This window comes from Gemmatimonadetes bacterium SCN 70-22 (assembly GCA_001724275.1).
Taxonomy (GTDB): domain Bacteria; phylum Gemmatimonadota; class Gemmatimonadetes; order Gemmatimonadales; family Gemmatimonadaceae; genus SCN-70-22.
In genome coordinates, this window is record MEDZ01000018.1 from 1 (window position 1) to 57,671 (window position 57,671).

Below are 57,671 nucleotides of genomic sequence, written 5' to 3' on the forward strand. Positions count from 1 at the left end.
GGCGCGGGCGCTCCTGAGGCGCGGGCGCCCCTGAGGCGCGGGCGCCCCTGAGGCGCGGGCGCCCCTGAGGCGCGGGCGCCCCTGCGGCGCGGGCGCCCCTGCGGCGCGGGCGCCCCTGCGGCGCGGGCGCCCGCGCCAGGCACTTGTCCCCTAGTCGGCGTACAGTGCACCCGCCATCGGGGCGAGCTTCGCCGTGAAGTGACGCAGCGCCGGCGGCTGCTCCACGATCCGCATCCCACGGATGGCGTGCGCGCGCTGCCGCAGGTAGCGCAAGACCTCCGCCAGGTAGTCCACGTGGCTCTGGGTGTACACCCGGCGCGGGAAGGCGAGGCGCAGCAGTTCCATCCGCGACGGCTGCTCGCTCCCGTCGGGTTGGAGCCCGAACATCACGCTCCCGATCTCGGCCGCCCGCACGCCTCCTTCGAGGTAGAGCGCACACGAGAGCGCCCAGGCCGGGTATTGCAGCTGCGGGATGTGCGGGAGCATCCGCCGGGCATCGAGATAGAGGGCATGCCCCCCTGGCGGGACGAGCATCGGGACGTCGGCCGCTTGCAGCTTCTCGGCCAGGTACTCCACCGAGCGAATCCGGTAGCGCAGGTAGTCTTCCTCGAGCACTTCCTGCAGCCCCACGGCGATCGCCTCGAGGTCATAGCCCGCGAGCCCACCGTACGTGGGAAATCCCTCGGTGAGGATCAGGTTGTTGCGACACCGGGCGGCGACCGCATCGTCGTTGAGCGCGAGGAAGCCGCCGATGTTGGCCAGGCCGTCCTTCTTGGCGCTCATCGTGCAGCCATCCACGTAGGTGAACATCTCGCGCGCGATCTCGGCGGGCGTTCGCTCGGCGTACCCCGGCTCGCGCAGCTTGATGAACCAGGCGTTCTCGGCGAAGCGACAGGCATCGAGGAAGAACGGGACGTGGTGGCGCACGCAGATCTCGTGCACCCCCCGGATGTTCGCCATGCTCACCGGCTGCCCCCCGCCGGAGTTGTTCGTGACGGTGAGCATGACCAGCGGGACGCGCCCCGCATGCTCGCGCAGGGTGCGCTCCAGGGCGTCGAGGTCCATGTTCCCCTTGAAGGGGTGCACCAGCTCGGGGTCGCGCCCCTCCACACACGGAAGGTCGAGCGCGATGGCCCCGCGATCCTCCACGTTCGCGCGCGTGGTATCGAAGTGGGTGTTGTTGGGGACGACGTCCCCCGCCTTGACCATCGCGCCGAACAGGATGCGCTCGGCGGCTCGCCCCTGGTGCGTGGGAAGGACGTGCGCCTTGTGCGTGATCTCGGTAACGGCGTCGCGGAAGCGATGGTACGAGCGGGCCCCGGCATAGGACTCGTCGCTTTGCATCATGGCGGCCCACTGGTTGGCCGACATGGCCCCCGTCCCCGAATCGGTCAGGAGGTCGATGAGGACATCGCGGGCGTCGAGGCGGAAGACGTTGTAGTGCGCCGCCTCGAGGGCGGCGGCACGCTGTTCGCGCGTCGTCTGCCGAATGGGCTCCACCGTGCGGACGCGAAAGGGCTCGATGATGATGTGGGTAAACATGGGCGTGAAACTGTCCGACGCCTCCGACTCGCGCGTGAGGGTGTCCCCCGCATATCATGTAGGGGATGACCATCATTTCGTCTTCTCCCGCCTCATCACGTCCGCTCCCGATCCCGCGGCGGACCGTGGCCATCGTCCTCTTCGATGAGGTCGAGGTGCTCGACTTCGCCGGACCGTTCGAGGTCTTCTCCGTCTGCGGGCGACGGGCGCAACTGGATCCGTTCGACGTGTTCACCGTGTCGGAGCGCGGCCAGACGATCCGGGCGCGCAACGGCCTCGTGGTGACGCCGCTGCACTCGTTCGCGAGCGCGCCGACGCCCGACATCCTCGTGGTCCCCGGCGGCTTCGGCACGCGTCGCGAAATGAAGAACCCGGTGATGCTGGAATGGGTGGCGCGCGTCGGTGGCGCGAGCGAATTCCTGCTGTCGGTGTGCACGGGGGCCCTGGTGCTGGCCTGCGCCGGGCGACTGGAGGGGATGGAGGCGACGACGCACCATCTCGCCTTCGACGAGCTGCGCGCCGTGGCGCCGCGGACCACCGTGCGCGAGGGGGCACGGATCGTCGACAACGGACGCGTGATCCTGTCATCGGGGGTCAGCGCGGGAATCGACATGTCGCTGCATGTCGTCGCCCGCCTGCTTGGCGAAGACCTGGCGTTGGAGACGGCGCGGTACATGGAGTACGAGGGCGACTGGCACCGCGTGAACCGCCAGGGCTGAGCCCGAGGGCCCGAGCCGCGTCGCATGGGAAGCGCCGCGCCGGACGACATGCGGTGAACCTCGCGCCGTGGGCGGCGGCGTGGGCCGGATCGCGTGACAACGGACGTCCCAAGCCTTAGCCTTTCGGCGTCTCCCACCCTCCTTCGCCCATGTCGTCCCTCGTCGCCCGCATGTCGTCATCTCGCGTGCCGCCCACGCGCCCTGTGTCTCGCGTCGTCCTCGCCGAGGCGAGTGTCGCCATCGTGACCCTCGCGTTGCTGGCCACGCCATTCTCGCTCGGCGCGCAGCAGGGCGGCGACTTCAGCACGCTGCGAGCGCGCACCATCGGTCCGGCCAACATGAGCGGGCGGATCGTCGACATCGCCGTCAACGAAACGGATTCGTACGAGTTCTATGCCGCCAGTGCAACGGGCGGCGTCTGGAAGACGCGCGACAACGGCGTCACCTGGAAACCGGTCTTCGAGCGCGAACGGGTGCATTCCGTCGGTGCCATCACTGTGGACCAGCGCGACCCGCGCATCGTCTGGATCGGGACGGGTGAGGCGACGAACCGGCAGAGCTCGGGGTGGGGAGACGGCGTCTACAAGTCGACCGACGGCGGCGACACGTGGACGAACGTCGGGCTGCGCGACAGCAAGCACATCGCCCGCATCGCGATCGACCCCACCAACTCCGACGTGGTGTACGTCGCTGTTCCCGGGCATCTGTGGGGGCCCAACCCGGAGCGCGGGCTCTACAAATCCACAGACGGCGGGAAGAGCTGGGCCCTCGTGCTCGCGAAGGACGAGGATACAGGGGCCGTCGACGTGGCGATCGATCCATCGGATCCGAACATCGTCTACGCCGCCCTGTACCAGCGCCGCCGAGCCCCCTTCGGCTTCGTGGGAGGGGGCCCGGGGAGCGGGCTGTACAAGAGCACCGACGCGGGACGCACCTGGCAGAAGCTGGAACACGGGCTCCCCACGGGGATCGTCGGGCGCATCGGGATCTCGATCTATCGCAAGGATCCGCGCATCGTCTACATCTCGCTCGAGCAAGGCGAGCGATACACGTCGTCCGTCTCCTACGCGAAGCGCGCGGGGGGCGTCTTCCGCTCCGAGGACAAGGGGGCGTCGTGGCGGCACATGAGCGACTGGAACCCGCGCCCCGCCTACTCCTCGCAGATTCGTGTCGATCCCTCCGACCAGAGCCGCATCTACATGGTGCAGTACTCGGTGAGCGACGACAGCGGCAAGACCTTCGTGGAACCGCGGCAGTCGTTGCACGGCGACGACCGCGTGGTCTGGGTCGATCCCAAGGATTCGCGCCATCTCATCAAGGGCGACGACGGTGGTGTCGGGATCAGCTACGACCGCGGGACCAGGTGGCTGTACGTCTCCTCGCTCCCGGTCTCGCAGTTCTACCACGTCTCGGCCAGCACCTCATCGCCGTACTTCGTGTGCGGCGGGTTGCAGGACAACGGCAGCTGGTGCGGCCCCAACCAGACCTTCTCCACGCAGGGCATCCTGAACGACGACTGGTTCCGCGTGGGCGGCGGCGATGGCTTCCACAACGTCATCGACACCACCGACAACCGCACGGTGTACTCGTCGTCCCAGTATCTCGGGATCACCCGGGTGAACCTCCAGACGCGCGAGGCCAGGAACCTGCGCCCGACCGTCAAGGAGGGCGAGGGACCGAAACTCGGCAACTGGGGGGCGCCCGATCCCCGCGTGGGGAAGAAGATCCCGCCAGCCGGGTGGAACTCGCCGTTCCTGATCTCCTCGCACGACCCCAAGACCGTCTTCGCGGGGATGGCCGTGCTGTGGACGAGCGATGATCGCGGCGACACCTGGCGCTCGTTAGGGAACCCGACCACCGGCGTCGACCGCCGCTCGTTGCGCATCATGGGCCAGGAACCCGAGCCCACGACGCTCTCCCTGGACGACGGCGTGTCGTACTACCCGACCGTATCGGCGCTCAGCGAGTCGCCCCGCGTGAACGGGCTCCTGTACGTGGGGACCGACGACGGCAACGTGAAGCGCACCCGCGACGGCGGTCGTACCTGGACCGACCTGACGCCGAGCGTTCCCGGCGTCCCGAAGCACACGTGGGTCGCGTCGCTCGTCGCGTCGCGCCACGCCTCCGGGACCGTCTATGCCGCCTTCGACGGTCACCAGGGCGACGACTACACGAACTACCTGTTCAAGTCGACCGATTACGGCGCGACGTGGACCTCGATCGTCAACGACCTTCCGCCGGCACGGACGATCCGCGCCATCCTCGAGGACACGAGGAACCCGAAGCTCCTCTACCTGGGGACGGAGTTCGGGCTGTACGTCTCGTTCGATGGGGGCGCCCACTGGTCGCCGATGCCGTTCGGCATGCCGACGGTACCGATCAACGACCTGGTGATCCAGCCGCGCGAGAACGACCTCGTCCTCGCCACCCATGGACGCGGGATCTGGATCATCGACCAGCTCAGCGCGCTCCAGGAGCTGACCCCTGCGGTGCGAGCGGCCGCCGGCCACATCTTCACCATCAATCCGGCTGCCCAGCTGCGCATGTCGAGCACCAAGGCGCACGCGGGCGACATGCTGTTCCGGGGCGAGAACCCGCCGAACGGCGCGATCATCGACCTCTGGGCGCGTGACGGCATCCCCGAGGGGAGCGCCGTGACGATCCACACGCCGGGTGGGCGCGAGGTGGCGCGCGTCCCCCTTTCCGCCAGCAGCAAGGGCGGCGTGGTGCGCGCCATCTGGAACCTGCGCCTCCCGGAGTTGCGGCGTGGGCGCCAGGACGGGGATGACGACGAGGGGTTCGGCGGCGGGCTCCCCGGGCGGTACGCCACTCCGGGCACGTACGAGGCCCGCCTGGCCATCGGGGGGAACACGTACGCACGACGCTTCCAGGTGGTGGAGGATCCACGGGTTCGCCTGACACCGATCGCGCGGCAGCAATGGACGGCGGCGCTCGACCGGATTGCCGTTCTCTATCGCGAGGCGTCGGCGCTGGCCGACTCCGCGCGCGCCGAGGTCCGGCAACTCGAAGGGACCACGCCCCGCGACGAGGCGCGGCTCGCCGCGGCACGCGACGTGGCGGAGACCGCCGCCGAGCTCGTGCAGCGGATCGCCGCCCTCTACGGGAACGTGGTGCGCGTCTCGGAGCCGCCCACGACCGACCAGCGCGCCCAGATGGGATACTTCCCCACCGTCCTCGAGTCACTGCGGGTGCGGTGGCGCGCGTTAGGCACGCGTTCCTGAGCCCGGTGCGCCCCTTCGGCGGCCGCATGGGGCCGGGGGCGGCCGCGCGCTTCGGCCCGGCGCGGCCCGCCGACAACCACCGGGTGATCCGGGCGGTGGCGTGCCTCCTCATGGCCGCCCTGGCCGGCGCGTGCGCCACCCCCGCCCCTCCCCACGCCGATGCGACGGGAACGCCCGTCCTTCGCTGGGGAGGTGACGCCGAAGGCGGGGCCCCGTACGTGGAGGCGGATCCGGCCCACCCGGACAGCGTGCGGGGGTTCGACGTCGAGGTCGCGGCCATGCTCGCCGAGGGGCTGGGCCGCCAGCCGCGTTTCGGCCAGGTGGCCTTCGCGTCCATCCCGGCATCGGTGGAGCGGGGCGACTTCGACGTGGGGCTCTCGGGCGTCGAGGACAATCCCGACCTGCACCAGCGCCACAGCGTCTCGCTCCCCTACTTCGAGTTCCGCGAGGTGCTGGCGGTCCGCCCGGCCGACACCGCGCGCTATCGGTCGCTCGCCGACCTCGCCGGGAAGCGCGTCGGGACACTCGGCGCCACCATGGCCTTCCGCATGCTCGACGAGGATGCCCGACGCTCCGGGGTGATCCCGGTGTCGTACGACGACGACGTGCACCCCTACACGGATCTTGCATCCGGCCGGCTCGACGCGGTGCTCCTCGACCACATCATCGCCCAGCGTGCGCTGCGCCGCACCGGGGGCTTCGTCATCCAGCCGGGGAGCCTGGCCACCGGGCACTACGTCGCCGTCTTCGCCAAGGGCGACAGCGCCCTGCGCGACTCGGCCAACGCCATCCTGCGCGAGCGCATGCGCGACGGGCGGCTGGAGCAGGCGTTTCGCCGCTGGAACATCTGGGACGAGGGACAGGCGCGGCACTTCGAGCGGGTCCTGGCCGAGGCGCCTGGAGCGGGAGCCGGCGCGGCCAGCGGGCGCGGGACCATGATCGGGCGCTACCTCCCCGCCCTCCTGCGCGGCGCGGGGCTCACCCTGGTCCTTTCCTGCCTGGCGATGCTGCTCGCCGTGGTGCTGGGGGTCGCGGTCGCCGCGGGACGCGTGTACGGCCCGCCGGTGCTGCGGCTCGCGCTCACGGCATACGTCGAGGTGATGCGGGGGACGCCGGTGCTCCTCCAGCTCTTCGTGCTCTACTACGGGCTGTCGAGCGTGGTGCGCCTTCCCGCCTTCCTTGCCGCCGTGATCGGGCTGGGACTCAACTACGCCGCGTACGAGTCGGAGATCTACCGCTCGGCGCTCATGTCCATCTCACCCTTGCAGCTGGAGGCGGCGCGGACGCTGGGATTGTCGGAGATACAGGCGCTCCGCCTCGTGCGCGGGCCCCAGGCCTTCCGGCTCGCCCTTGCCCCCATGACGAACGATTTCGTCGCCCTGCTCAAGGACTCGTCGCTCGTCTCGGTCATCACCGTCGTCGAACTGACCAAGCAGACCGCCATCTACGCCACCAACATCGGGAGCTGGTTCATCCCCGGAGTGCTGTGCGGCGCGCTGTACCTCGCGCTCTCGCTCCCGCTCGCGCGCGCGGCGCGCGCGCTGGAGCGCCGCTGGAGCCACGGGTGAGCGCACCGCTCGAGATCCGCGGACTCTGCGCGCAGCGCGGGGGGCAGGACGTCCTGCGCGGCGTCGACCTCGACGTCGCCCCCGGCGAGGTCTGCGCGCTCATGGGTGTCTCGGGCGCGGGCAAGTCGACCGTGCTCCGCACCGTCGCGGCGCTGCAGCCCTTCAGCGCCGGGCGCATCACGATCGGCGACGTCACGTTGCAGCCGGGGCCGCTCCCTCCCGAGTCCCGCCTGCGGGCCCTGCGGCGCGCGGTCGGGATGGTCTTCCAGCAGCACGCGCTGTTCGAGCACCTGACGGCGCTCGGGAACGTCACGCTCGCCCCCGTGCATGCGCTGGGTTGGCCGCGCGAGCGCGCCGAGCAGGTCGCCCGGGAGCTCCTCCGGACCCTCGGCGTGCTGCACCGCGCCGGGGCGCTCCCCCGCGCGCTCTCCGGGGGTGAGGCACAGCGGGTGGCGATCGCCCGCGCGCTGGCCCCGGACCCGCTCCTCCTCCTGATGGACGAGCCCACGTCGGCGCTCGATCCCGCGCGCCGGGTATCGTTGGGCGAGACGCTGCGCGTCCTCGCCCGTTCGGGGCGCGCCCTCCTCGTCGCCACCCACGACGTCGACTTCGCCCGGGGGTGCGCCGACCACGTCGCCATCCTGTCACACGGCGTCCTCGTCGAGCACGGCCCCGCCGCCACGGTCCTCGCGCGGCCGCGGCACGACGCGACGCGCGCCCTCCTGCGCGCCCCGCCCGACCGCTGACGGCCGCCAGGCGCAACGCTCAGGGGATGGGACGCACGCGCCCCCCATCCTTCAGGCGCTCGTCGGGACGGAGGATGACCGACGTTCCCGCGGCGATCCCGTCCTTCACCTCGACCTCCTGGGCCCCGCGCTCCCCGAGCGTGACCGGGGTGAGATGCGCCCGCCCCGCCTGCACGGCGAAGACTGCCCACCCCGAGTCGAGCGGGACGAGCGCCGCCGACGGGACGCGCAGCACGCGTGTCCCTTCCCACAGGATGACGCTCACGTCGAGCTCGAAGGCGTCGCCGAGCCCGCTGACGGGGCCGTCGAAGGCCCCGATGACATTCACCCGCTGCTCGTCCACGCCCAGCGCCGAGCGCTTGGTGAAGGCGGCAGGCTCCACGCGCACCACGTGCGCCGTGAGCGGGGCGCGGCTGGCCGCGCGCAGCTCCATCGTCATCCCGGGCCTGATACGCGCGGCATCGCGCGTGAGGACGTCACTCACCACCTCGATGCGGCTCGGGTCGCCGACCTCGACCAGCGGCGTCCCCGCGGGGACGACGCGGTCGTGGCTCTCGTACAGGCGCAACACGAGCCCGTCGATGGGCGACACGACGGCGACGGGGGTCCCGCTACCGCCCCGTGGGTCGGCTCCGAGGAGCGCGGCGCGCGCCGCCCGCTCCCCTTCCCGCGCGGCCGCGACGCGCGCCGCCCCGGCCTCCACCTCCCGCTCGCGCACGTGGACCAGGTCGCCCGCCTGCTCCAGGTCGCGCTCGGCAATCGCCCCGGCCGCGGCGAGACGCTGCGCCCGGCCGAGGTCGCGGCGCGCCTCCGCCAGCGCGACCCGCAGTTGTTGCAGCTGCGCGCTGGCCTCGGCCGCCCGGCTGACGGCCTGCGCCACCAGTGCCTGCGCCTCCGTGCGCGTGCGCGGGTCGAGCGGGGCCGGGTGCAGGCGCGCCAGCACGTCGCCGCGGCGCACCGAGTCCCCGACCTCGTACCGGCTCTCCTCGACCCGCCCCGTCACGGGCGCCGCCACCTCGACGTGATCGCGGACGCGCGTCACCCCTTCCTCCTCGAGGGTGACCCGCAGCGTCCCGATCGCGGCCGGCGCGACCTGCACGTCGAGGGCCTCCGGGCGGAGCTGCCAGGCGATCGCCGCCGCCAGCAGTCCCCCGCCAACGATCCACAGCATCCTGGTGCGGGACAGTCGCATCGCGTTCACTCCCGGGTCTTGAGCACGGCGATCAGGTCGAGGCGGCCGATCCGGCGGCGCACCGCCAGCGCGGTGAGGAGGGTGGCCAGGGACACCACGGCGACCCCGATCGCGTAGGTCACCGGCCGTGTCACGATCGGGATGCGGTAGAGGGTCGACTCGAACCGGATCACGATGAGCCACGTGAAGAAGTACGCGACCCCAAAGGCCACGGGGAACGACGCGACGGTGAGCAGGACCTGCTCGCCGAGCAGCATCCCCGAGACTTCGCGCTGCGTGAAACCGAGGATGCGCAGGCTCGCCAGCTCGCGGCCGCGTTCCGACAGCGCCACGCGTGCGCTGTTGTAGACGATCCCCCCTGCCATGACGAGGGCGAATCCCAGCGTCATGACCAGCGAGATGTTGAAGCTCTCGGCGATCGTCCGCTCGAACCCCTCCAGCGTGGCCCGGCGGACGTTCACCCCCGCCACCGCCGGCATGGTCTTGAGGCGCTGGTAGAGCACGTCGATCGTCCGGGCATCCGCCCGCAGCACCGCCCCCGAGTAGGTGTCCACGCTTCCCTCGATGCGGCGCAGCACGGCAGGGTGAATGTAGGCCACCGACCCCAGGAGATCGGCATTCAGCCCGGACACCTCCAGCGGCACCACGCGACGGTCGCCCTCCAGCAGCTCGAGTTGCACCTGGTCGCCCACGCGCGCGCCGATGCGCCCGGCCAGCGACGCGGACAGGAGGATCCCTTCCTCCGGCACCCGGCGCACCGAGCGATCGAGCGCCACGACCCGCCGCAGCTGCGCGTCGGGAGGATAGGCGAGCACGGACGTGCGGTAAGTGGCCGCGTGATGGCGCAGGCGCACCGGCACGGCGCGGAATCCCTCGACTTCCAGCACACCCGGCTCGCGCGACAGCGCGCGCACCGCGTCCCGGCGTTGCAGGTCGCGGAAGACGACGGTCACATCCCCGCGATCCGTGAAATGGAACTGCAGCGTCTTGATGAAGTCGATGGAGTCGAACATCCCCTCGATCGTGATGACGAGGCCGCCGGCGAGGGCCAGGCCGGCGATGGTCATCATCGTCTTTCCCTGGCGCCGCTCGATGTTGCGGGCGATCACGAGGTGGCGGGGCGAGCGCGTGAAGACCCCAGCGAGGCGCTCCAGCGAGCCACGCCGGTACCGTGCCGGTGCCTCGGGGCGCATGGCCTCGGCGGGGGGGAGCGAGACGCCGCGGACCACCGCGCTCAACGCCCCGAGGAGGCCGAACCCGCCCCCGATCCCCGCTGCGGTGACGACGATGGACCAGTCCGGGGTGAAGGGGGCGGCCGGAAACTGGAAGAAGCGTGCGTACACGACGGCCAGCCGTCCCGCGAACCAGAGCCCGGTGATGGCCCCCAGGATGATGCCGGCACCGACCGGCACCATGGCCAGGCCGATGTAGTGCCACGCAATGGACGCACTGCCGTAGCCGAAGGCCTTCAGCGTCGCCACCTGTTCGCGCTGCATCCCCACCAGGCGCGACAGGACGACGTGCAACAGGAAGGCGGTGATCCCGAGGAAGATGGCGGGGAGGATCACGCTGGTCACCTGTGTCTCGTCGATCTCGCCGTCCAGGAACTGGTGCGACACCTGGTCGGAACGCCCGTAGGCCCCCACGGAACCGTGAGACGCCATGCGCGCATCGACCGCATCGATCACCGCCTGCTCGTCGGCCCCGGGCGCCAGCGCGATGGCCAGGTCGTTGAACGCGCCCTCGAGGTCGAAGGCTGCGGCCAGCGCCCCGCGCCCCATCCACATGACCCCGAAGCGTCGGTTGTCGGGGAAGATGCTGGCACCGGTGATCTCATAGACGTACTCCGGCGAGATGCCGATGCCAACGATCCGCAGCTGGCGCCAGCGCCCGTTGAGGACTACGCCCACCGAGTCACCCACCTGGAGGCGATTGGCGGTGGCGAAGGCGCGCGATGCCACGACCTCGAAGTCGTGACCGGCCGCAGGCCACCGCCCCGTCGACAGGTGCAGCTCGTTGAGCGCCGGGAGGCGCGGCACGGCGATCGAGACCAGCCGCACGACCGCCGGTTCCGCGAGGCCCGGAACGTCAGCCACGGCGTCGGACACGATCCGGGCGTCGACCTGGCCCACGCCGTCGATCCGCCGCACCTCGTCGGCCGCGCGCATGGGGGCGCGGCGGACCGAGACGAAGACGTCGGCGAAGCGCGAGGTGCGGTAATAGGCGTCGCGCGACGCCCGCAGGTAGCCGTTCATCGACCGCAGGGAGACGAACAGCGCGAGGCCGCAGGCGACGACCGCGGCGATTGCCGCCATCTGCCCGCGATAGTGCCAGGCATCGCGCCACAGTTTGCGGTCCAGGGCGCGCATCGCTACCACGCCAGCTCCCGGGGGGGGCGACGCTCCGCGTTGCGCACTTCCTCGACGATGCGCCCGCTGCGCATGCGCAACACGCGGTCGGCCATCGCGGCGATCGGCGCGTTGTGCGTGATGACCGCCGTCGTCGTCCCCAGCGTGCTGTTGATGTGCGCGAGCGCGTCGAGCACGACCACGCCCGTCTCGGCGTCGAGCGCGCCGGTCGGCTCGTCGCACAGGAGGACGTCTGGGCGCTTGGCCAGCGCCCGCGCGATGGCCACGCGCTGCTGCTCGCCACCCGAGAGCTGCGACGGGAAGTGGTCCAGCCGCTCGGTGAGCCCCACTCGCGCGAGCGCCTCGCGAGGATCCATGGGATCGGTGGCGATCTCCGTCACCAGGGCGACATTCTCGAGCGTCGTCAGGCTGGGAATGAGGTTGTAGAACTGGAACACGAAGCCGACGTGTTCCCGACGGTAGCGGGTGAGGTCGCCCTCGGTGGAGGCGACCAGGTCGTGCTCGCGGAAGTGCACCTCCCCGCTCGTGGGTGCATCGAGCCCGCCCAGGATGTTCAGCAGGGTGGACTTGCCGCTCCCCGACGGCCCCAGGATCACCACGAACTCGCCAGGGTACAGGTCGAGGTCGACGCCCTGGAGCGCGTGGACGTCCACATCGCCCATCCGGTACGTCTTGGTGAGCCCGCGCGCCGTGAAGATCGCCGGCCGCGCCACCGACGGCGAATCCCCGCGAGCGCGCTCGTCCGGCGTCATCTCGTACCCTCCTCGTCCGCCTCGAGCGATACCTAGGCGCGGAAACACGCCGCGTCTGTCAGCCGCAGCGTGCGGCGACGTCAGCGCCCCCCCGACGAAGGTGCCGCGCCACGCGCCGTGCAGCCAGAGATGCCCGCATCGCAGCGATACGCGCCCAGCGCCCGGGGTGCCCGGCGCAGGGGGGCCCGGCGCAGGGGGGCCCGGCGCAGGGGGGGGCCGGCGCAAGACGGGGCGGCCGTCGCCGGCCGCCCCTCCGAACCTCATCCGAACCGGCGCCCCTTCCCTACGCCCAGCGAAAGCCGCTCTTCGAGAGGGGGAGCGTCCGCACCCGCTTCCCCGTCGCCGCGTAGATGGCGTTGCACAACGCCGGGACGACCGGCGGGAGCGCCGGCTCGCCCATCCCGGTGGGCGAGTGCTTCGTGATGTTGAAGTGCACCTCGACCGGCGGCGCCTGGCGCATGCGCAGCAGGGCGTACTGGTTGAAGTTCCCCTGCTCGGTGCGCCCGTCCTTGATCGTGATCTCCTGCGTCATGGCCTCGCTCAAGCCGTCGAGCACCGAGCCTTGCACCTGCTGTTCCGCCCCGCTGGGGTTGATGATCACGCTCCCGACGTCGCCGGCCACCCAGACCTTGTGGACCTTGATGGCGCCGTTGCCCGAGACGCTCGCCTCGACGACCTCGGCGAAGTAGCCCCGGTGGCTGAAGTGGAACGCCACGCCGCGCCCCGTCCCCTTGGGGAGCGGCACCTTGCCCCACTCCGACTTGGCCGCCACCAGCTCCAGCACGCCCCGCATGCGCTCGGCGTCGTAGGCCGCGCTGCCGTCGGGATTGGCCACCAGGCGCGGATTGCCTAACAACTCGAGGCGGAAGTCCACGGGATCCTTCCCCGCCGCCTCCGCCAGCTCGTCGATGAACGAGTGGAAGACGAAGGCGAGGGCGTTGCTCCCCGGCGCCCGCAGCGGCCCGGTGGGGACGCCCGAGGGGATGAGGGTGTACCCGAGGTGGAAGTTCGGGATGAAGCGGGCCGGGAACTCCGCGCCGGAAATCCCGGCGCTCGCCCCGAAGCGGTCGCCCTCGCCGAACGAGACGAAGTGGTCGCGCCAGGCCACGAGCTTCCCTGCCGCATCGACCCCCGCCGTGAGATTGTGCCACCCCGCGGGACGGTAGAAGTCGTGGCGCATGTCATCCTCTCGCGACCAGACGAGCTTGACCGGGACCCCCGCTGCGCGCGCGATCCACGCCGCCTCGACCATGTAATCGTTGCTCAGGCGGCGCCCGAAGCCGCCACCGGCACGCATCATGTGGATCGTGATCGCCCTCTCGTCGAGCCCCAGCGTGCGGGCCACGAGCTGGCGCCCGGGGTGCGGGTTCTGGGTCGGGGCCCAGATCTCCGCCTTCCCGTCACCCACCACGGCGGTGCAGTTCTGCGGCTCGAGCGTGGCGTGCGAGAGGAACGGATAGAAATACGACGCCGAGACGACCTTGGCTGCCCCCTTGAGCGCGGCATCGACGTCCCCGTCGGTGCGCAGGGTGTTGGCCGGCGCCTGGCTCGCGAGCTCCGCGGCGCGCGCGGCGTAGCTCGCCGTGGACTGCGCGGCCGTCGCCCCCTCGTCCCACGTGACCTGCAGCTGCTGGCGCGCCCTCTGCGCATGCCACCAGGTATCGGCGACGATCGCGACGCCACCAAGCAGCCCGTTGAGCGCCGTCCCCCCCTCCACGACGAGGGCGTTCCGCACCCCAGGCATCGCCTTGATGGCCTCGAGGTTGGCCGACTTCACCTTGCCGCCGAACACCGGGCACTTCTCGAAGACGGCGTACTTCATCCCCGGCACGGTGACGTCGATGCCGTAGAGCGGCTTGCCCGTGACGATCTTCGGGTTGTCGACCCCCTTGATGCGCTGCCCGATGATGCGGAAATCGCGCGGGTCCTTCACGGGGACCGACTTGAGGTCGGGCGGCGACAGCGTGGAGGCCTTGCTCACCAACTGGCCATAGCGGAGCGAGCGCCCCGAGGCGCGATGATGCACCACTCCTGCGGTCGTCGCGCACTCGCTCGCGGGCACCCCCCACGTCCCCGCCGCCGCGGCGACGAGGAGCTGGCGCCCCGCTGCCCCCAGGCGCCGGTGTTCGTCCCAGTTCATCGGCGTCGCGGTGCTCCCGCCGGCGAACTGCTGGCCGAACTTGTCGGGCTCACTGTCGGCCTGCGTCACGGTGACGTCCTTCCACTCCACGTCGAGCTCCTCGGCGATGATCATCGGGAGCATCGTCTTGACGCCCTGGCCGATCTCGGGGTTCTTGGCCACGATCGTGACCTTGCCGTCGGGCGTCAGGCGGATGAACACGTTAGGCGAGAAGACATCCGAGGGAGCCGGCGGATGCCACCCCTCCACGGTGTCGGCGAGCGCCTCAGCGGGGCGGATGTACGCCCCGAGCAGGAGGCCGCCGCCGGCGATGGCCGAGACGCGAAGGAAGTCGCGCCGATCCACTGGGCGGGGAGTCCGGGTCGAGTCCATGGCGCCTCCTTATGCGTTGTCGCCGCCCGACCGGCCGGCCGGGGCGGTGGCGTTGGGCCCGATCTCCGCGGCGCGGTGGATCGCCTGGCGGATGCGCAGGTACGTGGCGCACCGGCAGATGTTCCCGTTCATGGCGGCGTCGATCTGCTCGTCCGTCGGGTTCGGCGCGCGCTTCAGGAGCGCCGCCGCCGACATCAACTGGCCGGCCTGGCAGTAGCCGCACTGCGGGACGTCGAGCTCGTCCCACGCCTGCTGCAGCGCCGCGAGTGTGTCCCCGTCGGGAGCGATCCCCTCGATCGTCGTGATGTTCGCGCCGTTGACCGCTTCCACGGTCGTGCGGCACGAGCGCGTTGGCGTCCCATCGCGGTGCACCGTGCACGCACCGCACTGGCCGATGCCACAACCGAACTTCGTCCCCTTGAGGTCGAGGACGTCGCGCAGTACCCACAAGAGCGGCATGTCCCCGGGGACATCGACGGTGTGGGCCTTTCCGTTGACCTTGAGTGTGTACGCCATGGCGGGGCGGGTTCGGAGGAGTCGCTCGCCGGTGGCGGGCGAGCCATAATTTTACGCGGTTTTCCCCCCGTCCGCTGTGGCGAGTTCAGCCCTTTTCCGGCCGCCGCGGGATGCGAGGGGGCGACGAACGCTGCATCTTCAGGGGCGCGATCGACCCGGCGCCGCAGCCACGCCTCCCATGTCCCAGACCATTCCTCCCGACCTCCACCCCGCCCTCCGCCAGCTTCTGGACGCCGAACTCGCTGCCGGCAACATGGTGCGGGAGGTGGGGCGCGGCTTTCCCCAGCCGGGGAGCCTCCTCGTCCAGCTGCGCGACCCGTTCAAGCACAAACCCGATGTCCTCCCCGCCGGGGTGACGCACGTGGCCCTGAACGATCCGCACTGGTGGATGGACGAGTACCACGCCGGCGACCCGCCCCAGCTGCTGGTCGGGTAGCGCCCCGCTTCAGCGCTCGGCCGCGCGCACCACGTCGATGAACGCGTCGCCGTAGCGCGCCGCCTTGGTGGCGCCGATCCCGTAGATCCCCTCGAGCGCCGAGAGCGAGCGCGGGCGCAGGGCGGCGATCTCGTGCAACGTCCGGTCGCTCGCCACCACGTACGGCGGGACGCGCTCCGCGCGTGCCAGCGCCAGCCGGCGCTCGCGCAGCGCCTGGAAGAGCGTGGCATCGGCGGCGGAGAGCGAGGTGGCGTCCGAATCGGCGCGTGCCTCCCTGGTCCCGGAGGGGCCCTTCGATCGGGCGCGCGCCGGGCCATCGCTCGGGAGAAGGAGGCGCACGGGCCCCTGTCCGAACAGGACCGCCTTCCCCGCGTGCGTCAGCGCCAGCATCGGGCGATCGCCCCCGGTAAAGTCGACCCACCCGGCGGTCACGCAACGGCGCAGCAGCGCCGTGATCCAGGACTCGCTGCGTCCGCGCAGCGCGCCGAAGGTGCGCGTCTCGTGCAGCCCCGACCGCTCCAGCCGCGGGTCCGGGAGACCGGCCAGGAGCTTCACGGCCGCCTGGAGGCCAAAGCGGCGGTGCATCCGGGCCACCGCGCTCAGCGCCTTGCGCACTGCGATGGCGGTCTCCTCGGCGTCGGCGGCACCTGGCGCCTCGAGCGCCGTGCAGTTGTCGCACTTCCCGCACCCGGCCAGCGTCTCCGCCTCGTCGCCGAAGTAGCGCAGGATCGCGTCGTGGCGGCAGCTCCCCCCTTCGGCCCAGCGCATGAGTTCGAGGAAGAGTGACCAGCGGTGCTGCACGCGGGCCGCGTCCACCACGCCCGAGTCGTTAGGCATCTCGAGCAGCCGCCGGCGGAGCGGGAGGTCGCCCGGCGCGATGCACAGGACGCCGAACGCGTCATCGCCGTCGCGTCCGGCGCGCCCGACCTCCTGGTAGTACGCCTCGAGCGACCCTGGCGGGGCGAGGTGCAGCACCGCCCGCACGTCGGCACGGTCGATCCCCATCCCGAAGGCGTTGGTGGCGACGATGACATCGAGGGCGCCGTCGCGGAACCGTTGCTGGGCGCGCGCGCGCACCTCGCCGGCGAGCCCGGCATGGTACGCCGCCGAGCGCCACCCCGCGCGGGCCAGGCGCGCATGCTCGTCCTCCGTCCGCTTGCGCGTGGGCGCGTAGACGATGACCGCCCCGCGCCCCGCGCCCGGCGTCCCGATCGCCTCCGCCAGCGCGGCGTCGACCACGCGCGCGGCCTCGGCCGCCGAGCGCACCTCGCGCACGCGCAATCCGAGGTTGGGGCGTGCGAACCCGCGCACCAGCTGCGGCGTGTCGGCCCCGAGCCCCAGGCGTTCGAGGATCTCGTCGCGCACCACTGGCGTCGCGGTGGCCGTGCACGCCAGGATGCGCGCCCCGGCCAGGTCGGCCACCAGCTCCCCCAGCTGCAAGTAGTCGGGGCGGAAGTCGTGTCCCCATTCCGAGATGCAGTGCGCCTCGTCGATGGCGACCAGCGGGCAGTCCAGGTCGCGCGCCAGCGCGCGGAAGCCCGGAAAGGCAAGCCGCTCCGGCGCCACGTAGGCGATCCGGAACTCCCGGTTCGCCAGCGACGCCATGCGGCGGCGGATCTCGTCGGCATCGAGGGTGGCGGCCAGGAAGGTCGCCGCGACTCCGCGCGACGTGAGCGCCGCCACCTGGTCGTGCATCAGCGAGACGAGCGGCGAGATCACGAGCGTCGTGCCCGGGAGGATCGTCGCCGGAAGCTGGAAGGTCAGCGACTTCCCGCCCCCTGTCGGGGCGACGAGGAGGAGGCGCCGCTCGGTGAGGATCGTCTCGATCGCCTCACGCTGCCCGGGCCGGAACGCGTCATACCCCAGTGCCCGAAGGGCGGCGTCGAGGTCGGGGAGCGAGCGAGGCGGGGCGTCGGACATGGTCACAAGTTCACGAGACGGTCGTGCCGCTCGCAACCGTCGCGCTGCGGCAATCACCAGAAGCGCAGCGCGACGCCCCGCGCCTCGCGCGCGCCCGGGGCGCCGCCGCGACCTTGGCGACTTCTTCACCCGTCGCGACCCACGCGTGGGCCACTTCCCGACTGGCACGCCCGCGTGCCGGGAAACCAGCTTTCTGCCTCATCACCTCACACCCCTCGCATGCGAATCCTTCGATGTGCCCTTGCCGCGAGCGCGATCGCCGCGGCGATCACCGCCGCCGACGCCTCGGCCCAGCGCCCCTCGTCGCTCAACGCCTACGGGAATCCGCGCCGTGTCGCCCCCGCGCCGACCACCGCGGCGATCACGGCGCGCGACCTCCAGGTACGTCTCTACCAGTTCGCCGACGACTCGATGCAGGGGCGCCAGGTGGGACGCGTGGGGAACATGAAGGGGACCGACTACATCGCCCGCGAACTCCGGCGGATGGGCGTCAGGCCCGCCGGGAACAACGGAACGTACTTCCAGGTCCTCCCCTATCACCTGCGCCGGTTCACGGACCAGTCGCGCCTTTCCGTCAGCGGCAACCCGCTGCAGTGGGAGCGCGACTGGGTGGCGGTCCCTGGTGTCCGCGCGCCCCGCCCCGTTGTCGGGGCGGAGGTGATCTTCGGCGGGGTCGCCGGCGACACGATGCGGCAGGTCTCGCGGGCCGAGGCCGCCGGGAAGTTCGTCGTCGTCGTCCCGTCGCCCACGCCGGCCGCGGCACCCGTCGCCCCCCGGGGGCGCTTCGCGCCCTCGCCCCCGTCCCGCTTCTCGGATGCGGTCGCGGTGGCCACGGTGGACCTCGATGCCCTCACGCCGGCGCAGCGGCGCGCCATCAACCTCCCGACGGTGGCCACGCAATCCGGCGGCGGACGCCCCCGCCCGGCGGCGCCTGACGCGCCCCTCGACTCGCTCACCTACTTCAAGCAGCAGGTCGACCAGCTGGCACCGCAGGCGGTCATCCGACTGACGCGCGGCGCCGCCGCGCGCCTGTTCGGTGTCGCGTCGCTCGACGCGCTCGCCCCCGGCGCTCGTGGCGGGACGGTCAACGCCTCGCTGGACTACGTGGAGCAGCCGTCGGACTACGCCCGCAACGTCGTCGCCGTGATCCCCGGAAGCGACCCGGCGCTGGCCCGACAGTACGTGGCGATCGGCGCGCACAACGACCACGTCGGCCTCACCACGCCGGTGGACAAGGACTCCATCAAGGCGTTCAACGACGAGCGCAACCGCCGGTTGCTGGCCAACAGGATGATCGCCCTCACCCCGGCGCAGCTGGCGGAGATCCGCGTGAACATGGACAGCATCCGCCGGGTCCACCCGGTGGCGCGACTCGACTCGATCAACAACGGCGCCGACGACGACGGTTCCGGCTCGATGGCGCTCCTGGAGATCGCCGAGTACGTCCAGGCGATGAAGGTCAAGCCCAGGCGGTCGACGCTCCTCGTCTGGCACACCGGCGAGGAGGCCGGGCTGGTCGGCTCCGCCTTCTTCACCCGCAACCCCACCGTCCCGATGGATTCGATCGTCTCGCAGCTCAACATCGACATGATCGGGCGCGGGCGCGAGGGCGACCTCCCCGGCGGATCCTCCGACTACCTGGGCGTCGTGGGATCGTTCTTCGACTCCCGGGACCTGGGCGAGACGGTCGCCGCCGTCAACCGCAAGCAGCCACGCCCACTGGCGCTCGACTACCAGTACGACTCGACGATGTCGTGGAGCGGGTACAACAACATCTACGGGCGGAGCGACCACTACAACTACGCGCTGCAGGGGGTGCCGATCGCCTTCTTCTTCACCGGACTGCACGGTGACTATCACCAGCGCTCGGACGAAGCGGAGTACATCGACTACCCGCACTATGCCCGGATCACGAACTACATCCGCGACCTCGCGGTGGCAGTCGGGAATGGCCCGCGCCCGCGGATCAACGGGACGCGGCCGGCCCGTCCGCCGCGGCCGGTCGTTCCCTGAGCAGCGCCGGGGCGACCGGCGCAGGCGCTCGATCGGGAGGGGACGGATGGCGGCGGCGAGGGACGGTCCCCCGCCGCCGCGCGCGTCCTGCCGCCTACCAGCTCGTCTCGGCGGTCACGAAGACGCTCCGCGCCGGGAGGACGAAGTAGCGCACCGTCCCCGACGACGACACCGACCCGCTCCCGTAGCCCTGGCGGTTCCCCAGGTTCACGCCGCGCACCGTGAGGGCATACCGCGCGCGGGAGAAGCGCGCCGCCCCATCCAGCACGTAGTACGCCGGGAGGAGGCGATCGGCGCTGGACGTGTTGTCGAGGAAGGCGCGTGACTGGTAGCGCCCTTCCGCGGAGACGGTCACCGTGCGGGTGAGGGACAGGTCGGCCCGCTGCGTCGCCATGAAGCGCGGCGTGAGGAGTGGTTCCACGTTGCGCAGCACCTGCGGCGTTCCGCGCGAGGAGTCGGTGAACTGGCGGATGCGGTTGGCGCTCCACGTCAGGTTGCCCCCCAGCGTCAGGCGGTCGATTCCCCGCCAGCTGCCATCCAGCTCGATCCCTCGCCGGTAGCTCGCCCCGACGTTGCGCCGCGCCACCGCCCCCGATGCGGTCGGAGGACCGATCCGGGCGATGTCGTTGCGGAAATCCATGCTGTAGACGTTGGCCTGCACCTCCCACGCCGGCCGCGTGAGGGAGAGCCCGACCTCGAGGTCACGCACCGTCTCCGGGCGCACGCGCGTGAAGTCGCCGATGTCGGCTTCGTTGTACGTGCTCAGGTCGTCGTCGCCGGCGAAGAGGTCGCTGCGCGCCGGCTCGCGCGTCGTGGCGCCGTACGATGCGAAGGCGCTCACTCCTCGCCCCAGCGTGTACGTCACCCCGCCCTTGGGATTGAAGAACGTCCAGTCGATGGAGCGCCCGGCAACCCCCGCGTTGGGGTCGGGCTCGTAACGGAACGAGGCGTGACGCCCCTGCAGGTCGGCGAACCACCGGGCCCGCCCGACGTCCCGCGCGACCTTGAGGAAGGCGCTCACGTCGCGCTTGTGCCCGGTGTTGTCGTACAGCGTGGTGCTTGGGCGCAGGTAGCCGCGGTGCGCGCGGGCGTACGTGTTGGCGTTGATCCCGGCGTTCAGCCGCCACGCTCCCGCGTCGTGGTTCACGGCGCTCGTGACCCCGTACCAGCGGTGGGCGAGGTTGAAGCGATACCGGTCGTCGCCGTCGAACCAGTCGTAGTTGCCGCTCGCCGCGTTGCGATAGACGGTCGTGTTGAGCGAGGTCGCATCGCTGACCAGGCGCGTGTACGCGAGGGCGACCATCTGCTGACCGAAGCGATCGTGCTCGTCGGGCGACAGGGGGTTGAAGCGCCGGTTGCGGGCGAGCTCGTCGAGCGTCGCCCCCACATACGAGAGCGTGTCGGAGAGGACGCCGGCCAGTGCGGTGAGCTTGAGGATGTCGCGATCGCCGAACCACCCGGCCCCCACCAGCGCCGAGCCGCCGGCCACGCCGCTGTGGTCGCGGTAGCCATTGGTCCGCAGCACGCCCGCGCGCGCCTGCACCGCGAGGCGGTCGCCGGCCCCGCCGAGTCCCGAGCGATACGCGCCGCTGATCCGCTGCGAGCCGAACGAGCCGGCCTGTACCTGCAGGTCGCCGCCGCCGCGGCGCTGCGCCACCGGCATCGTCTCGAAGTTGATGGACCCGGCAAACGACGCCGTGCCGGCACTGCTCGTCCCGACCCCGCGCTGCACCTGCACCGACTGCACGCTCGACATCAGGTCGGCGAAGTTGGCGAAGTAGAGGACCTGGTCCTCCATGTCGTTGAGCGGCACCCCGTCGATCGTGATGTTGATGCGGGTCTGGTCCATCCCGCGCAACCGGAGGTACGAGTACCCCCAGTTGGTCCCCGTCTCGGTGTGCGCGGTGAGCGACGGCGACGCCCCCACGAGGAGGAGCGGCACGTCCTGCCCGAACTGGCGCTGGCGGATGGTCGCCGCCGGAATCGTCTTCTGGGCGATCGGCGCCCCCGAGGCGGCGCGGATCGCGGTCACGAGGACACCCTCGAGCCGCCGCCCCGTGTCGGCGGTGACGCGCGTGGTGTCGGTCGCCTGCGCCGCGACCGCCGCAGGGCAAGCCGAGGCGAGGGCCCCGGAGACTGTCAGGATGGCGATGGCATGGCGCGCGTCGCGCGACGCGCGGGCGGAGCGCGCGATGCGCCCCCACGAAAGAAACTTCATCTGTGGACTCCCTACGCCGGTACGAACCGGATCAGGTTCTGCGGGACTCTCTCAGCCGGCGCTCACTGGCGGCGCCGGCACCCCGGTCATGTGGCCGAACGATAACCAGCGCGCTGCCTCCGGTGAAGCGGCGGCCGGCACGGAGCCGCCGAGTCGCCGGACCTCCGTGATTCTTCGGGGGGCTCGCCCCGTGGCTCGCCGCGCCTACTCCGACCGCAACGCCTGCGACGGCGCCACCTGGCCGGCGCGTCGCGAAGGGATCCAGACCGCGAGGAGCGCCACCGCCAGCAAGACCCCGGCCGAGCCCCCGAGCGTCGCCGGATCGGACGGCGACACATTGAAGAGGAGCGATCGGAGCAGCCGCGAGGTCGCGACCACACCGGCGGCCCCCGCGAGCAGCCCGACGCCTAACGGCACCGCTCCCGTCGCCATGGCGCCACGCACGACGCCCGCACCGGTGGCGCCAAGCGCCATGCGGATGCCGAACTCGTGTCGCCGCTCGCCGACCGCGTAGGCCATCACACCGTACACACCGACGGCCCCGAGCAGGAGTGCCAGGCCGCCGAAGAAGGTGAGGACGCCCGCGAAGAACGCGCGCTGGGACATGGAGGCGTCGAGGACCTCCGACAAGGGACGGATGCTGGCGATCGGGATCTCGCTGCTGATCGCCTCGACCGCCTGACGCACCGGCGTGACTTGCAGCGACGGCTTCATCACCGTCCGCACCATCACCACCATCCCCGGCACCGGAAACTGTCGCAGCGGGATGTACATCTCCGGATCCGGGGCGCGGTCGAGTCGCCGTTGATGCACGTCGCCCACTACCCCCACGACCCGGAACGGGCGATTGCCGAACAGCTGGATCGTGCGACCCACCGCGCGCTCCCCCGGCCAGAGCGTGGCTGCCATCGTCGCGTTGACCAGCCCCACCATCTCGCCCTCCGCCACGTCGCCGGCCGACACGTCACGTCCCTCCAGCAGCGGCATGCCGACCGTCCGGAAGTAGCCCGGCGTCACCACGCGGAAGTTCGCGGCGGGCAGCGGTCCGTCCATGGGCGGACGGTGTCCCTCCGCGAGGTACGGGAACGCCCAGTTGCTGCGCGTGAACGGGAGGAGATGAATGGCCCCCACGCCCGTGACGCCCGGGAGCGCCGACAGGCGGTCCGTCACCTGCTCGTAGTATTGCGCCGCCCGCTGCCCCCCATAGCGCGCATCCGGGGGGGCGATCTCCACGGCCAGTACCTGCGACGTCTCCATCCCGGGGTCGACGGCACGGAGCGCCCGCATGCTCGACAGGAGGAGCCCTGCCCCGCTCACCACCACGAGGGCGAGCGCCACCTCGATCGCGATCAGCGCGGCGCCCACTCGCCGCGCGCCGCGTGTCCCCCCGGCGGTGCGCCGCCCCGACGCAAGGTCGGGGCGCAGGTCTCCGCGCGTGGCGCGGAGCGCGGGAACGAGCGCGAATCCAACGCCGGAAAGCAGCGAAACGCCGAGGGCGAACGCCAGCACACGCAGGTCCATGCCCGCCTCGCCCGACCGGGGGAGGCCCGAACGCTCGGCCACCTGCAGCGTCGTCAGGAGCCCCTTGGCCAGCGCCGTTCCCAAAAGGCCGCCGATGAGCGCCAGCACGACGCCCTCCGTCAGCTGCTCCCGCACGAGGCGACCACGGTTGGCGCCGAGTGCCGTGCGGACCGCGAATTCCTGGCGACGCCGCTCCCCGCGCGCCAGGAGCAGGTTGGCCAGGTTCGCGCAGGCCAGGAGGACGACGAAGCCCACCGACGCCAGCAGCAGGCGCAATGGCGTCTCGACGTCGCCCACCATCGACGTGAGGAGCCCCATGACGCTCGCGCTGCGCACCGCGTCCTCGTCGATGACTCCCGTGTACGCTCCGCGCAGGCGCTGCATCGTCGCGCGCACCTGTTGCGCCGCCACCTCGACCGTGACGCCGGGACGCAGGCGGGCGGCGATGCGGTTGACGTACCACGTGCTGTCGTTCGCGATCGTGCGCCCCGGCGGGAGGCTGAGTGGAACCCAGACCGCCGTCTCCGGACCCCCAGGCTGGAACGGCGCGACGAAACCGCGGGGCATCACGCCGACGATGGTCCGCATCTCGTGTCCGAAGCCGTCGAGGCGAAGGCGCTTCCCCACGATCGACGGGTCACCGCCAAACCGGCCCTGCCACAAGGCGTAGCTCACCAGCGCGACGTCGGAGCGCTCGGGGCTGCGCGCCTCCGGACCGAAGGGTCGCCCGAGCGCCGGCGTGACCCCGAAGACGGAGAAGAAGTCCGCGTCGACCGCCTGCGCGGCGAGCGACGCGGCGGGTCCGTCACCGCTGAGTGTCAGGTCCGGGAAGGCGATCCCGGTCGATGCGGCCAGCGCCGGCACCCCCTCGGCGAGGGCGTCCGCCAGCGAGATGTTGGCGTTCTGCCCCGGTGACACGAGCACCAGGCGCTCCGGCTCGGGATACGGGAGCGGACGCAGCATCACCGCGTTGACCACGGTGAATATCGCCACCGAGGCTCCGATCCCGAGGGCCAGGGTGGACAGGGCCGCGGCCGTGAATCCCCAATCCGCTTGCAGCCTGCGGATGACGATGCGTATCTCGCTCCACACTGCTTCCACGCCGTTCCTCCGGTTGCGGTTCTCGTCTGGCGATGCCCGTTCGACCCGCCCGGGAGGAAATTGGTTGCTACCGGGGGCGGGGACGCGGCCGGTGACCGCGTCCCCCCTGGTTCCGCTACCCGACGATGCGCTGCTCGATCGAACTCTTCAGCTCCCCGTCGATGACCGGCGACTGGAGGAGGCAGCGGACGCGCTCCAGGTTCGACATGGCGAGGTCGTTTCGCCTCGCCTTCTGCCAGAGGATCGCCGCTTCGAAGGTTGCGCGAAGCTCCATGGCGGGATCGCCGAAGCGGGCCGCCTCCTGGGCGGTCTGGTCGAGCGTGATGGCCGCGTCGGTGAGCTTGCCGTCGAACAGCTGGATTCCCGCCAGGCGCCACAGCGCAGTCCCGGCGTAGACGTTGGCCGCGCGTTGCTCCTGCACGAGCGTGCGGTAGAGCTGGCGCGCCTTCGCCGAGCGTCCCGTCACGCTCGCCTCGTCGGCCTGGGCGAGAAGGCGTTGCAGCTTGACGGTATCCGGCGCGGGATTCCGCGCGGCAAACGAGGACACGCGGGCGATGGCGGCGGTCCCCTGGTCGGCGAGCGCGGAGCCGGCGGCCACCGGGAGCACGAGCGCGCTGAGCAGGAAGTGGAAGGCAGGGCGCATGACGGGTACCTCCGTATGATGGATACGTCGTCGCACGTCACCATGCGTGCGCCGGCGTCGTATCCAATCAGACGGTGGCAGCGCGGCCGTGGGTTCTCCGGTGGGACGGAGCGCCACGGTGACGTGATGGAGGGCGCGACGTCGCGACGTGATGCACACGACTCGTCCCGTGCCGGGCTCGTGCGAGCGCCCAAACGATCCGCGGCAGGGACGGCCGTGCCGCGCGCGCGAAGGGCCGCCCCGCAGGACGGCCCTTCACGCGCCTCATCCTCTCGTCACGCGCCACGCGCGCATCACGGCACGCCGCCGCTCACGACGCGACCTTGTCCTTCTTCTGCCGGCGCTTGAGGTGCTCCTCCATCTTCAGCCGCGGCACCCCCTGCACCATCCAGTCCGGCGCCGGGGCCCCCTTGAGGTAATGGTCGAAGTACTCCCGCATCCGGACGGTGTAGTCCTTCTGGTTCTTCGGCAGCTGCAAGCCGTGGTTCTCGCCCACGTACTGCAGCATGATCACGTCCTTGTCCAGCTCGCGCAGGTGGTTGAACCAGGTGATCCCCTGGTTGAAGTCGACGGCACCGTCCTTCTCGTTATGCAGGATCATCACCCGGGTCTGGACCTTGTCGGCGTGGAACGCCGGGGAATTCCGGATGTAGGCCTCCGTGTTCTCGGTCACGTTCCCCTTGAAGCGCCCCTGCGAGCTCTCGAAGATCGCCATGTCCGCCGTCCCGGTGTTCCAGTAGACGGAGGCGTACATGCTGACCATGTCGGTGAGCGGCGCGCCGGTCACGATGCTCTTGAAGAGCGTCCCCGTCTGCGTGGCGAGGAACGACGACTGGTACCCGCCCCATGAATGCCCGTGCAACCCGACGTTCGCCGGGTCGACGATCCCCGTGGCGATGGCCGCCTTCACCGCCGGCACCACGCACCACACCGCCGACATCCCGGGGTCGTTGATCTTGTACACGATGTCCGGCATCAGCACCGCATAGCCGCGCGACGTGTAGACGCTCGGATTGAACGCCCGCGTCTCGTTGGGAACGGCGTACTGGTGCAGCCCCTGCGAGAGCTTCTCGTAGATGTAGACCACCGTCGGGTACTGCTTCCCCGCCTCGTAGTTGGCCGGGAGGAAGAGCGCTCCCTGCAGGGTGTCGCCCTTGTCGCTGACGTAGTCCACCAGCCGCGCCCCGGACGACCAGGCGTACTCCCGCTGCTGCGGATTCGCCTCGGTGAGCCGGCGGGGAGAGGACAGCGACCGCTCGCTCACCCAGTAGTCCGGGTACTCCTTCACCGTCTGTCGCGTATACACCCAGGTCTCGGCGTCGCGCGCGCGCGTCACGAAGAACTTCGCGTCGTCCCACAGCAGCGACTGCGCCCCGGCCTTGCCCGGCTGGACGACCGACAGCCCTTCCTTCTTCGTCCACTCGCCGTACGTCTGCAGGTACATCGGGCGCGCCAGGTCGATCCCCTTCTCCTTCGGGTCGATCACCAGGCGCCGCGTGTAGCGGATCCGGTCCTTCTTCCCGTTCCCCGTGAGGTTCACCAGCGCCGCTCCGGTCACCGGCACCTTCCACACGTCCCAGTTGTCGAAGAGGAGGACGTGCCGGCTGTCGCTCGCCCACCCCAGCGGCTGCACCGGCGGGCGGTCCACGTTGTGATCGTCCTCGGTGTCGATGAACGTCGTCGGGGCGCCGGCGGTCAGGTTGCGCGACGCCTTCGTGGCAAAGTCGTAGACGTGGTAGTCGCCATCGTCATAGTACAGCGCCTTGGTCCCGTCGGGCGACGGCTGCCAGGGGTAGCGCGCCGACTTCACCGCCAGCGTGCGCGCGCCGGTCGCCAGGTCGATCAGGTACAGGTCACGGCGCTGTCCGCCATCGATCGCGTCGCGCCGCTCGTACGCACGCCGATCGCTCCCGACAGCATAGCGCTCACGCGGCGCGAGCGAGACGTCGCGCACCTCGTCGTCGGCAAGGCGAAGGAACTTCCGCTCCGCCACGCGATACTCGGCCAGGTACGAGAACGTCTTGTCGCGCTGTTCCTCCACCTGTTGCTGCGATTGCAGGCGTGCGTCCCCCTTGCCGTGCCAGATCACCAGCGTCGGCAGGTCGTCGTCCGTCCCCCCGGCCCCGGCCGGCGTCTGCATGGCACCGGGGACCCCCGCCACCGGGCGCACGTCGGGGCGCGGCGCCTTTGAATCGGGCCCCGTGCGGCGCGCGGCGATACCGAAGAAGAGCGCCGAGCGGTCGCCCGCCCAACGTGCGGCGCGATCGGGCGAAATGCGCATTCCCGACGGGAATCCCGCCGTGTCGGCAGCGGCGGCGTAGCTCACCCGCGCCGGCGCCGGCGCCGATGCGTTCGGCCAGCCGAGCACCGCATACACCGTGTCCGCGGCGGCGCTGTCGGGACGCCCCCGCAGCACCGCCAGGGCGTGGCCACTGTCGCTCCACGCCAGGCGCCGGTACAGCTCCTTGCCGCTGTCGAGCGTGTGGACCACGTCGGTCACCAGGTTGCGCAGCTGGACCCCGTTCCCCACCAGGTCCTTCGTCTCGCTCGTCCACACCAGCCAGTTGCCGCTGTCGTCGAGCGCGAACTCCCCGACTGCCCCAACGGTCGACAGCGCCCCGTTCCTGAGGTCGACCAGCAGCATCTCGCCGGCGTTCGTCCCCTCGGCATTGTAGCGCTGCATCACCGCGTAGTTTGGGCGCTCCCCGGCGAAGACGGCGCGTCGCACCTTCTCGAAGTCGCGGCGCTCGCCCGTGGCGAGGTTCACCAGCGCCGCCCCATTCTGGAGCGGCTTCCGTTCCTTGCGCAGCTTCTTCGCCTCGGCGGCCGTGGGATACGTCGTGAACAACGCCCACCTGGCATCACCCGAGAGCGTGAGCGGCGACTCACCCTGGGCACCGAACGCCCCCCCCGCCGCCGCCGGCGGCTCGCCCACCGGGAAGCGCCACTCCTTGCCGCCCACGGCCGTGGCGCGGACGACGACCTCGGCGTCCCCCTCGTTAGGGGCCAGGACGTAGGCGAACCACTTCCCGTCGAACGACGTCGCCGCATTCCGGATGTTCTTCCAGAAGGCGAGATCGGACGGGTCGAGCTCCTTGAGTGCGCCGCGCGGCGTGGCGGCGGAGGCGCTCGACGCCGGCGTCCCCTGCGCGGCCAGGATGGACGGGGCAAGGAGGGCGAGGGCGCCGGCCACGATCGCAGCGCGACGCGACACGAGGATGAGGGGAGAACGCGCACACCACATGGGACCATCCGGCTCGGTTGTCGTACCAGGTCGGCCGCGCGCAATGCGCGCGCCGGGGACACGCCTCTGGTCGCGTGCCCGCGCGAACGGCACAAGTTGGCGGGTATCACGGGCGCGGACCAGAGCACGGCACGCCCCCCTCGCCCATCGCGTCCTCAGAACTGGTGCGGGTGCCGTCCCGTGACGCCATCGTAGAGGGCGCGGATCCGCCCCTTCTCCCGCTCCCAGTCCCCCTCGGCGAAGAACGCCGGGCCGATGATGACGCGTCGCCGGCGAAAATCGAGCGCGACCGGGACGATCGGGACGTGAGCGCGGTGGGCGATTCGATAGAAGCCGCTCTTCCACTCCGCCACCTTCTTGCGCGTCCCCTCCGGCGCGATGGCGAGGTACAGCTGCGCGCGCCCGTGGAATTCGTCGGCGTAGACGTCGACGAGTTGTGACGCCGAGCGGGACTCGCGATGGATCGGGATCCCGCCGAAGTGGCGAAAGAGCACGCCGAACGGCCAGGCGAAGATCGTGTGCTTCCCGAACCAGTTCGTGCGGAGATCGAGGGCGAGGTAGGCCCAGAACCCTACGACGAAGTCCCAGTTCGACGTGTGCGGGGCGACGATGATCACCCCCTTGGGACGGTCGGGAAGGTTGCCGATGACCTTCCAGCGGAACAGCCGCAGCCCGGTGCGCCCGATGATTCGACCCAGGACGCTCCCCCGGCGCGGGATGGCAGGGGGGAGCTCGGGCAGCCACGGTGCCCGAGCCCCTTCGCGATCGGCGATGCGGGCGAGTGGCGGGAGGGGCTCGGCGTCGAGGGGGGACATTCAACCGCCTCCGCGCTCAGGTAACGAGCGGGGGGACGACGCGTGGCGCGAGCGAGGCGAGCCGGCGGGCTAGCCGCCGCTCGGCTGCGCGCGGCTGGTGTTGTAGCGGAAGGTGATCCGCCCGCGCGACAGGTCGTAGGGCGACACCTCCAGGCGCACCGCATCGCCCGCGAGGATGCGGATCCGATGCTGGCGCAGCTTGCCGCCTAACGTGGCGAGCACGTCGTGCCCGCCCTGGATCGTGACGCGAAACGTCGCGTTGGGAAGCACTTCCGATACGGTCCCTTCGAGCTCGATCGCTTCCTGCTTGGCCATCAACACCTCGTGCATGCGGCGGACGGGTCGCGAACGCCACCGAACGGCCGGGCTGGCACTCGTCCGCCTGGTGAACTGAAAACGGGCGCGACCGAAGTCGCGCCCGAAATCGGAACACTTGAAACTGTGGGTGCAAGGCGAGGCGTGCAAGGGAGTCGCCCCCCGGCGGGCGGTCAGTGCCCCGTCGGGCGCAGCCGCTCCGGCATGTCGGCGACCACGTACGCCATGACGGCCATCGACGCCACGCACATCGCCACCTCGCGCGGATCGAGCTTGTCGACCGTGTCGGCGTCGGTGTGGTGGTACCAGAAGTACTTCGAATCCTCCACGTTCAGCCCCATCCCCGGCACCCCGAGCGCCATGATCGGGCCGATGTCGGCCCCGCCCCCGCCCTTGGTGATCTTCCCCGCCCCGATCGGGTCGAGGAGCTTCCCGATCTCGGAGATCCTGGCAAACGCGGCATCCGGTCCGGTGAACCCGAAGCCAAGGGGCTTGAACACCCCGCCGTCGGACTCGATGGCCAGGATGTGGTTGTCGAGCTCTCCCTTGCGTGCGTCGCGGTAGCCGTTCCCGCCGCGCATCCCGTTCTCCTCGTTCGTCCAACCCACCACGCGGATCGTCCGCTTGGGGGTCAGCCCCAGCCGCTTGAGGACGCGAAGCGCCTCCCACGCCGCCACGACCCCACCGGCGTCGTCCATCGCCCCGCGTCCCACGTCCCACGAGTCGATGTGCCCCCCCATCACGATCACCTCGTCGGGGAATTCCGACCCGCGAATCTCCCCCATCACGTTCCGCGACGGCGCATCGGCCAGCGTCCTCGCCTCCATCGTCAGCTTCACCACGACCTTCTCGCCGCGCTGCACCATGCGCGCAATCATGTCGGCATCCTCCGGGGTGAGGGCCGCGTGGGGGATCTTCCGTACGTCGGGGTCGTACGACATGGAGCCCGTGTGGGGCGTGCGCATCGAGTAGGGCGTGACCGAGCGGATGAGCGAGGCCAGCGCCCCCGCCTTGGCCGCCGCGATCGCCCCCTGCCGGCGATAGGCGCCGGTCGTCCCGTAGTCGACCCACGGGAAGTTGAAGAGGACGATCTTCCCCGCCGCCTCGCTCGCGCGCTTCTCGAGGTCGGCGAACGACGTCGCCACCATCACCTCGGCGGTGATCCCCGAGGCCGGCGTCCCGATGCTTCCCCCCAACCCGAGCATCGGGAGCGGGGCGCGGCGCGGGAGGATCATCTCCGCCGATTCGTTGCCGCGCACCCAGCGGGGGACCATCACCGGCTCGCCCTTCACGTTCTCCAGTCCGTCCGCCTGCATCTGGGCGATGACCCAGTCGATCGCACGCTCGAGCGCCGGCGATCCGCTCAGCCGGTTGCCGTGCGTCTCGGTGAGGAGGGCAATGCGGTCCCAGGCCGAGCTGTCCTTGATCGCCTCGGCGATGATGCGCTCGGCCACCGAGCGGTAGCGCGAGGCGATCGATTGCGCCTGCAGCGGCGCCGCCGCCAGCAGGGCGGCGCCGGCCGCGGCGAGCGAGACGAGCGAGACGAGCGAGACGAGCGAGCGTGCCGCGCGGCGCGCGGGCCCGCGCCGCGCCGCGGGAGGCGATGGGACGACGAGCGGGCGGATGACGCGAGCGAACGGATGGCGAAGGGGCATGGGAGGATGGGAGGGGAGGACGATGCGTGGCATCACGGAGGCGCCAGCGGCACGACGCCTGGCGCGCGGAGGGTCAGCGTGGCCGGATGCCATGCTGCTGCAGGATGCGGCGCACCTCGTCGAGCGGGAGCGCCTCCACCGTGCGTGCGTTGCTTCTGACGGAAGTGGCGGCGAAGAGCGAGTTGTAGATCGCCTCCTCGGTGGCCTCCACGACGGCCTGGAAGAGGGCCGACGTGGCGTCGTTCACCAGCTCCTCGCTCACCCGGAACGACGCGGCGCGCGACGTGTCGCGGGGGGCCGGAAGGTGGCGGCGCACGCTGGCGGCGGTCGAGAAGGCGATCACGTAGTCGCCGCTCCCGTTGGAGGCCGACGAGCCGGTGCGCGAGAGGCCCATGATCGCGCGCGCCGCCAGCCGCTCCAGGTTCCGGTCGAGGAGGGGGGCGTCGGTGGCCACCACCATCATGATCGAGCCGTCGCCGCGCTCGCGGTCGACGTCGTCCTTGAAGGCGTAGCGCCCAAGCGCCTCCCCCACTGGCGCCCCCATCACCTGGAGGACGCCGCCGAAGTTGGACTGCACCAGCACGCCGACCGTGTAGCCGCCTAACGATCGCGGGAGGACACGCGAGCTGGTCCCGATTCCCCCCTTCCATCCGAAGGCAACCGTGCCGGCCCCCGCGCCCACCGCCCCTTCGGCCACCGCCCCCGCGCTCGCCCCCTCCAGCGCCGCACGCACGTGCTCGGGACGAATGGGGCGGGAACGGATGGCGTTGAGCACGCCATCGTTGGTCTCCCCGACGACCGGGTTGATCGACCCTACCCCCTCCATGCCGGGACGCTTCAGCATCCAGTCCACCATCGCGTCGGCGGCCTTCCAGACGCACAACGTGCAGGTCAGGAGGATCGGGGTCTCGAGCTCGCCCAGCTCACGGACCTGCGTGACCCCCAGCAGCTTGCCGAACCCATTGCCCACGTGGATGGCGGCCGGGACGCGGTCGAGGAACGGGTTCCCGCCGTGCGGGAGGATCGCGGTGACGCCGGTGCGCACCGAGTCTCCCTCGATGACGGTCGCCTGCCCCACCCGTACCCCCGCCACGTCGGTGATGGCGTTCAACCCTCCGGGGCGGAAGATCCCGGGGGCCACGCCGAGCTCGCGGGCGCGGGCGCGGGCGGCGGCGCGCTCCTGGGCCGACGCGGCTCCCGGAAACGCGACCGCGCACGCCGCCAGCGCCAGCGCCATCCCGCGCATCGTTGCACTCGCCATCCCGCGCATCGTGGCACTCACCATCCCGCGCGTCGTGGCACACGACAGCCCGCTCGCCATGCTGCGCTCCATTCTGCTCGTCACTCTGCTCGACGTGCCGCCCGCCCTCCCGCCCCCCGTCGCGCCCGGTGTCCGACGCGCGCGGTGCCGACTCCGGTCGCGCATGGCACGCCTAACGTGCAAAGGTGTCGCACGCCGAGCGATCGGCGCCCCGGAATCCGCGCGTGAACCATTCCATCCGCTGCTCGGAGGAGCCGTGCGTCCACGATTCCGGTGACACGCGCCCGGTGGCCATCCGCTGTAGCCGGTCGTCGCCGACTGCCGCGGCGGCGGCCAGCCCCTCCTCGGCGTCGCCCGCCTCGAGGATCCCGGCCCGCGCCGCCGACGCCCCCCACATCCCCGCATAGCAGTCGGCCTGCAGCTCGAGGCGCACCGAGAGCGCGTTGGCCTCCCGCTCCCCCGCGCGCTGCTGGGCACGATGCACCTCCCGGCTCGTCCCCAGCAGGTTCTGCACGTGGTGCCCGATCTCGTGTGCCAGCACGTATGCCTGGGCAAAGTCCCCCGGGGCCTTGAAGCGCTGGCGCAGCTCGTCGAAGAACGCGAGGTCGATGTACACCTTCCCGTCACCCGGACAGTAGAAGGGTCCCGTGGCCGACTCCCCGGTCCCGCACGCCGTCGGCGTCACGTCGCGGAAGAGGACGAGCTTCGCCTCGCGGTACTCGCGAGCCTCCCTGGCGAAATCGGCGCGCCAGAATGCCTGCGTGGTGTCGAGCACGAACGACACGAACTGCACGAGCGGCTCCTCGCGCGCATCGCTCACCGGCGCCTGTTCCTGCTGCTCGACCGGGACGCCCTCCGTCCCCCCACCTCCCAGCAGCCCGAGGAAATCCTGCTTGAAGACGAGGCTCAGGATGATCAGGACGACGAGCCCGCCGATCCCCAGGCGTCCGCCGCCGAACCCCCCTCCACCCAGGCCACCCCCGCCGCCGCCGGACGACGCGCCGCGGCGATCCTCGAGATTCCTGCTGCGACCGCCGGGAGTCCACCTCACGATTCGTCTCCAGATCGAGGAAGGGTGTGCCCTGCACCTGCTCGCACGTGCTCGCACGTGCTCGCACCTGCTCGCCCCACCGCCCGATGTGCCGGGAACGGCGGCCGTCGCCGCCCTCGGCGGTCGCTGCGCGGCAGATTACACCGGCGCGCCCCAACGCGCGAGGAGTCGCCCCGCGCGCGCCGCGGCCTCGGCCAGGCGCGCCGGCGCGACGATGAAGGAGATGCGAAAGTAGCCTTCCCCCCCGGCGCCGAACCCCGAGCCGGGGAGGACGATCACCCCTTCCTCTTCCATCAATCGGTCGGCGAACGCCTTGCTGGGGATCCCCTCGGGGAGCGGGATCCAGAGATACATCGTCGCCTGCGGCGGGGTGACGCTGAATCCCGCGGCGCGGAACGCCTGCACCGCCGCGTCGCGCCGCTCCCGGAAGATGGCGACGTTGGCGGGGACGAAGTCGCCCCAGCTCTCGAGAGCCGCCACCCCCGCCGCCTGGATGCCCATGTACGCCCCCGTGTCGACGAACGTCTTCACCTTGGCCAGCGCCCCTGCAATCTCGAATTTGGCTACCGCCCAGCCGCAACGCCACCCGGTCATGTTGTACGTCTTGGACAGCGAGTGGCACTCGATTGCCACCTCGCGCGCCCCGTCGACCTCGAAGATCGACGGCGGGACGTAGCCGTCGAAAGCCAGCTCCGAGTACGCGTTGTCGTAGACCAGCAGGATGTCGTGATCACGGCAGAACCGCACCGTCCGCTCCAGGTAGTCGCGCGGCGCGATCGCGGTCGTCGGGTTGTTCGGGTAGTTCAGGTACACCACCCGCGTGCGGCGCACCACATCGGCCGGAAGCTCCGCGAGCTCGACGAGGAAGTCGGTGCGCGGGCGCAACGGATACACGTGCGGGGTCGTGTCGCTCAGCAGCGTCCCGCCCAGGTATGCCTGGTACGCCGGCTCGGGGATGATGGCCACGTCGCCCGGCCCCGCGAAGGCGAAGGCGATGTGCGCCAGTCCCTCCTTGGAGCCCAGCAGCGGCACCACCTCGGCCATCGGGTCGAAGCGCGTCCCGAACCGCCGCTCCATCCAGGCCACGATGGCCTCGCGGTAGGGCACGTGCCCCAACCCGAAGCCGTAGCGCCCCAGGGATGGCGTCTCGGCCGCCTGCTGCAAGGCGCGCACGGCCGCCGGGGGAGGCGCCAGGTCGGCATCCCCGGCCCCGAGGTCGATCACGTCGACCCCCCGCAGCAGCAGCTCGCGCTTCCGCTGGGGGACGTGGGCCAGGGGATAGACCGGAAACTGCGAGAAGCGGTGCGAGAAGCGAGGCACGGGACGCGCGGGGTTGAGGTGGAGGACGTCCTCAATCTAGCGAACGCCCCCCTGGCTCGAACCCTCAGCCGGCGGGCGCCTCCGACTCGTCGAGGACGGCGCCGATCGACGGCTCGGGCGCGGGGAGGGCGAAGGTGAAGACGCTCCCGCCCCCCGCGCGCGGTGTATAGGTCAATCGCCCGCCCTGCGCCTCCGCCAGCGTCTTCGCCATCGGGAGCCCGAGCCCGGCCCCGCCCACGTCGTACAGCACGTTCTTCGAGCGGAAGAACGGGATGAAGATGCGCCCCAGGTCTTCATCGGCGACCCCGGGCCCGCGGTCGCACACCTCGAGCACGAGTTCCCCGTCGCTCCGGTGCGCGACGAGCTCGATCGGCACGTGCGGCGGTGAGTACTTCGCCGCGTTGTCGAGGAGGTTGACGAGAACGCGCATCGAGGCCACGAAGTCGAAGCGCCCGACGAGCGGCCCGTCGTCGTCGATCACGATGCGGTGCAGGCGTCGCTCCCCCAGCAAGGGGGCGAGCTGCCGCACGGCGGCGCCGACCAGGTCCTCGAGCGTGTTCACGTCCATGTGGACCGTCAGCTCGCCGGCCCGGGCGCGCGAGAGGTCCAGGAGGTCGCCCACCATGCGCGACAGGCGATCGGCTTCCTCCTCGATCTGGCGCGCCCCCGCATCACCGCGGCGCGCGAGCGATGCCGCGAGCAGCTTGATCGTCGTGAGCGGCGTGCGCAGGTCGTGGGACACGGAGGCGAGCACCATGTCCTTCATGCGCGCGGCCTCTCGCAGCGCCTCCGCGTGCGCCGCGTCGGCCGCCAGCCGCATGCGATCCAGCCCGAGCGCCGCATACTGGGCCAGCGCCTGCAGCGTGGCGGCCCTCGTCCCCACGAGCGCCTCGTGGTTCACCCCGTCCACCCGCAACTCGCCGATCCGGACGCCGTCCGCCTGCAGCGGGAAGGTCAGTGATTGCAGCTGACCGAGCTCGGTGTCGACCGGGATGGCCGGCGCTCGCGTGGTGACCAGCGCCACTTCCTCGCCCTCCCCGTCGCCGCCTCCCCGGCTGATCCGGCATCGCTCGGCCCCCAGCAGTTCGCACGTCGCCGCCGCGACCCGCTGCAGCGCCGCCGACTGGCTTTCGGCGGACAACATCTCCGCCCCCAGGTCGGCCATCCGTTGCACCTCGGTGCTCCGCCGCCGCGCCAGCTCGGCCTCGCGCTTGGCCCGCGCCAGGAGCCGCGTGGAGACCGCCGCCGTCACGAGGAACGCCACCATGACGGTGATGTCGTGCGGCTTGCCGAGACTGAACGTCCCGAACGGGCGCTGGAAGACGATGTCGATCGCCACGAAGCCGAGCGTGGCGAGGAAGAACCCGAGCCGTTCACCCCCGAACGAGCTGGCCACGAGCACGAGCAGGAGCATCGGGAGGACGACGTGGACCTCGTCGACCGTCGCGCGGTGCGGCGCCATGACCGCCACGAAGACGACCATCGCGGCGGTCCACACCAGCCAGGCGAACAGCGGCTCCTCACGAAGTCGGCGCGCCAGGCGCAGCCATCCGGCCCGGCTCCCCTCCCGTGCCGCGCCCTCGTGGTTCATCCCCTCACGACAGCGCGCGCGGAATCTCGAAGCGATACCCCACGCCGGGTTCGGTCACGATGAGCTGCGGCGCCGAGGGGTCGGGCTCGATCTTCTTGCGCAGCGCGGTGATGAAGACCCGCAGGTACTGTGACGCATTGCCATGCGACCGCGCCCAGACGGCGTCGAACAGCTGGCGGTGCGTGAGCGTACGCCCCGCCTGCGTGGCCATGGTCCGTAGCAGTGACCACTCCAGCGGGGTCAGGTGGATCCGCTCCCCATCCCGGAAGGCACCGCGCCGATGAAAATCGATCTCGATGGCCCCCGCGCGGATGACCGCCGGCAGCTCGTTCTCCGAGACGGCCGCCCGACGCAGGTGGGCGCGCACGCGCGCCACCAGCTCCGCCCCCCCGAACGGCTTCGTGAGATAGTCGTCCGCCCCCAGGTCCAGGAGGCGCACCTTCTCGGCCTCGGAGTGCCGCGCCGACAAGACCACGATGGGGACCTGGCTCCAGGCCCGCAGTTCGCGGCACACGACGTCGCCCCCGAGGTCCGGGAGCCCGATGTCGAGGATGACCAGGTCCGGGCTCCGGGACGCGGCGAGGGAAAGCCCCTCCCCGCCCGACGCGGCGGAGATCACTCGCGCCCCTCGCTCCTCCAGCATCTGGGCAAGTGCCCGCCGGATCTGGGGTTCGTCGTCGATGATGAGGACGAGCGCGTCGATCTGCTCGAGGGGAACCACGAAAAGTTGATGCCCGATGGGCGTAGCGGTGGCTGTCATGACGTTTAGTCTGTCACGCAAATCCTTGCAGCAACATTACACCAAACCGCGACACCCGGCGAGCGCCCCCCCCGGACCGCCCCGACGCCCCCTATTTTCGGCGGACCAGCGTCAGGATCGTGTACGTCGCCACGAGCTCCGCATCCTGGTTCGACACGTTCACGTCCCACGCCACCACCCCCTGCGGCACGCCGTCCGCCGGCGTCTCCTTCACCGTCTTCTGCTTGCAGGTGAGCTTGGCCTGGATGGTATCGCCCGCGTAGACCGGCTTGGTGAAGCGGAGCCCCTCCATCCCGTAATTGGCGATGACCGGTCCCGGCGCCGGGTCCACGAAGAGTCCCGCCGCGGCCGCGATGACGAAGTACCCGTGCGCCACCCGGCGCCCGAACATCGACTCCCGAGCCGCGATCTCGTCCATGTGGGCGTAGAAGTGATCGCCGCTCAGGCAGGCGAAGTTGACGATGTCGGCCTCCGTCACGGTTCGCCGGTGGGTCGTGTAGGTCTCGCCGATGGCCAGCTCCTCGAAGTACTTGCGGAATGGGTGAATCCGGTCGCTCGGCTGGTCGGCGCCGGCGATCCACTCGTTGGTGATGCGGGTGATCGTCTGCGGCGCCCCCTGCACCGCGGTGCGCTGCATGTAGTGCATGACCCCGCGCACCCCTCCCAGCTCCTCGCCGCCGCCGGCGCGTCCCGGCCCACCGTGCACGAGGTGCGGGAGCGGCGAGCCGTGACCCGTCGCCTCCTTGGCACTGTGGCGGTTCATGACGTAGAGCCGCCCGTGGTAGGCCGCCGTGCCGAGGACCACGTCCCGGGCCACGTCGTCATCGGCGGTGAAGAGGGAGCCGCAGAGCGACCCCTTCCCCAGGCGCGCCAGGGCGATGGCGTCGCCCACGGTGGCGTACGGCATCACCGTGTTCACCGGCCCGAAGGCTTCGATCTCGTGCGGCGCGGGGTTGGCGAACGGATCGTTGCAGGCGAGGAGGGTGATGGGATAGAACGCCCCCTTCGACGCATCGGCGTTGACCAAGCCCTGCACCTCGCCGCCGCCGAAGACCACCTCGGCCCCCGACTGGATCGCCTCCGCCGCCTTGCGCACCTCGCGCACCTGCGCGCGCCCGGCGAGGGGGCCCATCTTCACCCCCTCCGCCGAGGGATCCCCCACCTTCACGTCGCCCAGACGCTTCCTTAGCGCGGCGACCACGTCCTCCATCACGTTCTCTGGGACGATCGTGCGCCGGATCGCGGTGCACTTCTGTCCGGCCTTGCTCGTCATCTCGCGTACGACCTCCTTGACGAAGAGGTCGAACTCGTCGGTGCCGGGGACGGCATCGGGGCCCAGGATCGAGCAGTTGAGTGAGTCGGCCTCCATGTTGAAGCGCACCGCGTTGCCGACAATGCGCTTCGACTCCTTGAGCATGCGCCCGGTGGACGCCGACCCGGTGAAGGCGACGGCGTCCTGGCACTCCAGGTGATCGAGGAGGTCACCGGCGCTCCCGCAGATGAGCTGCACGGCCCCCTCGGGGAGGATCCTCGACTCGAGCATCATCCGGAACGCGGCCTCCGTCAGGAAGGAGGTCAGCGTGGCCGGCTTCACGATGCAGGGGACCCCCGCCAGGAGCGACGGCGCCATCTTCTCCATCATCCCCCACACCGGGAAGTTGAAGGCGTTGATGTGCACCGCGACCCCTTCGAGGGGGACGCAGACGTGGCGCCCCACGAACGTTCCGTTCTTGGAGATCGCCTCGGGCGCGCCGTCCACGAAGAACGTCTCGTTGGGGAACTCGCGGCGCCCCTTGCTGGCGTAGACGAAGAACGTCCCGATCCCGCCGTCGATATCGATCCAGGAATCGCCCTTCGTCGCCCCGGTCGCCGTGGAGAGCGCGTACAACGCATCCTTTCGCTCCGAGAGATACCTGGCCATCTCCTTGAGCATCAGCGCACGCTGGTGGAACGTCATCCGCCGCAGCTTGGGACCGCCGACCGACCGCGCGTAGTCGAGCATCGCCTTGAAGTCGAGCCCTGCGCTGCTCGCTTCGGCCACCTTCTCCCCGGTGACGGCGTGGAAGAGGTCGGTGCCGGCACTGGTGCCCAGCACCCACTGGCCGAGGGCGTAGTTCTGGAGTCGCATGAGAGGTCTGGACGATATGGGGGAGCGGCGCCGGGGCGCCGGCGGGAAAGGTAATCCCTCGTCCTGGCCGGTTGGCGGCCCGGGCCGTGCGGGTTTCCAGCACGGGGCCGTCCGTGGTTCGCTCTTTACACCCCGACGCCCCGCGCCAAGCGTAGGAGGGCGGCGTCTCCAGCCGGAGGCGTCCGACCGCAGGGATGCCGCTGCACGCTCACCTTCGCAGGAGGAGCCATGCTGAGTCGTCATCCACTTCGCGAGGGCGTGCTTGCCGGCACGCTCGGGGCCACCGCGATCGCCGTGTGGACCTTCGCGATCGACGCGCTCACCGACCGCATCGGCGTGACCGCCGCCCTGCTCGGCGCCTGGATCTATCAGGCGTTAGGTCTCGGCTTCGGGGGGCGTGGCTTCCCGGCTCACGTGGTCACCTGGCTGGTCGCGCTGTTCATCGGCGTCACCATCATCGGCGTCGTGGCCAGCTACCTGTACAACGGTGCCGAGCGCAAGCCGTCGCTGGCCTTCGGCCTCATCATGCTGCTCCTGGTGCTCGAGTTGATCCTCCTCAACCTCACGGGACTCGCGTCGCAGAACCCGATCTTCGGGGGGCGGGCGTGGATCTACGGGCTCGTCGGGAACATTCTCGGCGCGGTCGTGATGGGGCGCTTCCTGTGGCGCTCGCATCACCCCGAGGCGCTCTGGGACTGGGAGCACGCCAACGACGAGCACTTCCACCAGGCGGGCGGGGCACGCAAGGCCTGATCGCGTCCCCGGGACACGCGAACAGGAGACGGGGGGTGGCCTCGGGCCGCCTCCCCTCGCGCGTGGGTGGCCAGCGTCGCGGCCGGGCGATATCGTCCCGCCATGCCGACGCCCCCCCTCCATGCCGCCCGCGAGCGCGCCCTTCACGCCGTGCCTCGCCCCCGTCGCCGCACCATGATCCTGGCGCTCCTCCTCCTCGCCTGCGCCTCGCCTGCTGGAGGGGTCGCGGCGCAATCGACGGTACGTGCCGGTACCGCAATTCCTCCCGAAGGCGTGGGCGCCGTCGCCTCGCGGCGTGGGATGGTGGTCTCGGTGTCGGACATCGCGTCGGACATCGGTGCCTCGGTCCTCGCCCGCGGCGGCAATGCGGTCGACGCCGCGGTGGCCACCGCCTTCGCCCTGGCGGTCACCCATCCGTCGGCGGGGAACATCGGCGGGGGAGGCTTCATGGTGGTGCGGATGGCAAACGGCGAGGCGACCACCTTCGACTTCCGCGAGAAGGCGCCGCTGAGCGCGACGCCGACGATGATGCTCGACCCTGACGGCTCCATCGCGTACGCGCGTACGGATTCGGGGTGGCTGGCCCCCGGTGTTCCGGGGACGGTGCGCGGGATGGAGCTGGCGCACCGCAAGCTCGGGAAGCTCCCGTGGCGCGATGTCGTCCTCCCCGCGGCGCAGCTGGCCCGTCGCGGCTTCCCGTTGTCCAGGGCGCTCGCCGAGGAGCTCAACCGCGAACTGAAGACGACGTTCGCTCCCTTTCCCGCATCGGTCGCCACGTACGGCAGGGCCGGGGGGCAGCCATGGCGCGCCGGGGATCGCCTGCGCCTCCCCGACCTGGCGCGCTCGCTGCGGGCCATCGCCGACAGCGGGGCCGACGCCTTCTACACCGGGTGGATCGCCGACTCGATCGCCGAGCAGATGCGAGCACACGGTGGCGCCATCACCAGGCGCGACCTGGCGGAGTACCAGGCGGTCGAGCGCGCCCCGCTGCGCGGGACGTACCTGGGACACGAGATCGTCGCCATGGGGCCGCCGAGCTCCGGAGGAGTGGTGCTGATCGAGACGCTGAACCAGCTGGAGGCGCTGACCGCCGAGCGATTTGCGCGCACGTCGAGCGACTGGTTGCACCTGCGCATCGAGGCGGCACGCCGAGCTTACCTGGACCGGGCGCGCTATCTCGGGGATCCCGACTTCGGGGCCGTCCCGGTGGAGCGCCTGACCTCGAGGGCATATGCCGATTCGCTGGCACGCAGCATCGACCCCGGCCGCGCCTCGAGCTCGGTGACGCTGGGCGGGGCGCTCGTCGCGCCGGCCGAACCGACGGAGACGACGCACTATTCGGTGGTGGACGCGGCGGGGAACGCGGTCGCCGTGACGTACACCCTGGAGGGCGGGTACGGCTCAGGGGTGGTCGTGCGGGGGGCGGGCTTCCTGCTCAACAACGAGATGGGAGACTTCAACAAGAAGCCCGGCTACACCTCCACGCGCGGTGACATCGGGACGCCGCCTAACGTGATCGCCCCCGGCAAGCGCATGCTCTCCTCGATGACGCCGACGATCGTCGCCCGAAACGGCGAGCTCCTGCTCGTCACGGGCTCCCCCGGCGGGCGCACCATTCCGAACACCGTCATCGACGTGGTGCTCGGCGTGGTCGCCTTCAGGCTTCCCCTCCGCGCCGCGGTCGACGCTCCGCGCGTGCACCACCAGTGGCTCCCCGACGAGGTGCGCTACGAGGAGGGGGCCATCCCGGCCGACGCGCGCGCCGAGTTGGAGGGGATGGGACACGTCCTGCGTGGCACGCCGACCCGCTCGCAGGGCGATGCGCACAGCATCTGGTACGATGCGAAGACGCGGACATCGTACGGCGTCAACGACCGGCGTTCGCCGGACTCCAAGGCGAGCGCACCGACGAAATAGAAGACGAGAAGACGAGAAGACGAGAAGACGAGAAGAGGAGAAGACGAGAAGACGAGACGACGAGACGGGGCTACTCCTTCGTCCGGCTCCAGGGCTTGAGCGCGGGGAAGGCGCGCATCCCCCAGCCCGGGGGCTTCTCGTGCAGGGGGTCGGCCGCCTCCAGCGTGGCGTGCAGCTGGGCGGGGAGCGCCTGGTAGAGCGCCGTCCCCTCGCTCTTCCACGCCAGCATCTCGTCGGAGACATCCTTGACCACCCGGGCCGGGTTCCCCACCACGACCTTGCGCTCGGGGACCTGCATCTCGGCGGGGACGAAGCAGAGGGCGCCCACGATGCACCCGGCGCCGATGACGACATGGTCCATGACGACCGCGTTCATCCCGACCAGGGCGTTGCGCCCGATGCGGGCCCCGTGGATCACCGCCCCGTGCCCGATGTGCGCGCCGTCCTCGAGGACGACGGTGACGCCGGGGAACATGTGCACCGTGCAATTCTCCTGCACGTTGCACCCGTGGCCGACCTCGATCGCCCCCCAGTCGCCGCGGAGGGCCGCGCCGGGGCCGATGTAGACGTCGCGTCCGATGGTCACCTGGCCGGTGATCACCGCCTGCGGGTGGACGAATGCCGACGGGTGGACGACAGGGGTCACGCCGTTGAAGCGGTAGATCATCTCTACGCGCGCTCCAGGATCATGGCGAAGCCCTGTCCCACGCCGATGCACATGGTGCACAGCGCGTAGCGCTTCCCCGTGCGTTGCAGCTCGCGGGTGGCGGTGAGGGCGAGGCGCGCCCCCGACATCCCCAGCGGGTGCCCCAGCGCGATCGCCCCCCCGTTCGGGTTCACGCGCGGATCGTCGTCGGCCACCCCGAGCTCGCGCAGGCACGCCAGCGACTGCGCGGCGAACGCCTCGTTGAGCTCGATGATGTCCATGTCGTCCATGGTCAGCCCCGAGCGCTGCATCACCAGCCGGGTCGCCGGGACGGGGCCGATCCCCATGATGCGCGGCTCCACGCCGGCGGCCGCGCTGGCCACGATGCGCGCCAACGGGGCCAGCCCCTCCTGCTTGAGCGCCGGTTCCGACGCGATCATCAGCGCGCACGCGCCATCGTTGATCCCCGACGAGTTCCCCGCCGTCACCGATCCCTTGCCATCGGTGCGGAAGGCGGGCCGCAGCCGGGCCAACCCCTCGAGCGTGGTGTCGGGGCGGAGGAACTCGTCCGCGCTCACCTCCACCGTCGTCCCCTTCTTCGCTCCCGGGACCGGCACCGCGACGATCTCGCTGGCCAGGCGCCCCGAGGCGCGCGCCGCTGCCGCCTTCTGCTGTGAGCGCAGCGCGAAGGCATCCTGGTCCTCACGCGAGACCTTCCACTGCTCGGCCACGTGCTCCGCCGTCTGCCCCATCGAGTCGACGCCGTACTGCTCGCGCATGGCCGGATTCACGAAGCGCCATCCCAAGGCGGTGTCGAAGAGCTGGGCGTCGCGGGCGAAGGGGGTCGCCCCCTTGGACAGCACGTACGGGGCGCGCGACATGCTCTCCACGCCGCCGGCCACGTAGAGGTCGCCCTCGGCGAGGCGCACCGCCCGCGCCGCACTCGCCACCGCGCTCAATCCCGAGGCACACAGCCGGTTCACCGTCTCGCCGGGGACGGTCACGGGGAGCCCCGCCAGCAGCAACGCCATGCGGGCCACGTTGCGGTTGTCCTCCCCCGCCTGGTTGGCGCAACCGAAGATGACGTCGGCGACCTTCTCCCCCTCCACCCGCTCCACGCGGCGCAGGAGCTCGCGGATGGTCAGCGCCGCCAGGTCGTCCGGGCGCGCGCCGCTCAGGGCGCCAGCAAAGGAGCCGATCGGCGTCCGCACGCCGTCGACGATGTAGGCATCACGCATGTCGGGTCTCGTCCGGGAAGTGGGGACGCGACGTGCGGTACGCGGTCCCCTTGAAGAGCGCCACCACCACCCCCGCCTGGTTGGTGACGACGACGCGGTAGTACCCCAGCCGGTGGGACGACGCCTCCTCTTCCGCCACCGCGGTGAGGACGTCGCCCGGGTGGATCGCCGCCGGGTAGGTGATGGTGTTGTCCACGGCCACGGTGACGGTGCCGTGCGTGTTGCAGGCGAAGGCGAAGGCCGAGTCGGCCAGCGAGAAGGCGACGCCCCCGTGGGCCACCCCGAACCCGTTCACCATCTCCGGACGCACCGTCATGCGACAGGTCGCACGGCGCGGGGCGATCGCGACGACCTCCAGCCCCAGCCAGCGGCTCAGCGCATCGGAGGCGAGCATCCGCCGCACCACCCGCTCGGCGAGATGCTGCGGATCGTTGGCGCCCCCGCTCACACGGCGAACCGCTCGGCGTTGCGCACCATCCGGCGCAGGAGCGGGCTCGGGCGATAGCGATCCTCCCCCGTCTCGTGCTGCAGCGCCTCCAGGTGGTCGAGGAGCTTCTCCAGCCCGATCTCGTTCCCCCAGGCCAGGAGCCCCTTGGGGTAGTTCACGCCCTTGGTCATGGCCAGCTCGATGTCCGGCGCGCTGGCGATCCGCAGGTAGAGCGCGTCGGCCGCTTCGTTGACCAGCATCGCCAGCGTCCGGCGAAAGATGATCGTCCCCAGCGTCTCGTCCTTCACCGGCTCGGGGGCTGCGGCACCGGGCGTGTAGTCGTAGAAACCGCGCCCGCTCTTGCGCCCCAGCAACCCCGCCTCCAGCAGGCGCTTCTGCGTGAGCGACGGGCGGTAGCGCGGATCGAAGTACATCGCCGTCCAGACGCGCTCGGTCACCACGTAGTTCACGTCGTGGCCGATGAAATCCATCAGCTCGAACGGCCCCATGCGGAAGCCGCCGATCGCCTTCATCGCCCAGTCGATCGTCGCCACGTCGGCCACCCCTTCCTCGAGCATCCGCAGCGCCTCGCCGTAGAACGGGCGGGCGATCCGGTTCACGATGAATCCCGGAGTGTCGGCCGCGCGCACCGTCACCTTCCCCCACCCGTCCACCAGCCGCGCCACGCGCCCGGCGACCGCCGGGTCGGTCCGGACCCCGGCGATCACCTCCACCAGGGGGAGCACCGTCGCCGGGTTGAAGAAGTGCACGCCGACCACCCGCTCGGGACGATTGCACCCGGCCGCAATCGCGGCGATCGAGAGCGACGACGTGTTCGTCGCCAGCACGCAATCGGGGCGGACCACCTGCTCCAGCGCCCGGAAGGTCGCCTCCTTCACCCCCAGCTCCTCGACGATCGCCTCGATCACCAGTCCGCACTCGCGCAGCGGCCCCACCCCCCATTCCGGCTCCACGAGCTCCAGCCGGGCGAGCGCCGCCTGCATCGCATCGTTGGTCATCCGCCCCTTGTCCACCTCGCGCTGCAGCGAGGCGGCGATGGTGTCGCGCACCCGGTGCACGGCCGCGAGGGAGGCGTCGGTGACGAGCGTGCGGTGCCCGTGCACCAGCGCCACCTGCGCGATCCCGCTCCCCATGGCGCCGGCGCCCACCACGCCGACGATCGTCGATCCCCCCAGGCTATTCACCGCGGAACTCCGGCGTGCGCTTCTCGAGGAAGGCCCGTACCCCCTCGACGAAGTCGTGAGTGTGGCCGGCCTCGCGCTGGAGCCGCTCCTCCTCGTCGAGCTGGGCCACGACGTCGTTGGTCATCGACGCGTTGATGGCCTGCTTGGTCAAGGCGAAGCCGCGCGTGGGGAGCGTCGCCAGCTGCCGCGCGAGCGCCTCCGCCTCCGGCACCAGCGCCTCGGGCTCGCACACGCGCCAGATCATCCCCCACGCCGCCGCCTGTTCGGCCGGCACCTTCTCCGCCAGGAACATCAGCGCCGTCGCCCGTGCCGTCCCCACCAGCCGCGGGAGGAAGAACGTCCCGCCGCTGTCCGGAATGATGCCGAGCTTGCTGAACGCCTGGATGAACGACGCGGTGCGCGAGGCGAGCACCAGGTCGCACGCCAGCGCCACGTTGGCCCCGGCGCCCGCCGCCACCCCGTTCACCGCCGCCACCACGGGTTTCCCCAACTGCCGGATGCGCCGGATGATGGGGTTCCACAGCTCGCGCACGACGTTCCCCAGGTCGGGGGGGCCAGCCGGTGCGTCGAGCGAGACCGCGCCCAGGTCCTGCCCCGCGCAGAAGGCGCGCCCCGCGCCGGTCACCAGGACCGCACGAACGGCACGGTCGGCCGCCGCCAGGTCGAGCACCGATTGCAGCTGGCGCCCCATCGCCATGTCGAACGCGTTCAGGACGTCAGGGCGGTTGAGGGTGATGCGCATCACCCCGTCCGCCACGTCGTGCAGGATTGCCGTCTCGCTCATGCCGTGTCCCGCGATTGGATGGCCCGGCGCGGCGGTCGCGCTCGCGCGGGGGATCTCGCGCGAAAGCTAGTCGGAGCTACCGCACGCGCACCACGTCCACGCGCTCGATCACGTCTCCCTCCAGCACGCCCTCCGCCACCTCCCGCCCCTGGATGATCTCCCCGAACACCGTGTAGTCGTGGTCCAGGCGGAAGTTGTCGGTGAGGTTGACGAAGAGCTGCGCATCGCCGGTGTCCCGCCCCCGCGTCGAGATCCCCAGCGTCCCGCGGAGATGGCTCGCCAGCCCCAGCTCGTCCCGCATGAACGGGCCGTCACCCACGTACTCGCTCGCCGCCGGGCTCCCGCCCTGGATCACGAAGGCGGGCTCCACACGATGGAACGTCAGCCCGGCATAGTAGCCGGCGCGCGCCAGGCGGACGAGCCGGGCCACCGTCACCGGCGCCGCGTCGGCGTCCAGCCGCACGACGAACGACCCGCCGCCACTGGCGCCCGACATCTTGACCATCAGGCGCAAGTCGCTCCCGATCACCGCGGACACGGGCTCGCTCGGCGGCGCCAGCGGCTTGGGAGCCGCTACCACGCGGCGGAGCGTCCACCGCTCCAGGATCGTCGCCGCACGGCGTGCCACCGTGGAATCGAAGTCGGTCGTGAACGGACCCAGGCGAGCGGCGTGTCGCGCCTCCCCCAGCTCCCCGATGCGCTCCAGCAGGGCGACGCGCGGGTCGCGCGACGTCTCGCGCCGCTCGGCGGTAATCCGCTCCAGTGCGGCGAACAATGCCGCGACGACGGAGTCGCCGGCGCGCGCCCCCTGGAGCGCGGTCGCCGCCGCGAGCACGACCTGATACTCGTTCGACGTCAGCGCCGCGCTGAAGAGCTGGTCGGCGACGTGCCCCACCGTCGCCGAGATCCCGGCCAGCGCCGCCTCGCGCACGTTGCCGTTCGTGTCGTACGCCAGCGACGTCAGGGTGAGCGTGTCGCGCACCTCCGCCGCTGCCCGCGCCACGTAGAGGCGCACCTGCCACAACGGGTGACGCGCATCCCGCCGCAGGAGCGGAATGGCCTGGCCGGGCGCCACGCGCGCGAGGGCGGCGAGGGCGTGCGCGTGCCGGTGCCAGCTGGTCCCTCCCCTGGGCCGCGCCGCCTGCGTGGCATTGCTCCCGTCGGCGATCGCCCTGAGGGTGTCGGCGGCGCGGGCGCGGTCGTCGCACGACGTCCCGAGCGCATCGATCGCCGCCAGCGCCACGTGCGGGTTGGCGTCGCTCGTGGCCGCTACCAGCGGCGCGCACGACCGCGGTGCGGGAAGCGCGCGATAGGCGCGCACCCCCTCGAAGCGAACCAGGAACGAGCGGTCGTCGAGCGACGCGGCGATGACCGCGCGCCGCGTCGCCGTGTCGCGCAGCGCCGCCGCCGCGACCACGGCGAGTCGGCGCACCTGCTCGTCCGCATCGCGCTGCGCGCGCCGCACGAGCCCGGCCGACGTGTCGCCGGCGGCCGCCAACCCCAGCCAGGCGAGACGACGCACCTGCGCGTTGGCCTCGGCGCCACCCCCCGCGATCCCCCCCGCCGAATCGGTTCCGAACGAGGTCGCCCAGCGCATCGCCGCCAGCGCTCCCGCCGACGGCGCCCCCGTCTGCCGGCGCGCCCGTGCGAGGGAGTAGAGCCCATGCATGATCCCCATCGCCACCCGGGCGTCGGATCGCACGAGCGCCCGCTTGCCGCCCCCCACCCGGTCTCCCATCTCCACCAGCACGCGCTCGACCTCGCGCGAGACGACGCTGTCGGCGTACGGAAGGCGTCCCAGCGTGCGCGCCGACACGCCGAGGAAGGCCGGGTCCGGATGGCGCTCCGCCGTCCGGACCAGGGCGTCCACGGCGTCGTCGAGGTAGGCCCGCCGCTTGTCGTCGCCGGGGGCCATCGCGCGAAGCCCCTGCAGCGCCTGCCCGATGGCATTGGCCGCCTCGAGCCGCACGCGCGCATCCGAATCGTCCAGCGCCGCGTCGATCGCATCGAGCTGGTCCGGGCGCTGCAACCGCCCGAGCGCACGCACCGCCGCGCGTCGCACCACGGGCGACGCGTGCCCCGCCGCCGCGCGCAGCGCCTCCACCCCGCCCGCGCCTAACGCACGCGCATCCTCCACGCCCGCCACCCGCACCAGCGCGCCCCGCTCTGCCGCCGTCAGCACGCCCCCCGCAACCGGTCGAGCCGCCGTCCGGGCGCCGGGACGCACGGGCGAAACCTTCTGTGCGCCGGTCGGCGTGGCGATTGCCAATGCGAGGAGGAGCACGCCAGCACGGCGCCAGTCGGCTTTCGTCATGCGATACGGAGTGGGAGGAGTGAAGTCGACAGGGCGGTGCGCCCCCTGCGAGGTGGCACGGCGAGGTAATGTGCAGCGCCGCGCACCCCGCCGCACACCACCGCCCCACTTTCGGGGCGCGCGTGACCACCATCCGATAGATTTCTCCCAGCCAATGACCACGGCGCCACCCTTCGGAATCGAGGCGCCACGCAGTCGCCGCCCACGATCCTTTCGCTGCCTGCCATGTCGCGTCCCAAGTCATCCGCCCGCCCCTCGTCGAAGAGCGCCACGCCGCGCCGTGGCACGGCCGGCGCGCGTCCTTCTCCCGATGGCACCCGCGACGGGGCGGCCGGCGAGGAGGCACGAATGGTCCCGCCCCGGATGGACTGGCGCCGCATCGCCTACCACACGCTGGTTTCCCGCGCACTCGACGACGTGGAGGAGACCACCAACCGGAACCGCGCACACGTCCCCAAGGATCACCTGGTGCTCTACCAGTTCTCCGCGCGCGGCCACGACATGGCGCAGGCGATCCTGGGGAGCTTCATCGACCACCCGCACGATGCCGCGGGGGCGTACTACCGGTCGCGCCCCCTCCTCCTCTCCCTCGGCCTGGAGATCGAGGACGCCCTCGGCTCCCCGCTCGGCCGCGCGGGAGGCTTCAGCGATGGGCGCGACATCGGCGTCGTGTGCAACCTCCCCACCCGCCAGGGCCCCAAGGTCCTCCCCATGTCGGGCGACGTCGGGTCGCAGTACACCCCCGTGGCGGGGTGGGCGCAGTCGATCCAGTATCATCGCGACGTGCTGGGCGATGCCTCGTGGCGCGGGGCGATGGCCGTGGCGTTGGGAGGCGACGGATCCGTCGCAACCAACGGCTTCTGGTCGGCGCTGACCATGGCGACGACGCTCAAGCTCCCCGTGCTCTTCTACATCGAGGACAACAACCTCGGCATCTCGGTCCGGGGGGAGATGCAAACCCCCGGGGCGAACATCGCCCGCAACCTGGCGTCGTTCGGCAATCTCTTCATCCGCGACGGCGACGGCACCGACCCCGCCCAGGCCGCGTCGCTCATCAAGGCCTGCGTCGATCACGTCCGCGCCGGCGAGGGCCCGGCATTGGTGCGCCTCACGGTGCCGCGCCTGTCGTCGCACTCCGGCCCCGACAACCAGAAGGGGTATCGCACCGACGAGGAGATCGCCGAGGACTTCAAGCGCGACCCGCTCCCGCGCCTGCGCGACTTCCTGGTCCCCGCGCACCTCGGCATCACGGAGTGGGAGGCGCTGGAGCGAGAGGTGGCGCGCGACGTCGCCGCCGGGCTCGAGGGGGCACGCGCGCGCCCGGCCCCCGACCCGGTGACCATCCTGCGCCACCGGTACGCCGAGGCCGATGCCCCGGACGATCAGGCGTTAGGCGGCCTCACCGCCGCCGAGCGCCGGGCGCTGGGCGGGACGACGGAGCCGTCCGAGGGGGGCGAGATGGTTCGCTTCCAGGAGGCGATCCGCCGCACGCTCCGTCGCGAGCTCGAGGTGAACCCCAGGCTCGTCGTGTTCGGCGAGGACGTCGGCGTGAAGGGCGGCGTGCACCTGGTGACCGAGGGGCTGCAGAAGCAGTTCGGCCCCGGACGCGTCTTCGACACCTCGCTCTCGGAAGAGGGGATCATCGGGCGCGCCTCGGGGATGGCGATCGCCGGGCTGGTCCCGGTCGCCGAGATCCAGTTCCGCAAGTACGCCGACCCCGCCACGGAGCAGCTGAACAACACGGGGACGATGCGCTGGCGCACCGCCAACCGGTTCTGCGCCCCGATGGTCGTACGCATGCCGGGCGGTTTCGGGAAGGATGTCGGCGATCCCTGGCACTCCCTCAGCGCCGAGGTGCTGTGGGCGCACGCGATCGGCTGGCAGCTGGCGATTCCCTCGAACGCCGCCGATGCCGTGGGACTCCTGCGCGCGGCCATGCGCTCCCCCAACCCCACCATCTTCTTCGAGCACCGCTCGCTCCTGATGACCAGCGACGGGAGCGCCCACTACCCCGGCGACGACTACATCGTCCCGCTCGGCGTGGGGGCGACGCTGCGGGAGGGGACCGAGCTGACGCTCGTCAGTTGGGGGGCGATGGTGCACCGCTGCGCCGACGCCCTGGCGATGACCGATGTCTCGGTGGAATTCATCGACCTGCGCAGCATCGCGCCGTGGGACAAGGCGCGCGTGCTGGACTCGGTGAAGAAGACCGGGCGCTGCCTCATCGTCCACGAAGACACGAAGACGGCCGGCTTCGGCGCCGAGATCGGCGCCGTGCTGGCGCAGGAGGCGTTCTGGCACCTCGACGCCCCGGTGGAGCGTCTCTGTGTCGACGACGTCCCGATGCCGTATCACCCCGTGCTCCTCGACGCCGTCCTGCCCTCGCCGGCGCAGATCGCGGCGCGAATCGACGCGCTGGTGCGGATGTAGGGAGCTGGAAGCGGCGCTTGCGCAGCCGGCGGGCGCGGGCGGCGGGCGCGGGTGCCAGCCCGATGCGCGTCAGTCGTGCGCGTCTCTTCGCGCCCCGCGCCCGCCGGCATCGCTGGCCCCCTGCTCCACCACGACCCGCCCCAGGAAGCGGCGGAAGTCGGGCTTGGGCCCGAAGTGGAGGAGCATGCCCACCTCGGCCTGCGAGCAGCGCATGCAGTTGAGCAGGCGAAGGCGGTCGCCCTCGTTCAACTCCGGCCCGGTGCGGATGGAGAGGACGACCTTTCCTTCCACGAGCAGGTCGGCGGCATATGTCCCGACCTTGCGCCCCTTGTAGAACACCCCCAGGGGCACATCCTGCTCGGCCTGCACCCCGCGCGAGGCCAGCTCGAGGACGATGGCGCGCAGGTAGACGGCATCGGCGAATCCGTGCCCCAGCTCGCGATGGACGGCGAAGAAGGCGGCGAGGATACGGCCGGTGACGTGCTCGTGGACGAGGCGCGTGGCCGGCGCGCGCTCGTCGGCGAGGGCGATGGCTCGCTCGGCATCGATGGCCAGGATGGGGACGGACATGCGAACGCTCCCGGTGTGTGGACGGGAGCATCATGCGCTCGCCCCGTGGGGGGCGCGTCACCGATTCACTACGGGCCGTACCGTCACCTTCCCGGCGTCGCGCGCTCGCCGGGCGGCGCCTCAGATCGCCTTGAAGTGCTCGAACGGCTGGTGGCAGGCGTTGCAGAAGTGGAGCGACTTGCACGCCGTGGACCCGAAGTCGCTGCGGGTATCGGTGTCGCGCGAACCGCAGAAGGGACACGGCACCGCCGCCCCACGCCGCATGAGCGGGATGAGCGCCTGATCGGCGGCGCGCCCCGGGGGGGCGATACCGTAGGCGCGCAGCTTCTCCTTCGCCGCGTCCGACATCCAGTCGGTCGTCCACGCGGGGGAGAAGACGGTCTGCACACGCGCCACGACTCCGCGCGCCGCGAAGGCGCCGGCCACGCAGCGCTCGATCTCGTGCATGGCGGGGCACCCGGAATAGGTCGGGGTGATGTCGACCACGACCTGATCGCCCTCGATGCGCGCGTCTCGCACGATGCCGAGCTCCACGACGCTGAGCACCGGGACCTCGGGATCGCGCACCTCGTCGAGGATCGCCCACAGCTCGTCGCGCGACGGCATGGCCCGGACTACCACGTCGCCCCCGGGAAGCTGCGGGCCACGATCTGCATCTCGGCCAGGAGGTGGCCGAGGTGCTCGGTGTGCCGTCCGGTCCGGCCGCCGCGCATCATGGAGCCGTCGGGGGGAAGGGTGAGCGTGGCCGTCGCCACGACCTCTTTCACCTGCGCCAGCCAGGCGTCGCGGACCGACGCCGGATCGACGGCCAGCCCCTGCGCCGCCAGCCGCTGCTCGGTCTCGTCGCCCAGGAACAACTCGCCCGCGAAGCGCCACGCGTCGTCGAGCGCGCGTTGCACCCGCCGGTGGCTCTCCTCGGTTCCGTCGCCGAGCCGGATGATCCACTCGCCGCAGTGGCGCACGTGGTAGCGCGATTCCTTCAGCGCCTTGGCCGCGATCCCCGCCAGTTCCGGGTGGGCGCAGCGCTGCAGCTGCTCGAGCACGAGGAGGGCGTGGAGCGAGAAGAGGAACTGGCGCACGATCGTGTCGCCGAAGTCGCCGTTGGGCGTCTCGCAGAGGAGCGCGTTGCGGAAGTCGACCGCCTCACGGAAGTAGGCCAGCGCGTCCTGGTCGCGCCCCTTCCCCTCCACCTTCCCCGCCAGCTGCAGCAGGAGGTTGGCCTGCCCGATCAGGTCGAGGGCGATGTTCGAGAGGGCGATGTCCTCCTCGAGGATCGGCCCGTGCCCGCACCACTCCGACACCCGGTGCCCGAGGATGAGCCGGTCATCCCCGAGGCGGAGGAGATAGGTGAAGAAGTCCTGCCGAGTCTGTTCGTCCACGGTGCCGTTCCTCTCGTCTTCTCGTCTTCTCGTCTTCTCAGAAGACGCGTACCCCGCGCGGGGTCTTGTAGAACTGCGGGTGGCGATACGCCTTGTCGTTGGCCGGGTCGAAGAACGGCCCCATGTCCTCGGGCGTGGAAGCGACGATCGTGATGCTGGGAACGACCCAGATCGAGACCGCCTCGTTGCGCCGGGAATAGACGTCGCGCGCATTCTGCAGCGCCTGCTCGGCGTCGGCGGCGTGGACGCTCCCGGCGTGCTGGTGCGGGTCGCCCGCCCGTTCCTGGGTGAAGACTTCCCACAGCGGCCACTGGCTGTCGGTGGCGCGCGCCGGGGCGTCGGCGGAAACACTGGTCATGGCTGTCATCCTCGTGCCGGATCGTTAGGCGGCGACCGCGGGACGCGCGGCGCGCTGCTTGGCGGCATGGGCCTCGGCCGCCTCGCGCACCCAGGCCCCCGCCTCGTGCGCCGCGCGGCGGGCGGCCACGCGCTCCCGGTTGCACGGCCCGTCGCCCTTCACCACCGCCCAGAACTCCGCCCAGTCGATCTCCCCGTGCACCCAGTTCCCGGTCGCCTCGTCGTACCGCAGCACCGGGTCCGGGAAGGTGAGCCCCACCGCCTGCGCCTGCGGGACCGTCAGGTTCACGAAGCGCTGGCGCAGCTCGTCGTTGGTCTTCCGCTTCACCCCCCACTTGAGCAGCTCGGCCGTGTTGGGCGAGTCCTTGTCGCTCGGCCCGAACATCATCAGGGTGGGCCACCACCAGCGGTTGAGCGCGTCCTGCACCATCGCCTTCTGCTCCGGCGTCCCCGCGGCGAGCGTGGCGACGATCTCATAGCCCTGCCGCTTGTGGAAGTTCTCCTCCTTGCAGATCCGGACCATCGCCCGCGCATACGGGCCGTACGAGGTCTTGGCCAGCGTCGTCTGGTTCACGATCGCCGCCCCGTCCACCAGCCAGCCGATGATCCCGATGTCGGCCCACGACAGCGTGGGATAGTTGAAGATCGACGAGTACTTGGCCGTCCCGTTGTGCAGCTGCTCCAGCAGCTCGCTCCGGTCGACGCCCAGCGTCTCCGTCCCGCAGTAGATGTACAGGCCATGCCCCGCCTCGTCCTGCACCTTGGCGATGAGCGTCATCTTGCGCCGCAGCGACGGGGCGCGCGTGATCCAGTTCCCCTCCGGGAGCATCCCCACCGTCTCCGAGTGCGCGTGCTGCGACATCATCCGGATGAGCTGCTGCCGGTAGCGCAGCGGCATCCAGTCCTTGGGCTCGATGACCTCGCCGCGGGCGATGCGGGCCTCGAAGGCGGCCAGGCGGGCGGCGTCCTCTCCCGTGGGGGCGGTGGTCTGCGTCATGGATTCTGCTCCTGCGCGTCGCGTGAATCGAATCGGACCAATGAGGTCATACACCAGCGCCCCGGCCCGGCACGGTCGCGGGGCGGCCTCGGGGACAGCGCGTCCCTGAAGTATCTCCGCATCTCCAACCACAACAAAGTCTTGCGCGAGCCGATGGCCGGTATTAGGACTGGCCAGTCCGATCGAATGGGACATGGGGGAACACGCCATCGGCGACATCGGGCGCCACCACGATGCGCGCCGACCACCAGCGCCTAACGCGCGCGCTCGCCCCCCTCGTCACGCAACCGATCGTGCCACGCCGTCAGTACCCGCACCTCGCGCAGCGGCGCGGTGGCAATGTGCTGCTTGAAGACGAAGCGACGCCCCGCCCCTCCGACGGCGAAGTTGCGCCCCGGAAAGTCGGCCACCGCGGCGGTGAACAGCTGCTGCGGCGCGCCAAAGGGCGACGCCTGCGTCGGATCGTAGCGCATGGCATAGAACGTCTGGCGCGTCCCGCCGGCGGCCGCGGGGGCGCGGGCAATCAGGACCTCCGCCGCGATGACCTCACTCCCGCCCGCGACCCATGCCGGCATCCCGAACGATCCGGGGGCGATCACGGCGCGACGCCCGCTCCCGTCCATCGCGTACGCGACGATGGCGCCGTTGTCCTCCCCCCTGAGGTGCTGGGCGATGACCCAGCGCCCGTCCCCCGTGGCCGCGAGGATCGCCGAAGACGGCACCGGCAACCTGCTGCCAACCGTTTGTCCATGGACCAGGACGCCGACCGAATCCCCGAGTTGCGAGAGGAAGGCCGCCGAGTCGTTGAGCGGCGTCACGACACTCAGGATCGCCGTCCCGCCCGGGAGCGGCAGTGGGCTCGCATTCGCCTCCGGGTCACCGATGAAGCCCGAGTCGTTGCGCACGAAGGCCACGCGCCGGCCGTCGGCCGTCCACCTCGGCGCGCCCAGCGATCCCCCCGCGATCCACGGGAGGACACGCCCCGTCGCCACATCGATGACCACCAGCTTGGCGTCCCCTGGCACCCCGACGCGCGCCACCACGCGACGCCCGTCGGGAGTGAGGTCGAGCGCGGTATATTCGTCCGCCGGGGCGGGGATGGTGTCCAGCTTCCCCGCCCGGTCGGCCCGCACGAGGATGCCGCGCGTCATGACGTCGCCAGGCACGTAGACCAGCGTCCCGCCCCCGTTGATCGCGAACTGCGCAGCCCCCCGACCGCTCTCGGTGCGCACGCTGTCGACGACGACGACGGCTGCCCCCGTCAGGCGGGCACTGGCGGCGTCGATGGGGGCCGCGTACAGGCGGCCGTCGCGCGCGAAGATCAGGTGCCCGTCTCCGTCCACCCGTGCCATCATCGCACGCACCCCCTCGTCCCTGGCGGCCGCCGACCGTCGCGTGACGGGGCGCGCCTCGCCCGTCCCGATGTCGACGAGGAAGAGGAAGTCCCCGCTCGTGGCGAGGACGTGCCGTCCGTCGGGCATCGCGGCCGGGAAGGCACAGGTGGCACGGCACGCAATGGTTCGAATGGAGTCGCCGCTGGGGGAGAGGACGAGGAGCTCACTCGCCAGGCGCTGTGACAGCACGATCGTCCCGTCGGACATCGCCGTTCCCCCCCACGCCTCGCCCTCGAAGCTGCCGGCGGGAGGGGGGTGGATCAGGGTGACGCGCCCGTCGGCGAGGACCACCCGTTTCACCCCTTCCAGGGCGAAGAAATAGATCGATTCTCCCGAGGCGGAGAAGAACGGTGCCTGAGCACCCTCCGTCCCCTCGAGCCCGCGCACGGCGAACTGCGACAGCGGCCGCAGGAACAGTCGCGACCGCGTCCCGTGGCTCCCGGCAAAGGCGAGCATTGTCCCATCGGGCGACAGCGCCAGCGTCGCCGTCCCCTCGGCGGTCGCCAACTGCGGCTGGATGCGCATCGAGTCCGGGAGCAGCAGGCTCGCACTGACGGCCGCCACCGAGGGCGCCGCCTCGCCGCGCCGGCCCATCCACCAGCCCACCGCAAGGGCCGCAGCTGCAACCACCCCCCAGGCGACCAGCCAGCGTCTCGCGGGGGCGGCGTGGACGACGGGCGGTGGCGTCGCCACGCGTGACGGCGTGACGTTCGTGCCCGACGACGCCGCCCCGCCTCCCTCGAGCGCGGCGGTGAAATCGGCCGCCGAGCTGAATCGGTCGGCCGGCAACTTCTCGAGCGCGCGCAACACCGCCGCCTCGACGTGCGGCGGAATCGCCCGTCGCACGAGCGACGGCGCCTCGGGAGTGGCACTCACCACCTTGGCGACGATGGCCTGCAATGTCGCCCCCGTGAACGGAGGCTCGCCTGTCAGCATCTCGTACGTCACCGCGCCCAGCGCATACAGGTCGGCACGGGCGTCGATCTGCTTCTCGCCCATCGCCTGCTCGGGGCTCATGTATTGCGGTGTGCCGAGCGAGAGCCCGGTCTGCGTCATGCGGGCACCCGCGGCCTCGTGCACGGCGAGCGCGATGCCGAAGTCCGCGACCAGTGCGTGCCCCGACTGGAGCAGGATGTTCTCCGGCTTGATGTCGCGATGCACGATCCCGATGGCGTGTGCCGCGCCGAGTGCGTCTCCCACCTCGCGCGCGATGCGCAGCGCGTCGTCGACCGGGAGTTGCCGCTCGCGCACGAGCCGCGCGCGGAGCGTCTCTCCGGCGACGAACGGCATGACATAGAACAACGATCCGCCGGCCTCGCCGCTGTCGAGCAGGGGGAGGATGTGCGGGTGCTGCAGCCGTGCGGTCGTCTTGATCTCGGCCAGGAATCGTTCGGCGCCCAGCGCAGCGCCGAGATCGGGATGCAGGACCTTGATGGCGACCTCGCGACCGTGTCGGATGTCCTCGGCCAGGTAGACGGTCGCCATCCCGCCGGCGCCGAGTTCGCGCTCGAGGCGGTAGCGGTCGGCGAGGGCTGTGCGCAGCCGATCGAACGCGTCGCTCATGGGCCACAATGATCGGGCATGGGGCGGGAACGCGCGAGGGGCCGGGGGGGGGCGCAGGGCGACCACCTCGGCACCATCGCTGCCCTTCACGCGCGGCCCCCCCTTACCTTACCCTCCGCCATCAACCAATCGCCGCCCCATGTCCGCTCCCACCCCGCTCGACGCCGGCACCATCTCCCACGCCGTCGAGCACGGCATCGCGACCGTCACGTTCGGCCATCCCAAGGGGAACTCCCTTCCCGGCGCCACGCTGCGCGAACTCGCGGCCACCTTCGACGCCCTCGCCGTGCGTGACGACGTCCGCGTGATCGTTCTCCGCAGCGAAGGGAGCGGCCCGTTCTGCGCCGGCGCCTCGTTCGACGAGTTGCGCCGTATCGAGGACGAGCACCAGGGGAAGGTCTTCTTCTCCGGCTTCGCGCACGTGATCCTCGCCATGCGGCGATGCCCGCAGTTCGTGATCGCCCGCATTCAGGGGAAGGCCGTGGGGGGAGGCGTCGGGCTCGCCGCGGCCGCCGATTACAGTGTCGCGACGCGCGGCGCCTCGGTG

At 71.2% G+C, this 57,671-nt stretch carries 42 protein-coding genes and 1 other annotated feature (1 of these 43 running past the window's edge); of the genes, 10 read left to right on the plus strand and 32 right to left on the minus strand.

The window, feature by feature from the left end; genetic code table 11:
* Positions 1-150: 150 nt before the first annotated feature.
* Positions 151-1,542 (minus strand): tyrosine phenol-lyase, encoded by a 1,392-nt coding sequence (locus tag ABS52_10345; protein ID ODT03152.1) that lies wholly within the window; start codon positions 1,540-1,542, stop codon positions 151-153.
* Positions 1,543-1,607: 65 nt separating this feature from the next.
* Here ABS52_10345 and ABS52_10350 point away from each other — a divergent pair, with 65 nt between their 5' ends.
* From ABS52_10350 to ABS52_10365, 4 genes are all read left to right on the plus strand, one after another.
* Positions 1,608-2,261 (plus strand): AraC family transcriptional regulator, encoded by a 654-nt coding sequence (locus ABS52_10350; protein ID ODT03153.1) that lies wholly within the window; start codon positions 1,608-1,610, stop codon positions 2,259-2,261.
* A gap of 149 nt (positions 2,262-2,410) precedes the next feature.
* Entirely contained in the window at positions 2,411-5,503 is a 3,093-nt protein-coding gene (locus tag ABS52_10355) for a hypothetical protein (protein ODT03154.1), read from the plus strand.
* A gap of 278 nt (positions 5,504-5,781) precedes the next feature.
* Positions 5,782-7,071, plus strand: a complete 1,290-nt coding sequence (locus tag ABS52_10360; GenBank protein ODT03195.1) for a hypothetical protein — start codon at positions 5,782-5,784, stop codon at positions 7,069-7,071.
* Positions 7,068-7,817 carry a hypothetical protein gene (locus ABS52_10365; GenBank protein ID ODT03155.1) on the plus strand — a complete coding sequence of 250 codons (750 nt, stop codon included), beginning with the start codon at positions 7,068-7,070 and terminating at the stop codon, positions 7,815-7,817. Before ABS52_10360 ends, ABS52_10365 begins: the two co-directional genes overlap by 4 nt.
* Before the next feature lie 19 nt (positions 7,818-7,836).
* Here ABS52_10365 and ABS52_10370 read toward each other — a convergent pair whose 3' ends face one another.
* From ABS52_10370 to ABS52_10390, 5 genes are all read right to left on the minus strand, one after another.
* Positions 7,837-8,988, minus strand: coding sequence for a hypothetical protein (locus tag ABS52_10370; GenBank protein ID ODT03196.1), 1,152 nt, complete (start codon positions 8,986-8,988; stop codon positions 7,837-7,839).
* Positions 8,989-9,014: 26 nt separating this feature from the next.
* Positions 9,015-11,378 (minus strand): hypothetical protein, encoded by a 2,364-nt coding sequence (locus ABS52_10375; GenBank protein ID ODT03156.1) that lies wholly within the window; start codon positions 11,376-11,378, stop codon positions 9,015-9,017.
* A 2-nt stretch (positions 11,379-11,380) separates the two neighbouring features.
* Positions 11,381-12,130 carry an ABC transporter gene (locus ABS52_10380; GenBank protein ID ODT03157.1) on the minus strand — a complete coding sequence of 250 codons (750 nt, stop codon included), beginning with the start codon at positions 12,128-12,130 and terminating at the stop codon, positions 11,381-11,383.
* A gap of 283 nt (positions 12,131-12,413) precedes the next feature.
* Entirely contained in the window at positions 12,414-14,642 is a 2,229-nt protein-coding gene (locus tag ABS52_10385) for an isoquinoline 1-oxidoreductase (protein ID ODT03158.1), read from the minus strand.
* 9 nt (positions 14,643-14,651) lie between these two features.
* Positions 14,652-15,158, minus strand: coding sequence for a (2Fe-2S)-binding protein (locus tag ABS52_10390; GenBank protein ODT03159.1), 507 nt, complete (start codon positions 15,156-15,158; stop codon positions 14,652-14,654).
* 178 nt (positions 15,159-15,336) lie between these two features.
* Between ABS52_10390 and ABS52_10395 the strand changes: the two genes are divergently transcribed.
* Positions 15,337-15,594 (plus strand): hypothetical protein, encoded by a 258-nt coding sequence (locus ABS52_10395; protein ID ODT03160.1) that lies wholly within the window; start codon positions 15,337-15,339, stop codon positions 15,592-15,594.
* Between the two features lie 9 nt (positions 15,595-15,603).
* Here ABS52_10395 and ABS52_10400 read toward each other — a convergent pair whose 3' ends face one another.
* Positions 15,604-17,514, minus strand: a complete 1,911-nt coding sequence (locus ABS52_10400; GenBank protein ID ODT03161.1) for a recombinase RecQ — start codon at positions 17,512-17,514, stop codon at positions 15,604-15,606.
* 219 nt (positions 17,515-17,733) lie between these two features.
* On the opposite strand from ABS52_10400, the gene ABS52_10405 reads away from it, so the two are divergent.
* Positions 17,734-19,527, plus strand: a complete 1,794-nt coding sequence (locus ABS52_10405) for a hypothetical protein (protein ODT03162.1) — start codon at positions 17,734-17,736, stop codon at positions 19,525-19,527.
* Positions 19,528-19,621: 94 nt separating this feature from the next.
* On the opposite strand, the gene ABS52_10410 is transcribed toward ABS52_10405, so the two are convergent.
* The 13 genes from ABS52_10410 to ABS52_10470 form a co-directional block, all read right to left on the minus strand.
* A complete protein-coding gene (locus tag ABS52_10410; GenBank protein ID ODT03163.1) occupies positions 19,622-21,745 on the minus strand; it encodes a hypothetical protein in 2,124 nt (707 codons plus the stop codon).
* Positions 21,737-21,840 (minus strand) — a binding site (TPP riboswitch). Its footprint overlaps the gene before it by 9 nt.
* Before the next feature lie 109 nt (positions 21,841-21,949).
* Positions 21,950-24,367 (minus strand): hypothetical protein, encoded by a 2,418-nt coding sequence (locus ABS52_10415; GenBank protein ID ODT03164.1) that lies wholly within the window; start codon positions 24,365-24,367, stop codon positions 21,950-21,952.
* Positions 24,368-24,482: 115 nt separating this feature from the next.
* Positions 24,483-25,010, minus strand: coding sequence for a hypothetical protein (locus tag ABS52_10420; GenBank protein ID ODT03165.1), 528 nt, complete (start codon positions 25,008-25,010; stop codon positions 24,483-24,485).
* A 310-nt stretch (positions 25,011-25,320) separates the two neighbouring features.
* A complete protein-coding gene (locus ABS52_10425; protein ID ODT03197.1) occupies positions 25,321-28,167 on the minus strand; it encodes a hypothetical protein in 2,847 nt (948 codons plus the stop codon).
* Positions 28,168-28,409: 242 nt separating this feature from the next.
* Complete coding sequence (locus tag ABS52_10430) at positions 28,410-28,994, minus strand: hypothetical protein (GenBank protein ID ODT03198.1); 585 nt, start codon at positions 28,992-28,994, stop codon at positions 28,410-28,412.
* A gap of 144 nt (positions 28,995-29,138) precedes the next feature.
* Positions 29,139-29,384: a translation initiation factor IF-1 gene (locus ABS52_10435; protein ID ODT03199.1), complete on the minus strand. Its 246-nt coding sequence runs from the start codon at positions 29,382-29,384 to the stop codon at positions 29,139-29,141.
* Between the two features lie 173 nt (positions 29,385-29,557).
* Positions 29,558-30,892, minus strand: coding sequence for a carboxypeptidase (locus ABS52_10440; GenBank protein ID ODT03200.1), 1,335 nt, complete (start codon positions 30,890-30,892; stop codon positions 29,558-29,560).
* 220 nt (positions 30,893-31,112) lie between these two features.
* The gene (locus tag ABS52_10445) at positions 31,113-32,285 is read right to left on the minus strand and encodes an aminopeptidase (protein ODT03201.1); all 1,173 of its coding nucleotides are present in this window, start codon (positions 32,283-32,285) and stop codon (positions 31,113-31,115) included.
* Between the two features lie 187 nt (positions 32,286-32,472).
* The gene (locus tag ABS52_10450) at positions 32,473-33,351 is read right to left on the minus strand and encodes a hypothetical protein (protein ID ODT03166.1); all 879 of its coding nucleotides are present in this window, start codon (positions 33,349-33,351) and stop codon (positions 32,473-32,475) included.
* 138 nt (positions 33,352-33,489) lie between these two features.
* Positions 33,490-34,671, minus strand: coding sequence for a hypothetical protein (locus tag ABS52_10455; protein ID ODT03167.1), 1,182 nt, complete (start codon positions 34,669-34,671; stop codon positions 33,490-33,492).
* A gap of 64 nt (positions 34,672-34,735) precedes the next feature.
* Positions 34,736-36,262 (minus strand): hypothetical protein, encoded by a 1,527-nt coding sequence (locus ABS52_10460; GenBank protein ID ODT03168.1) that lies wholly within the window; start codon positions 36,260-36,262, stop codon positions 34,736-34,738.
* Between the two features lie 4 nt (positions 36,263-36,266).
* Positions 36,267-36,965, minus strand: a complete 699-nt coding sequence (locus ABS52_10465) for a DNA-binding response regulator (protein ODT03202.1) — start codon at positions 36,963-36,965, stop codon at positions 36,267-36,269.
* A gap of 148 nt (positions 36,966-37,113) precedes the next feature.
* The gene (locus ABS52_10470) at positions 37,114-39,150 is read right to left on the minus strand and encodes a phenylacetic acid degradation bifunctional protein PaaZ (protein ID ODT03169.1); all 2,037 of its coding nucleotides are present in this window, start codon (positions 39,148-39,150) and stop codon (positions 37,114-37,116) included.
* Between the two features lie 228 nt (positions 39,151-39,378).
* Here ABS52_10470 and ABS52_10475 point away from each other — a divergent pair, with 228 nt between their 5' ends.
* The gene (locus ABS52_10475) at positions 39,379-39,903 is read left to right on the plus strand and encodes a hypothetical protein (GenBank protein ODT03170.1); all 525 of its coding nucleotides are present in this window, start codon (positions 39,379-39,381) and stop codon (positions 39,901-39,903) included.
* 174 nt (positions 39,904-40,077) lie between these two features.
* The gene (locus ABS52_10480) at positions 40,078-41,820 is read left to right on the plus strand and encodes a gamma-glutamyltransferase (GenBank protein ID ODT03171.1); all 1,743 of its coding nucleotides are present in this window, start codon (positions 40,078-40,080) and stop codon (positions 41,818-41,820) included.
* Between the two features lie 70 nt (positions 41,821-41,890).
* On the opposite strand, the gene ABS52_10485 is transcribed toward ABS52_10480, so the two are convergent.
* The 6 genes from ABS52_10485 to ABS52_10510 form a co-directional block, all read right to left on the minus strand.
* On the minus strand, positions 41,891-42,487 hold the full coding sequence (locus tag ABS52_10485) for a gamma carbonic anhydrase family protein (GenBank protein ID ODT03172.1): 597 nt from the start codon (positions 42,485-42,487) through the stop codon (positions 41,891-41,893).
* A 2-nt stretch (positions 42,488-42,489) separates the two neighbouring features.
* Positions 42,490-43,704 carry a 3-oxoadipyl-CoA thiolase gene (locus ABS52_10490; GenBank protein ID ODT03173.1) on the minus strand — a complete coding sequence of 405 codons (1,215 nt, stop codon included), beginning with the start codon at positions 43,702-43,704 and terminating at the stop codon, positions 42,490-42,492.
* Entirely contained in the window at positions 43,697-44,152 is a 456-nt protein-coding gene (locus ABS52_10495) for a phenylacetic acid degradation protein PaaD (GenBank protein ODT03174.1), read from the minus strand. Before ABS52_10495 ends, ABS52_10490 begins: the two co-directional genes overlap by 8 nt.
* Positions 44,149-45,285: a 3-hydroxybutyryl-CoA dehydrogenase gene (locus ABS52_10500; protein ID ODT03203.1), complete on the minus strand. Its 1,137-nt coding sequence runs from the start codon at positions 45,283-45,285 to the stop codon at positions 44,149-44,151. The genes ABS52_10495 and ABS52_10500 overlap by 4 nt, the downstream gene beginning before the upstream one ends.
* A 43-nt stretch (positions 45,286-45,328) precedes the next feature.
* Positions 45,329-46,120 carry a 2-(1,2-epoxy-1,2-dihydrophenyl)acetyl-CoA isomerase gene (locus tag ABS52_10505; protein ODT03175.1) on the minus strand — a complete coding sequence of 264 codons (792 nt, stop codon included), beginning with the start codon at positions 46,118-46,120 and terminating at the stop codon, positions 45,329-45,331.
* A gap of 76 nt (positions 46,121-46,196) precedes the next feature.
* Positions 46,197-46,616 (minus strand): hypothetical protein, encoded by a 420-nt coding sequence (locus ABS52_10510; GenBank protein ID ODT03204.1) that lies wholly within the window; start codon positions 46,614-46,616, stop codon positions 46,197-46,199.
* Positions 46,617-48,782: 2,166 nt separating this feature from the next.
* On the opposite strand from ABS52_10510, the gene ABS52_10515 reads away from it, so the two are divergent.
* Entirely contained in the window at positions 48,783-50,864 is a 2,082-nt protein-coding gene (locus tag ABS52_10515; protein ID ODT03205.1) for a pyruvate dehydrogenase, read from the plus strand.
* 69 nt (positions 50,865-50,933) lie between these two features.
* Here the strand turns inward: ABS52_10515 and ABS52_10520 are convergent, their stop codons facing one another.
* From ABS52_10520 to ABS52_10545, 6 genes are all read right to left on the minus strand, one after another.
* Positions 50,934-51,434: a hypothetical protein gene (locus ABS52_10520; GenBank protein ID ODT03176.1), complete on the minus strand. Its 501-nt coding sequence runs from the start codon at positions 51,432-51,434 to the stop codon at positions 50,934-50,936.
* Positions 51,435-51,554: 120 nt separating this feature from the next.
* Complete coding sequence (locus ABS52_10525) at positions 51,555-52,040, minus strand: phenylacetate-CoA oxygenase subunit PaaJ (GenBank protein ID ODT03177.1); 486 nt, start codon at positions 52,038-52,040, stop codon at positions 51,555-51,557.
* Between the two features lie 8 nt (positions 52,041-52,048).
* Positions 52,049-52,813, minus strand: a complete 765-nt coding sequence (locus tag ABS52_10530) for a phenylacetate-CoA oxygenase subunit PaaI (protein ODT03178.1) — start codon at positions 52,811-52,813, stop codon at positions 52,049-52,051.
* Between the two features lie 37 nt (positions 52,814-52,850).
* Positions 52,851-53,171: a 1,2-phenylacetyl-CoA epoxidase subunit B gene (locus ABS52_10535; protein ID ODT03179.1), complete on the minus strand. Its 321-nt coding sequence runs from the start codon at positions 53,169-53,171 to the stop codon at positions 52,851-52,853.
* A gap of 24 nt (positions 53,172-53,195) precedes the next feature.
* The gene (locus ABS52_10540; GenBank protein ID ODT03180.1) at positions 53,196-54,167 is read right to left on the minus strand and encodes a 1,2-phenylacetyl-CoA epoxidase subunit A; all 972 of its coding nucleotides are present in this window, start codon (positions 54,165-54,167) and stop codon (positions 53,196-53,198) included.
* 254 nt (positions 54,168-54,421) lie between these two features.
* Entirely contained in the window at positions 54,422-57,124 is a 2,703-nt protein-coding gene (locus ABS52_10545) for a hypothetical protein (protein ODT03181.1), read from the minus strand.
* Positions 57,125-57,263: 139 nt separating this feature from the next.
* On the opposite strand from ABS52_10545, the gene ABS52_10550 reads away from it, so the two are divergent.
* Positions 57,264-57,671, plus strand: the 5' portion of a protein-coding gene (locus tag ABS52_10550) for an enoyl-CoA hydratase (GenBank protein ODT03182.1). It continues 366 nt past the right edge of the window; only the first 408 of its 774 coding nucleotides appear in the window; its start codon is at positions 57,264-57,266; the stop codon falls past the right edge of the window.

Bases quoted from the DNA above. Each gene is read 5' to 3' on its own strand.
- ABS52_10345 (ODT03152.1), bottom strand. From the start codon at position 1,542: ATGTTTACCCACATCATCATCGAGCCCTTTCGCGTCCGCACGGTGGAG.
- ABS52_10350 (ODT03153.1), top strand. From the start codon at position 1,608: ATGACCATCATTTCGTCTTCTCCCGCCTCATCACGTCCGCTCCCGATC.
- ABS52_10355 (ODT03154.1), top strand. From the start codon at position 2,411: ATGTCGTCCCTCGTCGCCCGCATGTCGTCATCTCGCGTGCCGCCCACG.
- ABS52_10360 (ODT03195.1), top strand. From the start codon at position 5,782: ATGCTCGCCGAGGGGCTGGGCCGCCAGCCGCGTTTCGGCCAGGTGGCC.
- ABS52_10370 (ODT03196.1), bottom strand. From the start codon at position 8,988: ATGCTGTGGATCGTTGGCGGGGGACTGCTGGCGGCGGCGATCGCCTGG.
- ABS52_10375 (ODT03156.1), bottom strand. From the start codon at position 11,378: ATGCGCGCCCTGGACCGCAAACTGTGGCGCGATGCCTGGCACTATCGC.
- ABS52_10380 (ODT03157.1), bottom strand. From the start codon at position 12,130: ATGACGCCGGACGAGCGCGCTCGCGGGGATTCGCCGTCGGTGGCGCGG.
- ABS52_10385 (ODT03158.1), bottom strand. From the start codon at position 14,642: ATGGACTCGACCCGGACTCCCCGCCCAGTGGATCGGCGCGACTTCCTT.
- ABS52_10390 (ODT03159.1), bottom strand. From the start codon at position 15,158: ATGGCGTACACACTCAAGGTCAACGGAAAGGCCCACACCGTCGATGTC.
- ABS52_10395 (ODT03160.1), top strand. From the start codon at position 15,337: ATGTCCCAGACCATTCCTCCCGACCTCCACCCCGCCCTCCGCCAGCTT.
- ABS52_10400 (ODT03161.1), bottom strand. From the start codon at position 17,514: ATGTCCGACGCCCCGCCTCGCTCGCTCCCCGACCTCGACGCCGCCCTT.
- ABS52_10405 (ODT03162.1), top strand. From the start codon at position 17,734: ATGCGAATCCTTCGATGTGCCCTTGCCGCGAGCGCGATCGCCGCGGCG.
- ABS52_10410 (ODT03163.1), bottom strand. From the start codon at position 21,745: ATGAAGTTTCTTTCGTGGGGGCGCATCGCGCGCTCCGCCCGCGCGTCG.
- ABS52_10420 (ODT03165.1), bottom strand. From the start codon at position 25,010: ATGCGCCCTGCCTTCCACTTCCTGCTCAGCGCGCTCGTGCTCCCGGTG.
- ABS52_10435 (ODT03199.1), bottom strand. From the start codon at position 29,384: ATGGCCAAGCAGGAAGCGATCGAGCTCGAAGGGACCGTATCGGAAGTG.
- ABS52_10445 (ODT03201.1), bottom strand. From the start codon at position 32,285: ATGCGCGGGATGGCGCTGGCGCTGGCGGCGTGCGCGGTCGCGTTTCCG.
- ABS52_10460 (ODT03168.1), bottom strand. From the start codon at position 36,262: ATGAACCACGAGGGCGCGGCACGGGAGGGGAGCCGGGCCGGATGGCTG.
- ABS52_10470 (ODT03169.1), bottom strand. From the start codon at position 39,150: ATGCGACTCCAGAACTACGCCCTCGGCCAGTGGGTGCTGGGCACCAGT.
- ABS52_10475 (ODT03170.1), top strand. From the start codon at position 39,379: ATGCTGAGTCGTCATCCACTTCGCGAGGGCGTGCTTGCCGGCACGCTC.
- ABS52_10480 (ODT03171.1), top strand. From the start codon at position 40,078: ATGATCCTGGCGCTCCTCCTCCTCGCCTGCGCCTCGCCTGCTGGAGGG.
- ABS52_10485 (ODT03172.1), bottom strand. From the start codon at position 42,487: ATGATCTACCGCTTCAACGGCGTGACCCCTGTCGTCCACCCGTCGGCA.
- ABS52_10490 (ODT03173.1), bottom strand. From the start codon at position 43,704: ATGCGTGATGCCTACATCGTCGACGGCGTGCGGACGCCGATCGGCTCC.
- ABS52_10500 (ODT03203.1), bottom strand. From the start codon at position 45,285: ATGGGGAGCGGGATCGCGCAGGTGGCGCTGGTGCACGGGCACCGCACG.
- ABS52_10505 (ODT03175.1), bottom strand. From the start codon at position 46,120: ATGAGCGAGACGGCAATCCTGCACGACGTGGCGGACGGGGTGATGCGC.
- ABS52_10510 (ODT03204.1), bottom strand. From the start codon at position 46,616: ATGTCGGGCGCCAGTGGCGGCGGGTCGTTCGTCGTGCGGCTGGACGCC.
- ABS52_10515 (ODT03205.1), top strand. From the start codon at position 48,783: ATGGTCCCGCCCCGGATGGACTGGCGCCGCATCGCCTACCACACGCTG.
- ABS52_10520 (ODT03176.1), bottom strand. From the start codon at position 51,434: ATGTCCGTCCCCATCCTGGCCATCGATGCCGAGCGAGCCATCGCCCTC.
- ABS52_10525 (ODT03177.1), bottom strand. From the start codon at position 52,040: ATGCCGTCGCGCGACGAGCTGTGGGCGATCCTCGACGAGGTGCGCGAT.
- ABS52_10535 (ODT03179.1), bottom strand. From the start codon at position 53,171: ATGACCAGTGTTTCCGCCGACGCCCCGGCGCGCGCCACCGACAGCCAG.
- ABS52_10540 (ODT03180.1), bottom strand. From the start codon at position 54,167: ATGACGCAGACCACCGCCCCCACGGGAGAGGACGCCGCCCGCCTGGCC.
- ABS52_10545 (ODT03181.1), bottom strand. From the start codon at position 57,124: ATGAGCGACGCGTTCGATCGGCTGCGCACAGCCCTCGCCGACCGCTAC.